The sequence below is a fragment of the Bifidobacterium italicum genome (genome assembly GCF_002286915.1).
GTDB lineage: Bacteria > Actinomycetota > Actinomycetes > Actinomycetales > Bifidobacteriaceae > Bifidobacterium > Bifidobacterium italicum.
On the sequence record NZ_MVOG01000006.1, the window covers coordinates 1 to 52,721 of the forward strand.

Below are 52,721 nucleotides of genomic sequence, written 5' to 3' on the forward strand. Positions count from 1 at the left end.
TAATCGCACAAGCGGGCTTGACTGCGAGATCGACGGATCGAGCAGGGACGAAAGTCGGAGATAGTGATCCGGTGCCGGCGTACGGACGCGGCATCGCTCAACGGATAAAAGGTACCCCGGGGATAACAGGCTGATCATTCCCAAGAGTCCATATCGACGGGATGGTTTGGCACCTCGATGTCGGCTCGTCGCATCCTGGGGCTGGAGCAGGTCCCAAGGGTTCGGCTGTTCGCCGATTAAAGCGGCACGCGAGCTGGGTTCAGAACGTCGTGAGACAGTTTGGTCTCTATCCTCTGCGCTCGTTGGAATCCTGAGGAGGCCTGCCCATAGTACGAGAGGACCTGGGTGGACGAACCTCTGGTATGCCGGTTGTCGCGCCAGCGGCACGGCCGGTTGGCTACGTTCGGGAGGGATAACCGCTGAAAGCATCTAAGCGGGAAGCCCGCTCCAAGATAAGGATTCCTGACCACCCTCCGGGGTGGTGACAGACCCCACATGAGACCATGTGGTCGATAGACCGGACGTGGAAGCCCCGCAAGGGGGGGAGCCGACCGGCACTAACGGTCGAAAACGACCCCCCGCCACGACGCCCCGCGCACCACACGCGACCGGGACACGCGACTGGAGGATCCACACGAACCAAGCATCAACACGCAAACAACGAACCATCGTTCCCGCAGCACGAACACCTGCGCCCGCGTCCACCATCCGGTCCCCAAACCAACCACCAACCCCCACACGGGGGTGAACATGAATAACAGAACACAGTCTTGCGGCGGTCACAGCCCAGGGGAGACGCCCGGTCCCATTCCGAACCCGGAAGCTAAGACCTGGCACGGCGATGGTACTGCACCCGACAGGGTGTGGGAGAGTAGCACGCCGCCGCACCCACACTTCACCCAGAGAGCCCACCCAACAGTGGGCTCTCCTTTTTTCACAAACACACTTCCAAACGGAAACGCGCGCGTCCCCTTTTCACTCAGCGTCCCCTTTTCACTCATCCATGCAATATGCATCGTAAGGCCCTACAATGGAACGCGACAGCATTGTCCTGTCGTGGGCGGATCACGGCAGCCATCGAATCGGGGAATGATGCGCAGACGTGTGACGCTCAAGGAGATCGCCAAAGAGGCCGAGGTGTCGCCGGCTGCGGTCTCGCTCGTACTCAACAACAAACCGTCGCGCATCGCCAAGGAGACGCAGCAGCGCATCCGGGACATCGCCGCACGGCTCAACTACGTCGTCAATGAGAACGCTCGCGGCCTCGTCACGAACGAGACGCATCTGATCGCGCTCATCGTCCCGGACATCGAGAACATGTTCTTCGCGTCGCTCGCGCGGCATCTCGAGGAGGCATGCCACGAAGCCGGCTATGCGCTGTTCCTCTCCAATTCGAACGATCTGCGCGCGAACGAAAGCGCGCTGATGACGAACTACCTCGCGCGCGACATCGACGGGATGCTGCTCATCCCGTCACTGGAATCGTACCGCCACACGCGGCAGCTGCAGCGGCAGATCGCGGACGCGCATTGCCCCGTCACGCTCATCGACCGTCTCGTCACGGCCCATATCTGCGACGGCGTCGCCTTCGACAACACGCAGGGCGGCAGGCTCGCGGCGCAACGGCTGCTCGAGGCGCGCCATCGTCGCTTCGCGTGCATCAGCGGCCAAGTCGATGACGTCAACGCGGGCAATCGCATGCGCGGATTCGTCGATGTGCTGCACGGCCATCACATCACCGATGATGACATTCTGGTGCTCAACGGCAACTACCGTTTCGGCAGCGGCTATGCGCTTGCGGATCGTGTGCTTGATTTCGGCGCGACCGCGCTGTTCTGCTGCAACGACCTGATGGCGATGGGCGTCATGCAGCGGCTCGCCGAGCTCGGCCTGCATGTGCCCGAGGCGTTGTCGATCATCGGATACGACAACATCCTGCGGCGCTTCGGCATGGCGTCCAGGCTCACGACGATCGAACAGGACGTCCACAAGCTCGCCGTGCGCAGCTGGGAGTGCCTGTATCGCCATATCCGGCGGCACGATACCGGTAAGGACTGCGTCACGGCGACGCGGACGTCGCTGCTCACCCCGCAGCTCGTCGCCGGCGAGACCGTCGCCTAGGCGCGCGTCCCGCCTGGCGGCATCGACGCCGGAAGAGGACACGCCACTTCCATTCCTCTTTTGGCAGAACCTCGCATGATGGTCTATGATGAACGTAGTTCTTTGATAAAACGTTTTACCAAAGAGCGGCAGCAACAGTCCAACTTCGTCGACGACGACGTGGTATTTCAAGGAAGAAGGAAGGACGAAGCGATGAAGAAGTTCATTTTGGATCTGGACACCGGTGTCGATGACGCGCTCGCCATCTCGTACGCGTTGGGCAGCCCGGAAATCGAACTCATCGGCATCACCGGTACCTACGGCAATGTGCTCATGGAGCAGGGCGTGCGCAATGCGCTCGCGATAACCGACCTGCTCGGACATCCCGAAGTCCCGGTGTACAAAGGCCTGCCCCATGCGAGCACGAAGGATTCGTTCGAGGTGCTCCCGATCTCCTCGTTCATCCACGGCGACAACGGCATCGGCGACGTCGCCATCCCGGATTCGGACCGCGAGGCCGAAAGCGAGCCGGCCGTCGACTTCATCATCGATGCGGCGAAGACCTACGGCGACGAACTCGTCTATGTGCCGACGGGACCGCAGACGAACCTCGCCGCCGCGTTCAAGAAGGCGCCAGAGATCGCCGACCAGCTCGGCTCGATCGTGCTCATGGGCGGCGCGCTGACGGTGCCGGGCAACGTGAACGCATGGACCGAAGCCAACATCTCCCAGGATCCGGACGCCGCGGACTACGTGTTCCGCCACACGAAGCATGCGACGATGGTAGGCCTCGACGTGACGCTGCAGACGCTGCTCACCTACAAGGAGACGCGGACCTGGCGCGATCTGGGCAACGCCGCGGGCGCGTTCCTCGCCGACATGACCGATTTCTACATCAAGGCCTACGAGACCACGGCCCCGCACCTCGGCGGCTGCGGTCTGCACGATCCGCTCGCCGTCGGCGTCGCCGTCGACCCCACGCTCGTCAGCGTCCATCCGATCAACATGAAGGTCGACGTCGAGGGTCCGACCCGCGGCCGCACGATCGGCGTCGATGAGCGCCTCAACGATCCGCACAAGACGATGGGCGTCGCGCTCGGCGTCGATGTGCCGAGGTTCCTCGACGAATTCATGACCCGCATCACGAACGTCGCGCGTCGGGCCGTCTGAGCCCCGCGCCTGCAACCGCAATCATTCCCGTACCAAACAAGGACCAATCATGAGTGCTATAACTGACAACGTCGTCAAGCAGGACGCACCGGACCTCGAAGCGCAGAACAAGATGGCCGTGCGCGCCCTCATCCTGCTGCTCATCACCTTCATCCTCGGCACGCTGTGCCTGCAGGGCTTCAACCTGGTGTTCACCAACATCGGCAACGACGTCGGCGCGCCGGAGCAGGCGGCCCTGATCACGAGCCTGCCGAGCATCGTGCTCGGCATCGTCTGCTTCATCTACGGCTCCCTCGGCGATTTCGTCTCGCTCAAGAAGCTGATCGTATTCGGCCTCGTCACGCTGTTCGTCGGATCGTTGTTCGGATTCATCGCGAACTTCTTCTTCACGAAGAACCTGTGGACGGTGATCATCGCCCGCATGCTGCAGACTGCCGGCGAGCAGGTCTCGGGCTCCGTCTACCTGGTCATCGCCACGAAGTACCTGAAGAAGGAACTCAAAGTGATCTTCTTCGGCCTGTTCACGGCCGGCTATCAGATCTCCGCGGCCATCGGCGTCTTCGCCGCCGGCCTGCTCACCTCGATCGCATGGCAGTACCTGTTCCTCATCCCGGCCGTCACCATCGTGTTCCTGCCGTTCCTGCTGCATCTGCTGCCGAACCGCCGCGGCGGCTCGCAGCATGTGGACTGGGTTGGATTCGTCATCTTCGGCCTCGCCTCGGCCTTCCTCTCGTTGTTCTTCTCGTACAACAAGTGGTGGATGCTCGGCGTGTGCGCCGCGCTGTTCGTGGTCTTCGCGGTGTACATCAACAAGGCCGACGATCCGTTCATCACGCCGGCGTTCTTCAGGAACACGCGCTGGCTCGCGGGCATCATGCTCATCGTGCTGTTCTACTTCACCAACTATTGCGTCTCGCCGATCTTCAACAGCATGGGCGGCGCGCTGTACGGCATGGACGTGACGCAGGTCTCCCAGTACATCGTGTGGGCCTTCATCGTGGCCGCCGTCTTCGGCACCACCTCGGGCTGGATCGTCGGCAAGATCGGCCGCACGCCGGCCATCGTGCTCGCATCGCTGTTCATGATGTGCGGATTCGTCGGTTCGGCGCTGTGCGTGAACACGAACTTCGCGCTGCTGACGGTCTTCGCCTGCGTGTTCTACGCCGGCTGTGGCCTGATGTACTCGCCGGTCGTCTCCACCGTACTGGACACGCTGCCGGTCGATGAGTCCGGACGCGGCGTCGGCATGAACGACCTCGTGATGAACGTGACCGCCTCGATCGGCATCGCCGTCTTCGGCGCGCAGCTGGGCGCGACCACGCTCGGCGGCGGATCGCTCATCGGCGCGACCGGACCGGCCGCCGTCTACTCGAACCTGCTGCTCATCGCCGCCGGCGTCGTCGCCCTCGGCCTCATCTGGTTCGTCGTGTTCCACAAGAAGATCTACGCCGGCGAGAGCGCACAGGAACAGAAGACCGTCGATCAGCCGCAGGAGGTGCAGGAGGTGCTCGACCCCGTCGAGTGACGCCGCTCGGGGCGTCCCGCCCATATGACGCGCGGACGCCCCATCCTCCGGTCAACGCACGGCCGATCGCACGGCACAATGAACGCACAGGAAAAGGAGAGCTCATGAACACCGCACAGACACTCGATCTGCTGGACCGCATCCATGGTTCGGTATCGGTCGTCGGATCGATGAACGCGGACTACACCGTCACCACCGAACGTCTTCCCGGGCCGGGTGAGACGGTCACCGGAGGGCCGTTGCAGGTGCTGCCCGGAGGCAAATCGGGCAATCAGGCGGCCGCGGCGGCGAAGCTCGGCGCCACGGTCCGCATGTTCGGGGCCGTCGGCTCCGACGCCAACGCCGATTTCCTGCTTGGCAGCCTCGCCGACGCCGGCGTGAACATCAGCGGCATCCGCAAGGTGCTGGGCCCCAGCGGCACCACCGTGATCACCGTGGACTCGACGGGCGAGAACACGATCGTCTACTCTCCGGGATCCAACGCCAACGTCAGCGTGGAGTACGTGGAATCGCAGCGGGATCTGCTCACCGCGTCCTCGGTGCTCGGCCTGTGCCTGGAAAGCCCGTTGGAGACGGTGACCGCATGCGCCAGGATGTGCCATGAGGCCGGCGTCAAGGTGCTCGTCAACGATTCACCCTTCCTGCCGCAGCTGCCCGCCGAGCTCATCGCCAACGCCGACATCCTGCTCGTCAACGAGCACGAGCTCGTCCAGCTGCTGCACATCGACGAACCCGAGGACGACGACTGGGACGGCTTCGACTGGGCATACGCGCAGGGCCGGCTGCACGACTTCGGATTCCGGCAGGCGATCGTCACGCTCGGCGGCGACGGCTCGGTCGTGCTCGATGAGGACGCGCAGGATCCCATCGTCCGCATCCAGCCGGTGCATGTGGCCGCCGTGGACACCACCGGCTGCGGCGACTCCTTCATGGGCACCGTGCTTGCGGCGCTCGCCTCCGGCATGACGCTGCGGGAGGCCGCCCGGCTCGCTTCGTACGTATCCGCCTATGCGGCGACCGGTTACGGCGCGCAAGCGTCCTACGGCACGAGCGTGCAGATCCGCGATATGTTCGTGCTGAAGCGCTGAAACGAACGGTCGTATGCATGAGGGCGCCGGTCCCGATCGGGACCGGCGCCCTCATGCATACGACCGAGCCGTCACGCGTAGATGTTGCGCGTGCGCATGTCCTCGGGCAGCCCGTTGAGCAGATTCGAGACGGAACGCGATTCGAAGACCGAACGGATGCCGGCGGCGAGCAGCGGCGCCGTCGACAGCACCGTCATGTTCGGCAGACGCTTCTCCTCGGGGATCGGCACCGTGTCCATCAGCACGATCTCCTTCGCGCCGCTGTCGCGCAGACGCTCGACGGCGGGACCGGACAGCAGGCCGTGCGTCGCGACGAGCGTGACCGACTTCGCGCCGTGCTCGTGGAGCGTGCGGACGGCCTCGCATATCGTGCCGGCCGTGTCGATCATGTCGTCGACGACGACGCAGTCGCGGCCCTTGACATCGCCGATGATGCCGTGGGCGACCGCATGGTTCGGGCGCGTCGTGTCGCGGGTCTTGTGGATGAAGGCGAGCGGGAGGCCGCCGAGCTTCGCCGCCCACTGCTCCGAGACCTTGATGCGGCCTGCGTCGGGGGAGACGATCGTCGTGTTGTCGAGAGGCAGACGGTTGCGCATGTAGTCGAGCAGCACCGGCATCGCCGTCAGATGGTCGACCGGGCCGCTGAAGAAGCCCTGCTCCTGCGCGGCGTGCAGGTCGACGGTCATGACGCGGTCGGCGCCGGCCGCCTGCAACAGCGAGAACATCAGCTTCGCCGTGATCGGTTCGCGGCCCAGATGCTTCTTGTCCTGACGCGAATAGCCGAAGAACGGCGCGACGACGGTGATCGAACGCGCCGAGGCGCGTTTGGCGGCGTCGATCATGATGAGCTGTTCCATGATCCATTTGTTGATCGGTTGCGTATGCGCCTGCATGATGAACACGTCGGCGCCGCGGACGGGCTCGGTGAACCGCACGTACATCTCGCCGTTCGCGAAGTCGTAGGCCGTCGTTGGCAGGACCTCGGTGCCGAGATAATGCGCGGTTTCCTCAGCTTGTTCCGGATAGGCGCGTCCGGTGACGAGTGCGAGTCGCTTATCGGGTGTGCCTTCGAGAACTGCAGACATGGTTCGCCTTTCAAATGCGTGGGAGTACCCGTGGTTCAAGCAACACCAATATAACAATGCGGCTGTATGTGGGGCGGGCGGCGTTCGGCCCATGCGCGACGCGAGGGGCGCCGCGCGAGGGCCTGCGCGGCGAAACGCGCGGGAACGCCGGCGCCTGCGCCGGGCGGAGGTGTCCTGCGCCGCGGCTATGCTGTGAAAGTTGCTCTGAACCGGATGCGCCGCAACGGCGCCCCGGGACACGGCACAACGCATACACACTCCTGTCACGGAACGTCCGTGGCCGAAAGTCCGAAGGAGGTGGGTGATGTCTGCGCATAAGTACGAAATGATGTTCATTGCCGATCCTGAACTGGATGAGAACGGTCTGAAGAAGCTGACTGATCAGCACATGGAGATCGTCACCAAGGAAGGCGGTTCCGTCGAGAACATCGATATCTGGGGACGCCGCAAGCTCGCTTACGAGATCGACGGCAAGAACGAAGGCAACTACGTCGTCGTGACGTACAGCTGCGAACCGCAGGTCAGCGACGAGCTCGACCGCGTCATGAACCTGAACGAAGCGATCGTTCGCACGAAGATCATCCGTAAGTAATTCCGCTGTAGGGTTTTTGCACAAGGATAGGCAGGCAAGACATGGCAGGTGAAACCATCATCACGATCACGGGCAATCTGACCCGCGATCCGGAACTGCGCACCGTGGGCAGCGGCTCGACGGTCGTCAACTTCACCATCGCTTCGTCCACGCGTACGTTCAACCGGAACACCAACCAGTGGGAGGACGGCGACACGCTGTTCATGAACTGCTCGGCGTGGGATTCGGCACGCACCTCGCTTGCGTCGAACATCGCGAACACACTGTCCAAGGGCATGTCCGTCATCGCTCAGGGCCGTCTGACGCAGCGCTCGTATCAGGCGCAGGACGGCTCGCAGCGCACCGTCGTCGAGCTGCGCGTCGAGGACATCGGTCCTTCGCTGCGCCGCGCGACCGCGCAGGTCCAGCGCCAGTCCGCGAGCTCCGGCTTCGTCGGCAACCAGCAGGGCGGCTACAACAACGCCCCCGCCGGCGGCGCGAACCGTGGAGGATACCAAGGTGGAGCCGCCTACAACGGTGGCGCGAGCAGCTACGGCGCTCCGCAGCAGCAGGCTCCGGCCACCGATCCGTGGGGCGAGTCCTCGCAGTCCTCGGGCTCGAGCTTCGGCAGCTTCGGGACGAGCGAATTCGGCGGCAACGGCGACGAGGACGATTTCTAAAGCACCGGGTCGTACGCCGAACCCAACATCCGCAATACCACAGCACCACATCATTTCATTTGTAAGGAGACCATAGATGTCACGCAAGAGGCCGCAGCCGCCGGTGAAGCCGTTCAAGAAGAAGCCGAACCCGCTCAAGGCTGCCAAGGTTACCGAGATCGATTACAAGGACGTCGCGCTGCTGCGCAAGTTCATCTCCGATCGTGGCAAGATCCGTTCCCGTCGCATCACCGGCGTCACCGTGCAGGAGCAGCGCGAGATCTCGAAGGCGATCAAGAACGCCCGCGAGATGGCCCTGCTGCCGTACGCCACCAACGGCCGCTGATTCTAGGAGGAGTTGAAGATGGCAACCACCAAGGTTATTCTTAAGCAGTCCGTCAACAATCTGGGCCACGCCGGCGACATCGTCGAGGTCAAGCTCGGCTACGCCCGCAACTACCTAATCCCGCAGGGCTACGCCCTCGCCTGGTCGAAGGGTGCCGCCGCTCAGGCCGAAGCCATGAAGCGCGCCCGCCTCGCCAAGGCCGTCGCGACCCGTGAGGGTGCCGTCGAGGCCAAGGGTCTCATCGAGGGCATCGCCGTCGAGATCCCGGCGAAGGTTTCCGAGTCCGGCAAGCTCTTCGGCGGCATCTCGAACGAGCAGATCGCCAAGGCGCTCGCCGACAAGGTCGCGGTCGATCCGAAGGCGATCACCGTCGAGTCGATCAAGACGACCGGCGAATTCCCGGCCACCGTCGCCCTGCACCCGGAGATCACCGCAAACTTCTTCGTGAAGGTCGTCGCCGAGTGATCATGCCGGCCGCGCACACCGCGCGACCACCACAGACCCAAACCGTCTGAGCTTAAGCAATAGGGAAGGCCCCGCAGCCAATCAGCTGCAGGGCCTTCCTGTATCTTGTTGTCTCGATCAGCCGCGAACGATCAGTCGTCGCTGTCGCTGATCTCGACCGTGAGCTTGTCGCCGTCCACGCTGAAGGTGCCGGACATCGACGACATCGTCGTCTCACCGTCCTCCGGCTCCCAGCCGTCCGAATCCTTGCGCTCGTAGGTGTACTTGACCTCGGTGCCGTAGTCGGTCTGGAACGTGCCGTAATCGGTGTCCACCTGCACCTGCGGGTAGTCGGTGACCGACCACGTGAAGTTGCGCACGTTCTTGTCGTCGCCGTAGGAGTACACGCTGAACGGGCAGCCCTTCGGCTCAAGATCGGTGGATTTCTCGCATTCGTCGATCTTCGCGTTCACCTTCTGCTGAATCGCCTCGGTCAACGCGTCGGTGGCCTCGACGGCAACCTCCGTGTACGCGTCCGGCGACGATTCGTCGCCGGACGCGATGATGTGTGCGGTCTTCGCCTTGAGATACTTCGACTTGCCCGCCGACACGCTGTAGGTGCCCGGATACACGGTGATCGACCACGCATCGCCGTCCGCGTCTTTCGTGTTCTTTTCGGTGACCTCGACGCCGTTGATGTCGAGCGCCGAGATCGCCGTGGGCTTGGCAACGTGGATCGTCGTCGTCATCGGCTCGGCGACGCCCCAGTCGGTGAAGAACACCGACTTGCTGCCACGCTTGATCATCTTGAGGTCATGGGTGACCTCCTTGCCGTCGAGCGTGTACGAGACGGTAACGATCTTCGAATTGCCGTTCGCCTTCTCCTTGATGACCTGTGCGTTCGAGATGCGGCCGTCCTTCGGCGCGGCGTTGTTGGACAGCAGTTTCATCTGATCGTTCTTGACCTGCGGCTTGGCGATGCTGTTCGCACGGTTGAAGTCGCCCGATTCGATCGCCGCGATGTACTGCTTCGCTGTGGCCGACGCGCTGAATGTCGACGAATTGAGCGCCGAGAAGACGATTGACAGCACGATGATGAGACCGACGACGACACCGCCGATGATGAGCCACATCTTCGTTTTCGGCGACATCGGCTTGCGCGTCGCCGCGGCGGCCGGTGCGCCTGGCACAGCGGGAGCGATGCCCGGGGTCGGCATCGCTGACGGCGGCATCATGCCAGGAGTCGGCACGGCGCCCGCAGGGACGGCGAAGGTCTCGGTCGCGCTTGCGACACCGGACGGCGTCGCCATCGTCATCGATTCAGTGACGACGACCTCGTTCGCGTCATGGCGCGTCGAACGCAGACCCGGACGCACGGTGCCGCCGACGAGAATCGGCCAGATGCCGGGCAGCGACTGGATGAGGGTCGGTCCGAGCAGACGGGAGACGACCTCGATGATGAAGGACCACAGCGCCGCGATCAGGCAGAACCACAGCGCCGGCACGATCTGGTACGACATGCCGGTCGCGGTGCCGACGCCGCTGGCACCGGTGAGCACACCCATGAACAGATATGGCGTGATGAGCCAGAAGGCCAGCCAGAACACCGGCGCTTGCCAGCAGAATCGCCAATCGGCGTAATACGGGTCATAGGCATTGCGTGCGGCGGCGCGCAGCGCGACATAGAAGCCGCACAGCAGATAGAGGACGAACATCAGCCACAGCGCCCACATGTAGTCGAATCCGGCCGTCATATCGGAGCTGAACAGCGAAATCGAAATCGTGTTGGTGCCGGTCGACGCGAATTCGATGGCGCCGAAGGAGCCGATGACGATGTTCCATGCGCTTAGCGCAGGCAGCACGACCGGAAGGAACGCCCACAGCGCGGACACGTTGCCGCCCTGCGAGCTCAGCTTCGTCGTCGTGACGATCATGATGATGAGCGCGACGACGGTCGACACGACGACGTAGCAGGCCGCCGATTCGACGACGGTGCGGCGGAAGCCGCGGACGCGATGCGCCCACGTCCACGCGGCAGTGAAGACGTTCGACTCGTCGGCGGTCGTATCGGCGAGGAAATAGCCGATGAGCGCGCCGAGCGTCGCGAGGATGAACACAAGCGCGAAGGTGCGGAACGTCGCGCCGGACAGCGTGATGTAATTCGAATCTTCGCTATAGGAGTAGCGCATGATCGCCGTGAGCAGCAGCATGACGAGGCCGGAGACGATGCCGACGGCGAAGGAGCTGAGGACACCGACCCAACGGAAGCGGATCGTCGCCTTGCGCGCCATCAGGAACGCGCCGAACGCGCAGCCGATGGCGAGCGCATAGCCGATCCACGACAACGGCGTCATGATGGAGAAGGAACCCACCAGACCGCCGTCGGAACCGATGTTCGCCGTGATTGAACCGGAGTTGCCGAGCGCGAGATAGATGCCCAGACGGTGGAAGAAGTTGAGATTGGTCAGCGGCTCGTTCATGCCGGAGGAATCGATGACGTTCTGCAGCGAGCTCCACGAGATGAGCAAGCCGAACAACGCCATGACGATCGCGGCGCCGAGTCCGACGCCGGTGGAAGTGCCGAAGGCGGCGAGCTGCTGCGGCGTGACCTGCACCGGAGCCTTCGGCGTAGCCGGCTGCGGAGCTGCGGCCATCGGAACTCCTGGAACGGGCGGGACGGTCGGTGCGCCCGGTGGTGCTGGAGCGGACGGTGCTGCTGGCATTGCAGGTGCGGGTGCTGCGGGTGCTGCCGAGGCCGGCTGCGGTGCCGGTACGGCGGCGTACGGTGGCAGCGTCGTCGTCGGCTGATAGCCGGTCGGTGCGGCCGGGGCTGCAGGCTGCGGCGGAACGGCAGGCTGCGTCTGCTGATGCACCGACGTCCCGCACGACGGGCAGAACTGTGAGCCAGCCGGGACGGCTGCGCCACAATGTGGACAATACATCTGGAAGCTCCTTCTCTCCTCAGTCGGTGGGGCGATCCCCCTAGTGCCGATTGTATCCCAGAGGGTCGTGCCGCCGTCGGCGGCCGGACGCACGGCGTATAGCAAGGTGCATATATGCATATATATTGGGAGGATGGGGCCGGAGGCGGCCCTGCATGAACGGATGCCATAAGAACGGGGCAACCGCTGATTGGATGCACAAATCGGCGACGAGGAAGGGAAGTGACCGACGATGCAATGTCCACAATGCCATGCACAGGTCGAAGAGGGGGAGGGCTTCTGCTGGAACTGCGGCACACGACTGCAGCAGACGGCGCCGATGCCCGATACGACACGCGTCGCCGGAGTCGCCGTGTCGCCACCGGCGCCGGCCGCGCCGTCCGCAGCGGCGGAAACGAGCGTCATACCGCCCGCGCCATCCTACGACGCATCGATGTACGAGGAAACGGTCCTCGGACCGACACCGACGGCTCCGGTCGCCCCTCCTGCGGCGTCGAGCGTGCCGCCGGCAGCTACTGTGCCTCCTGCGGCCGCCGTGCCACCGCCGATGACGCCGCCGACTCCGGGCGATAACGGTGGCAAAAAGCCGAAATCAAACCGCGGACTCATCATCACGCTCATCGTGCTCGTCGTCATCATGATTGCAGCAATCGGCTTCTGGATCTGGCAGTCGACCCGCACAAACGACGACGCCTCCACACAGCCGACGACGCAACAGCAGACGACGGACGACGCTTCGTCAGGCGACGTCGACGGCAATGACAAAGACGACAAAGACAAGAAGAAAGACGCAAAGTGCACGGCGACACCAGACGTCGACGTCGACGACCTCAGCGTCAACGGCAACTCACTCATCGCCACACTCGCACTCAGTGCCAAATCATGCGACAACGGCACCTACGCCGAACCCAACATCAAAATCACCGTCAAAAACGACGACGGCGACGTCATCGCCGCAGCCGTCTACGACTTCACCAAAAAACCCATCACCTTCCAAGACGGCGAAGCAACCACACAAATCGCCTTCAACTCACGGCAACACTGGCAGCCGGCCGACGAAATCACCTCACCGACGAACGCCAAAGTCATCTGGCAAACCGGACAAAAAGGCGAAGGCAATGCATCCGCAGACGTCGCCGACGCGCGCGGCGGCGCATCCATCGACACTGCCGATAACGAACGCTACGCACAACTCGCCCTCAAACGGCAACTCAACGACGACTCATCACTGACCTCGCCGTTCTACTCCGACTACACCACACAGCTGTCCAGCAAAAAATACAACATGAACATCGACGGCAAAGCGTGGAAGTACACCGACATCTACGAACAATTCCTCAAACTGCACTACAAACACCCCAATGCGATCCTCATCTGGGCCGCCGACTACTACAACTACACCAAACACGGCCACGCAGCCGACTACTACGTCATCCTCTCCGGCGAAACATTCTCACGGGCAGAGGATGCCACGGAGTGGTGTTCGGCAAACGGATATGCGGCTCAGGACTGCGTAGCGGTGGATCTGCAGTAGGGGTTTGCGGCTGCTTGCTTGCTTGAGCGTGCTTATGCGTGCTTTTTGCGTGCTTGAGTATTCTGCTGCGGCTGCGGCTGCGGCTGCGGTTAGGCGAAAGGCGGCGCGCAGACGACGAAGGGAAATGTTATTCGTCGTCTGCGCGCCGCCTTTCGCGATTTTGTAGTGACGTGCACGTTTCTATGCTGCTGTGGCTTTGTGGTGACGTGCACGTTGCGTGTTTGTTTGTTGATGACGTCGGGTTGCGTAGGGGGGGGGCGATGCAGTGCTCGGGGTGGGGAGGGCAAGGTAAGATAAGAGAAGGGAGGTAAATGTGAAGGAATTGTGAAGATGTGGATGAGGGGAGAGGATGAGGGAGGTATGAGAGGGGTTGTGGGGGTTGTTTTGGGATTTTGGGAGAACGTTGGAAAATCGGGGTTTCTGTGGCGCGACACGCCGGAGGTTGCGGTGGGGGAGAATCCGAGTATATTTATCTCTCGGTTCACGAACCAACGCCCCTTTAGCTCAGTTGGTTAGAGCAGCTGACTCTTAATCAGCGTGTCCAGGGTTCGAATCCCTGAGGGGGCACCGCAGAAGGCCTCGGTCGAATATCGACCGAGGCCTTCATCGTGTTCGCCGTCATGTGCCTAGCAGTGATTGTGATCGGTTGGGGTGCGGGGTGTGGCGGTGGTGTTCGCTGGGGTTGTCGGTTGTGATCGGTTCGGGTGCGGGCTGCGGCGAAAACGATTGCTGAGATGCGGCCGCGCGGGTGAGGATGGGGGTGTGCATCGCTCTGGGCGAACATAGTTGGGCACGATGCATAGGATGAATACGAATCACATCAATGACCGCTCCGATGGCCATGCCATGTCGGAAGCGACGGCATGCCGACAGCCCGGCACTGCCGGTGACGGGAGCGCGGGACAGCAAAGAAAGGAGAAAGCGGACGATGCAGCAGCATCAGTGGGAATCGACCTTTGCGGCCTTGGACAGGCTGATGGCGCAGAGCGATGACGAATCGACTGTCGCCGTGATGGAACGCCAGTACGGCGAATAAGGCGAAGGGCAAGCGACCGGTCGCGTCGCAGTGAACGGCGACCATGACGAAGCTCGCGGGCGGCCGTCCCGGCGAGTTTTTTTATGCGCCGCGCACAACGCCGTGTGCGGCCGGGACCGGGACCGGGAGATCCCGTCCGCTGTTTGGGTTTGATGGCGTGAGGCGGGCATGATGCCGATCAGCATAGGTTCGGCGTCGTGTGCGGCCGCGGAGGCGCTCGCGGGCGAAGCGCAGCGCGGATGGGGGAGACGGGCTTTCGTCAGCGGACTCCCGAGGCTGGCCCTGCGTGGGGTGATGCTCGTGTTGCCCATGGCGGGCGCTACACTCATACCGGTTCCCACGCATTTCGATACGGGGTGAGCCATGCAATCCATCCATCAGAGAAGATTAATCAAACCATCTTGCATACGCATAGAGAAGGCTGAGGAGCAGTGGAATACTCGTTGTTTACGCGGCTGGCGGCGGAGTTCGTCGGAACCGCGGTGCTGATGATCTTCGGCAATGGCGCAGTGGCCAATGTCGAATTGAAGAACACGAAAGGGCATAACGCCGGCTGGCTCAACATCGCGATGGGCTACGGTTTCGGCGTCATGTTCCCGGTGCTGATGTTCGGTGGCGTCTCCGGCGCGCACATCAACCCGGCAATGACGCTCGCGCAGGCCGTCAACGGCATGTTCCCGTGGAGCCAGGTCCTGCCGTACATCTGCGCGCAGATCCTCGGTGCCGCCGTCGGCCAGCTCATCGTCTACATCTGCTACTACCCGCACTACAAGGAGACCGAGAGCGCCGAAGCGATCCTCGGCACCTTCTGCACGACCGACGCCTACGCGACGCGCCGTAACTATTTCATCAACGAGTTCGTCGGCACGATGATCCTCGTTCTCGGCGCGCTGTGCTGCCTCGAGCTGCAGTGGGGCAAGACGAACTACGCGGCCGCGTCGATCGTCGTCGGCTTCATCGTCTGGGGTCTCGTCTGCTCGCTCGGCGGACCGACCGGCCCCGGCCTCAACCCGGCCCGCGACCTGATGCCGCGTCTGCTGCACCAGATCCTGCCGATCCCGCACAAGGGCTCGTCGCGTTGGAACGAGGCGTGGATCCCGGTCGTCGCGCCGATCCTGGGCGGCATGCTCGGCTGCTGGCTGTTCAACGTGCTGTTCGCGATCTGATCCGCGTTCCCGATATCCGTTTCCCGTGAATCCCTGTGAAGCGGCCCGTGGGCATCCCGCGGGCCGCTTTGCGATGCCGCGTCCTCCATGCTTCGCCGTCGTTGCTATAGTGGGGGCGGACGATTCGCGGCCACGTCCGCGAGCCGGGCGGCGACGCGGGCGACGGCGCATGCGTCGAGGGCGGCTCGGGCGGCGGTCATACGGAGCAGGCAGTGCAGGCATACGGGAACGGATGAGTCATGGGTGGTGCGAACATGAACAGGGCCTCTCGTCGGCGCCGCCACAGGCGTCTGCGACGACGCTACGTCGTTCGTCGCGTCGTCGCGGCGGTCGCGCTCGTGTTGCTCGTCGTCGGCGTCGCCGCAAGCACCGGCGCGTCGGTGGCGCATGTCACGGCGACGCCGGACGAAGGTGGCGCCGCGACTGCGAACATCGATTTCACGAAGGCGCTGCGCATGGCCTTTGCGAACGGGCAGATCAAGGAACCGGAACCGCTGCAGCCGAAAAGCGACGAGGATCGCCGCAACGAGGCTGCGCGGCAGGAGCTCGACGCGCTCGCCGCGCCGATGTCCGCCGAGCAGCGCAAGCAGATCTACGACAAGGCGAAGCAAACGGCCGAGCACAGCGGCGCACAGGTCACGAAGATGACGTACTGCGTCGCGACGAACGGCGACGTCGGCGACAAGTCGGCCTTCGCGAACACCGTCGACCGGGCGCTCAACGATCCGCGCGGATGGCCGCGCGCCGGCGTCGTGTTCCAGCAGGTCGACGGCGGCTGCGACGTGACGGTGACGCTCGCCGCGCCGGAGAAGCTGCCGACGTATTCGACGTACTGCTCGAGCGAATACAGCTGCCGCGTCGGCGCCGACGTCATCATCAACAAGAAACGCTGGGACGGCGCCGTCGACCACTGGTTCCAGGAGGGCGGCACGCTCGCGAGCTACCGCACGATGGTCGTCAACCACGAGGTCGGCCACGCGCTCGGACACCTCGACAACGAACAGCCGTGCGGCGGCGACGGGCAGAAGGCGCCGCTGATGCAGGAGCAGTCGATGTTCCTCAACGGCTGCACGGTGAACCCGTGGCCGCTCGACAGCGAGCTGTGGACGACCTTCGTCGGCTCGCCGGCGTGATATCGTCGCGACGAGATGACGATACGAACGACACCGGGAATCGAAAGGCGGCCCGCGGATGAGCGGTAGGTTCGCGCCGACGCCGTCGGGGCGCATGCATCTGGGCAACGCGTACGCGATGCTCGCGGCGTGGCTGTCCGCGCATGCGCGCGGCGAGGACGTGAGGCTGCGCATCGAGGACATCGACGTGCCCCGCGTCATGCCGGGCGCCGACGAGTGGATCCGCGACGACCTCATATGGCTCGGGTTGGACTGGTCGGGCGACGTCGTCCACCAGTCGCGGCGCACCGCGCTCTACGACGAGGTCTTCGCGGCGCTGCGCGGCGCCGGGCTGCTCTACCCGTGCTTCTGCTCGCGCGCCGAGATCCGCGCCGCGTCGGCGCCGCAGGAGGGTGACCGGTTCATCGTCTATCCGGGCACCTGCCGACGATTGCACGACGAGCGCCCCGAAGAGGCGGCCGCGCGCATACGCGCCGGCGAGCGCCACGCATGGCGGCTCGCGGTGCCGCATGCCGGCGCGCGCGACGGGCGCATCCTCTTCGACGACCGCGTCTACGGCGCGCAGGACCACGACCTCGGCGCCTCGCTCGGCGACGTCGTGCTGCGACGGTCGGACGGGTTGTACGCGTACCAGTTCGTCGTGACGCTCGACGATCTGCTGATGGGCGTCGACGACATCGTGCGCGGCCGTGATCTGCTGCGTTCGACGGCACTGCAGATCTGGTTGCGCGAACGCCTGCTCGACTGCGGTGTCGGCGGTGTCGGTGGTGGCGCTGCGCGGTGGACGCCGGCGCAGACGCCTGACTACGCGCATCTGCCGCTGCTCGACAACGCCGCCGGCGTGCGGCTCGCGAAGCGCGTCCGCTCGCTCGACCTCGGCCATCTGCGTGCACAGGGCGTGCGCCCGCAGGCCGTCGTCGGCTACTGCGCGTGGGCGCTCGGGCTCATCGAACAGCCGGAGGCGATCGATGCGCGCGAGGCGCTCGCGTGCTTCGACTGGCGGCGGGTGCGCGCGGTGCGCGGCCGCGATTTCAAAGTGCCCGACGACGTCGGCGCGCGGCTGCTGGCGATGTGAACGCCGTACGTCGTGAACATGACGTAGGAACATCGAGGGACGACTTGTGTGCATGATAACGAATTGCGGTAAGGTAAGGTCGTGCGGGACGGAGAGGAAAGCGTTTCGCACGACCCCGGGACATGAGTGAAGTGATGGGAACGTCATGACAGCCTATATGGATTACAAGGACCTCGCGAACGAGTCGATCGACGATACGCGTGCCGGCGAGATCGCCGACGGCGTGCACCGCGTGCTCGATCGCATCGCACACGCGGAGATGCTGAGCGGGCGCGAGGAGGGCTCGGTCACGTTGCTCGCGGCGACGAAGACGCGCGACGTCGGCGAGATCATGGCCGCGATCGACGCGGGCGTGCATATGGTCGGCGAGAACAGGCCGCAGGAGATCTCCGTCAAGATCGACGGACTGCGGTATCTGTGCGCGCAGCGCGGCATCGTGCTCGGCGCGAGCGACGTCGAAACGGTCGGCAACCTCGAACTCACCGACGATCCGGAGGCGCTCGACCATCTGCCGCTGCATCTGATCGGACAGCTGCAGAGCAACAAGATCAACAAGGTGCTGCCGGATGCCGACGTCATCGAATCGGTCGATACGCTCGAGCTGGCGCACAAGATCGGGCGGCGTTCGGCAGCGCGCGGCGCCGACGTCGGCGTACTGCTCGAGGTCAATGAATCCGGCGAGGCGACGAAGTCGGGCTGCGACCCCGACGGGGCCTTCGAACTGGCGCTGCAGATCGCCGAAATCGACGGGCTCGAACTGCAGGGGCTGATGACGGTCGGCGCGCATGTGGACGACGAGGCGGTCGTGCGCCGCGGCTTCGCGCATCTGCGCGACCTGCGCGACCGCGTGCGCGACTCGCACGCCGAGGGCACCGAACATTGCACCGAACTGTCGATGGGCATGAGCGGCGACATGGAGCACGCGATCGCCGAAGGTGCGACGATCGTGCGCGTCGGCACGGCGATCTTCGGCGAGCGCGCGTTCAAGTAGACGACGAGGAGGTGGTGGAGGGTATGCCTCTGATGGTCCGGGGCTGCTATGCTTCAGTGCACTGAACAGCGCGTCGTGATACGACCGTTGTAGACTGTGCCGTATGAGACTTGCACGTTTTTCCAAGGATGACACGCCCCAGTATGCCTTCGTGCAGACCGACGAGGCGGATGACAGGGACTATCTCGTCGTACTCGAAGGATATCCGTTCGGCGGCCAGGTGCGGCCGACCGGCGAACGCATCCCGCTCGACGCGGACGGCGTGCGGCTGCTGTCGCCGGTCATCCCGTCGAAGGTGTACGGATTGGCGAAGAACTACGAGGCGCACGCGAACTACATGTTCGAACAGGGCCAGTCGACGGTGCGGCATGCGCCCGAGGAGATGGTCGTCTTCATGAAGCCGTCGACGTCGGTCATCGGCCCGGACGACCCGATCGTGTTCCCGGCGTGCTCCGACGATATGAACTTCGAGCCCGAGGTGGCCGTCGTCATCGGACGCATCACGAAGAACGTGGGCGTCGAGGACGCGATGGACCACGTCCTCGGCTTCACCTGCGTCAACGACGTGACGTTGCGCGACCTGCAGGGCTCCGATCCGATGTGGACGCGCGCGAAGGGCTTCGACACGTCGTGCCCGCTCGGGCCGTGGATCGTGACGCGCGACGACTTCCACTGGCGGGACGCGGCGATCTCGTTCACGCTCAACGGCGAGGATGTGGCGAAGGCGAGCGGCACGACGGCCAATCTGATCCATTCGATCCCGGAGCAGATCGCGTTCATCTCGAGCTTCTCGACGCTGCTGCCGGGCGACGTCATCCTCACCGGCACGCCGGACGCCTCCGGCGCCCTCAAGCCGGGTGACGAGGCGGTCGTGCACGTCGACGGCATCGGCGATCTGCGCAACGTCGTCGTGCGTGCATGAGCGGCGCGCACGGCCCCGAGTCGGTGCGCATTCCCCGCGGCGCCGTCTAGCGCGTCACGCTGAGAGGAAACTGAAAGGAACATGAGGAAGGCTGTCCGCTGAAAGCGGGCGGCCTTCCTCATGTTCTGCGTCAGAATTGCAGAGGATGGTCCGTCGAAGCGGTAGCCTTCATCGAATCGCAAAACTTGAGTAAGATTCGCTCAAGTTTTGGGAATAAGTGATCTGCGGCGTCGGTTGACAATATCAGACAAATGAAGCCGTGGGTGCGCCCACGTCTCCCGGCCGTGCATGGCGCGCGGTCCGAGGGACCCGCCGCGCCCATGCGCAGCAATGGAGGATGATATGGAACAGAAGTTTACGACAATGGCCCAGGAGGCGCTCGGCGACGCGATCCAGAGCGCTTCGGCGGCCGGGAACCCGCAGGTCGAGCCGCTGCACCTGCTCGACGCGCTGCTGCGTCAGGAGCACGGCGTCGTCCGCGGCCTGATCGAGGCCTGCGGCGGCAATGTGCAGACGATCGGCGCCGCCGTGCGCAACGCGCTCGTCGCGCTGCCGAGCGCCTCCGGATCGTCGACGACGCAGGCGCAGGCGAGCCGCCAGCTGACGGCCGCGATCGCGAAGGCCGAGGCCGCGATGAAGGAGATGGGCGACGAATACGTCTCCACCGAGCATCTGCTGCTCGGCATCGCCGAGGCGACGCCGAACGACGCCGCGAAGATCCTGGACAACAACGGCGTGACCGCCGCGAAGATCCGCGAGCAGATCCCCGGCATCCGCGGCGGCGCGAAGGTGACGAGCCCGGACGCCGAGGCGTCGTACAAGGCGCTCGAGAAGTATTCGACCGATCTGACGGCGCGCGCGAAGGAAGGCAAGCTCGATCCGGTCATCGGCCGTGATCAGGAGATCCGCCGCGTCATCCAGATCCTGTCGCGCCGCACGAAGAACAACCCGGTGCTCATCGGCGAGCCCGGCGTCGGCAAGACCGCCGTCGTCGAGGGCCTCGCGGAGCGCATCGTGGCGGGCGACGTACCGAGCACGCTGCAGAACAAGCGTCTGATCAGCCTCGATCTGGGTTCGATGGTCGCCGGTTCGAAGTACCGCGGCGAATTCGAGGAGCGCCTCAAGAGCGTGCTCGATGAGATCAAGCAGTCCGACGGGCAGATCATCACGTTCATCGACGAGATCCACACCGTCGTCGGCGCCGGTTCGGCCGAAGGATCGATGGACGCCGGCAACATGCTCAAGCCGATGCTCGCGCGCGGCGAACTGCGCCTGATCGGCGCGACGACGCTCGACGAGTACCGCGAGAACATCGAGAAGGACCCGGCGCTCGAACGCCGCTTCCAGCAGGTCTTCGTCGGCGAGCCGTCGGTTGAGGACACGATCGCGATCCTGCGCGGCCTCAAGCAGCGTTATGAGGCGCATCACAAGGTGACGATCGGTGACGACGCGCTCGTGGCCGCCGCAACGCTGTCGAACCGCTACATCACCGGCCGTCAGCTGCCGGACAAGGCGATCGACCTCGTCGACGAGGCCGCCGCGCACCTGCGCATGGAACTCGATTCGCAGCCGGAGGAGATCGACGAGCTGCAGCGCAAGGTCACGCGTCTCGAGATGGAGGAGATGCAGCTCAAGAAGGCCGAGGACCCGGCGTCGAAGGAACGGCTGATGAAGCTGCAGTCCGAACTCGCCGACAGCCGCGAGCAGCTCCACGGCCTCCAGGCCCGCTGGGACGCCGAGAAGGCGGACCGCAACAAGGTCGGCGACCTGCGCGCCAAGCTCGACGAGAAGCGCGTCGAGGCCGACAAGGCGACGCGCGCCGGCGACCTCGCGCAGGCGAGCCGCATCCTCTACGGCGAGATCCCGCAGATCCAGAAGGAGCTCGCCGCCGCGGAGACGGCCGACGAGCAGGCCTCCGAATACGCGCACAAGGACGACCCGATGGTCCCCGACCATGTGGACGCCGACTCGATCGCCGGCATCATCTCGGAGTGGACCGGCATCCCGGTCGGCCGTCTGATGCAGGGCGAGAACGAGAAGCTGCTGCATATGGAGGAGTACCTCAACGAGCGCGTCATCGGCCAGCCCGAAGCCGTCGAGGCGGTCTCCGACGCGGTGCGCCGCTCGCGCGCCGGCATCTCGGATCCGAACCGTCCGACCGGTTCGTTCCTGTTCATGGGACCGACCGGCGTCGGCAAGACCGAGCTCGCGAAGGCGCTCGCCGAGTTCCTGTTCGACGATGAGAAGGCGATGGTGCGCATCGACATGAGCGAGTACATGGACAAGTCGTCCGTGTCCCGCCTCATCGGCGCGGCCCCCGGCTACGTCGGCTATGAGGAGGGCGGCCAGCTCACCGAGGCCGTGCGTCGCCGTCCGTACTCGGTCGTGCTGTTCGACGAGGTCGAGAAGGCGAACCGTGAGGTCTTCGACATCCTGCTGCAGGTGCTCGACGACGGCCGTCTGACCGATGGCCAGGGCCGCACCGTCGACTTCAAGAACACGATCCTGATCATGACGTCCAACCTCGGCTCCCAGTTCCTCGTCAACCCCGATCTGAGCGAGCAGGAGAAGAAGGACGCGGTGATGAACGCAGTGCACACGCAGTTCCGCCCGGAGTTCGTCAACCGTCTCGACGACCTCGTGATCTTCCATCCGCTGACGCGTCAGGAGCTCGGCAAGATCGTCGACCTGCAGGTCAAGCAGGTCGCGTCGCGCCTGACCGACCGCCGCATCACGCTCGACGTGACCGAAGCGGCCCGCGAATGGCTCGCCGACACCGGCTACGACCCGGCGTACGGCGCCCGTCCGCTGCGCCGCCTCGTGCAGACCGAGGTCGGCGACCAGCTGGCGCGCATGCTGCTCGCCGGCAAGGTCCACGACGGCGAGACGGTTCTCGTCGACCACACCGGCGGCGACCATCTCGAGCTGTCCGTGCATCAGCACGATCCGATGGAAGGCGACGCCAACCCGCTCGACACCGAAGTGAAGATCGGCGGCGGCGCGCAGTCCGACGATGCGTCGAAGTGAGCGCCGAGGGTCGCGTAGCCGCGTGGCCCAAGGCCTCCCCGCGTAGGATGGACGCGGAGGCGTATGCATGGGCGATGCCCCGGTCGGATGCCTGTCCTCAGGCATCCGACCGGGGCATCGCCGTATCGGGTCAGCGGTCGATGTGCGCGCGTCGCAGCCGCAGCGCGTTGAGCAGCACGGCGAGCGACGACAGGAACATCGCCAGCCCGGCGAGGCTCGGGTCGAGCGTCCAGCCGGTGAAGGGGTAGAGGACGCCGGCGGCGATCGGGATGCCGATGAGGTTGAAGACGAAGGCCCAGACCAGATTCTCCTGGATGTTGCGCACCATCGCCTTCGACAGTCGGATCAGCGGCGGGACGCAGGAGCAGCCGGCCGTGTCGGTGACGACGTCGGCATGGCGGAACGTCGCGTCGGCGTCCTTCGTGACGACGACGGCGATGTCGGCGGCGTTGCGGACCGCGACGTCCTCCGAGCCGTCGCCGACGAACATCAGCGCGGCCGTCGCGCCGTCGATGTCGAGTCTCGCGCGGCGCTCGTCGATGAGACGCACCGCGTCGTCCGCGTCGCCGGTGGCGATGACGTCGACGCCCATGCCCCGGTCGAGCAGCGCGTCGATGGTTTCACGTGAAGCATCGGCGAGCGCCGACGAGATGACGACGGCGCGCACGTCCTTCGCCTGCTGCAGCGCGCTCGTCGTCAGGACACGCATGCCGGTGCGGCGCGCACGGTCGGTCGCGAAGGTCGCGGCGAGCGGCGCCGCCCAGCCGAGCGCGACCGGGCAGGCGATGATCAGGACGTCGATCCCCATCAGCAACGCGCGTGCGAAGGCGGGTTGCCGGCCGAGGATCATCCAGACGACGAAGGTCCATACGGCGATCAGGAAGACGACCGGCACGAGGACGCGCGACAGGCGGTTGACCTTCGTCTGCAGCGGGAACGCGGCGCGGCGCGGCAGCCAGCGGTCGCTCATCAGACGCGCGAGCAGCACGAGCGTGATGAGGACGCCGGTCACCTGGAAGTAGACGTCGTGCATCGAGTCGGGCAGCACGTCCTCGGCGAAGCACACGAGCAGGCTGTAGACGTAGGCGGCGGTCGCGCCGACGGCCGCGAGCGAGTTCATGTTCGGCACGCGACGGCGGATCGCCGACCAGCCGTCGATGTGGATAGGGTAGCCGCTGTAGAACATGACCGGCGTGATGATGATCGCCTGCAGCCACGGCGCGATCAGCCAACCGGGGATCATCGACGGGTTCATCAGATGCAGCAGGTCGGGGATGACGACGAGCAGCGTCAGCACGGCGGCGACGATCACCTGCGCTGTGAGCAGGCGCACGCTCGCGGCGTTGTCGGAGCGGCGTGTGCGCAACGTGTCGCCGGCATGCACCGGCTCCTGCTCCGGCTGGTCGCGGAAGGCGCCGGATTCGGCGTCGGCGGCGCGCGCCTCGGCGCCGAAGAAGAACCGGATCGTCAGGAACGTGAGCAGCAGCGCCACGACGACGCAGACCACCGCGATGAACAGATTCAATCCCATACTCGCCCCCTGGGCTTTGCGTGACCCTGCCGATGACCGGCAACACCAACTCGTTTCGACATCACCACTGTACGCGATGGTATGCGCGACGGCCCCGCGGCGCGCGACTCCCGCACGACGGGCGCCCGCGCCCGATTTGACGGGGCGCACGGCTACGCTGGCGTACATGAGTGAAGAAGCCTCTACGTTCCGCAAGACCGCATCCGCCTCCCGACGCGACGAGGGCGCCGCGCCGGCCGCGACCGACGAGGCCGCCTTCGCGCTGATGGAGCCGCGCGACCAGCTCAGGACGTTGCTGCGCGCCCATATGGCCGACCGCCCGTTCTCCGAGCTGTCGCCGGTCACCTTCGACCATCGCGGCGCATCGCTGATCGGCCACATCATGCTCGACACACTCGAGGAGCAGGGGTATGCGATCGACGATTTCGACGCCGTCGGCGCGCTGACGGCGGCCGCCGTGCCGATCGTCTGCTCGATGATGCACGCCGCGGCCTCGCGCGGCGAGGCCCTCGACGGTTTCGTCATGGACTTCGTCTATCCGGCCACGAAGGGCCCGTCGATCAGCGGCAGGCGCGTCATCCTCGTCGACTCGTGGCTGTCCGAGAAATCCTATGTACAGACGTCGTCGCTCGTCACGTTGCGCAACGGCAACGAACTGAGCCTCGATTTCGGCGTCGTCGACGCGCAGGGCGCCGAGGTCGTCGCGATCACGTCGCTCATCGGCGGCGTCGACATGGAACGTCCGACGGTGCGCGTCGTCGATCCGGTCAGCGGCGAGACGACCGAAGTGCCGTTCGTCGAGACCTTCCGCGAATCCGAGCTGCACTGAGCGGCCGCCGGCATGACGCGAAGGTGAGCGTGGCGCAGATGCACGAACCGAATCCGATCGATGTGGCGGCGAAGGCCTCGGGTGAGCCTTCGTTCCGTGAGGTGGGCGTGGGCCCGTGGGAGCAGGAGCATCCGGGCGAGCCGCGTCCCGACGACGCGCGCTACGACGCGGCGCTGCTCGACGACGGCGACCGTCGCAACGTGCTCGACCGCTACCGCTACTGGAGCGTCGACGCGATCCGCGCCGACCTCGACGGCCACGGCCGCCATCTGTTCGAAGTGGCGATCGAAAACTGGACGCATGATTTCAACATCGGATCGATGGTGCGCACGGCGAACGCGTTCACGGCGAACCGCGTGCACATCGTCGGTCCGCACAAATGGAACCGCAAAGGCGCGTTGATGACCGAGCTGTACCAGCACGTCGTCAACCATCCGTCGATTCAGGCCTGCGTCGACGACTGGCGGCGGCGCATTGCATACGAACGCGAGGAAGCGCTCTTTCGCATCGACGCGATCGTGCGCGCGTTCAACGCCGGCACCCTCACCGAGGAGGTCGTGCGCCGCGAACTACAGTATGCGCGGCGCGACCTGCATATCGCCGAAGGCGCGAAGGTCATCGCGATGGACATCATCGACGGCGCCGTGCCGATCGAGACCTACCGCTTCCCCGAGCGCTGCCTGCTGCTGTTCGGCGCCGAAGGCCCGGGGCTGTCCGACAAGGCGCTCGAACTCGCCGACGACGTCGTCTACATCAGCCAATTCGGCTCGGTGCGTTCGATCAACGCCGGCGCCGCCGCCGCCGTGACGATGCATGCCTGGATCACACAGCACGCGGCTGTGTGATCGGATGGACGCTGTACACAGCACGCGGTTGTGTGATCGGATGGACACTGTACACAGCACGCGGTTGTGTGACCGGCGACGGGCGTCGGCGCGTCGCCGAACGGGCGATGCGCATGCCGCATCGTGGGCGCGTGCCGCATCGACCGCCATGCGCTTGCTACGATGAGGCCTCATGATGGAATTCAACGGCGTCTGCAAATCATTCGGCGCCAAACCAATACTCGACCACGTCAGCTTCACGGCGCCCGACGGCGTCGTCACCGGCTTCGTCGGACCCAACGGCGCAGGCAAATCGACGACGATGCGCATCCTGCTCGGTCTGATCGCGCCCGATGAAGGCGCCGCGCTCGTCGACGGCGTCCCGTACGCGAAGCACCGGGCCCCGATGGCGAGCGTCGGCGCCGTCCTCGACGCCCGCTGCGCGCCGAAGAACCGCACGGCCTACGCGTATCTCAAATCGCTCGCATACACGAACAACATCCCGAAGTCGCGCGTCGACGAGGTGCTCGATCTGACCGGACTGGCGAGCGCGCGCACGACGAAGGCCGGCCGTTTCTCGCTGGGCATGGGCCAGCGCCTGGCGATCGCCGCCGCGATGCTCGGCGACCCGAGGAACCTCGTACTCGACGAACCGGTGAACGGCCTCGACGCCGAAGGCGTCAAGTGGGTGCGCGACCTGTGCCGCAACAGCGCCGCCGCCGGACGCGCCGTGCTGCTCAGCTCGCATCTGATGAGCGAGGTGGCGCTCACGGCGGACACGCTCGTCATCATCGGCCATGGCAGCATCCTGCGATGCACGCCGGTCGCCGATTTCGTCGCCGAGCATTCACGGCCGCTGATCTCGGTCGTCACGCCGGACGCCGACAAGCTGCTGCGATGTTCGCGCATTCGCCCGGCGTACGTGTCGCAGAGACGGCGCTCGCGGACGGCTATCCGCGCGACGCGCGCGCGTTCATGATCGAGGGCGCCGACCTCGAGGCCGTCGCCCGGGGCTTCGCCGCCAACCGGATCGTCACTTACCGCTTCGCGCGCGAGCAGGTCTCGCTCGAGCAGGCGTACATGGAGCTCACGCACGCGCACGCGCAGTACGTCGCGACGCCGATCGGCGCGCGGCAGCCGGCGATGCCGTCCGCGCAGATGACGCCGGCCGCGATGCCGGTGATGACGAACCCGACCCACCCGACGACGAACGGAGGTGCGCGATGAGCGCGACCGCAACGACCCAGCCGCATGCGCCGCGCGCGGCGCGACTGACCTTCGGCGGCGCGCTGCGCGCCGAATGGTGCAAGATTTGGAGCGCGACGTCGACCTATGTGCTCGGCGTGCTCGCGATCGCGTTCCTGCTGATCAACAGCCTGATGATGGGCTGGCTGCTCTCGATGCTCGCCAACGAGAACATGCCGGTCGGGCATGAGGACATCTGGTCGACGGCGAGCTCCGGCGCCGGCAACGTGCTCGTCATCGTCGGCATCCTCGGCGTCATGGCGCTGACGGGCGAGTTCAGCTCGTCGTCGATCGTCTCGTCGCTCACCGTGGACCCGCGCCGCGCGATGTTCATGCATGCGAAGGCGCTCGTCGTCGCCGCCGTCACCTTCCTCGCTTCCCTCGTCGGCGTGCTGCTCGCGTGGGGCGTGGCCGCGGCGATGGTCAGCTCCCATCTGACGACCGGCGCGAGCCAGACGCCGGCGGCGATGCCGGTCGTCACATTGCTCGGACTGCCGGTGATGATGGCCTTTGCGGCCGTGCTCGCGATGGGGTTCGGCGCGATCTGCCGCTCGACCGTGGGCGGCGTGCTGTGTGTCGTCGTGCTGTACACGATCGTGCCGTCGGTGTTGCAGATGACGCAGCTGCTCGGACGACGCTACCTGTGGATCACGTCGGTCAACAACTGCCTGCCGGCGAACGCGTTGTCGATCTTCGTCGGCGGCGGCGCGAGCTCCCTCGCGAACGACGCGGCGTCGATCATGCTCGTCGACGGCGCGCGGCCGTTCCAGCCGTCGTGGGGCGCGGCCGGTGCGATCTTCGTCGCCTGGAGCGTCGTCCTGTACGCCGTCGGCGTGCTGGTGGTGTGCCGGCGCGACGTGAAGTGACGGCGCGGCGGTGATGCGGCGACCGCGGGCGGGGGTCCGGGGTCGCCGCATCGCGCATCGTGCCGCTTGCATGCGCCTCGTCACATTTGGTTCGTATAGTGGGAGGCATGCCTACATTCACACGTGAAGAAATCATGCATTTGGGCGATCTCGCCCGAATCGCGCTCACCGACGAGGAAATCACCCGCATGCAGAGCGAGCTCAACGTCATCGCCGAATCGATCAATTCGGTCCAGGAGGTCGCGACGGACGACGTGCCGCCGACCGCCAACCCGGTGCCGCTCGAGGCCTATCTGCGCCCCGATGTGCCGGTCAAGCCGCTCGACCAATCCGAAGTGCTCGCCGCGGCGCCGGCGACCGAGGACGGCATGTTCGTCGCGCCGCAGATCCTGGGGGAGGAGTGAGATGACCGACCAGAACGAACTCGTCAAGCTGTCCGCAACCGAGATGGCGGCCAAGCTGCGCGCCAAGGAGATCTCGAGCCGCGACCTCGTGGCCGCCGAGCTCGACGTCATCGACGCCGCCGAGCCGAGCATCAAGGCCTTCCTCAAGGTCGCCGGCGAGGCCGCGCTCGAGCAGGCCGACGCCTTCGACGACCTGTCCGACGACGAGAAGGCGGAGCTGCCCGAGCTCGCCGGCGTCCCGATCGCGATCAAGGACATGATCGTGACGAAGGGCATCGAGACGACCGCCGCCTCCCGCATCCTCGAAGGCTGGGTCCCGCCGTACGATGCGACCGTCATCGAGAAGCTCAAGGCCGCGCATATGCCGATCCTCGGCAAGACGAATCTCGACGAGTTCGCGCAGGGCTCGTCGACCGAGCATTCGGCCTTCCAGCGCACGTCGAACCCGTGGGACGTCGAGCGTGTGCCCGGCGGCTCCGGCGGCGGCTCCGCGGCGGCCGTCGGCGCCTTCGAGGCGCCGCTCGCGCTCGGCACCGACACCGGCGGATCGATCCGCCAGCCCGGCGCGCTCACCGGCACCGTCGGCGTCAAGCCGACCTACGGCGGCGTCTCCCGCTTCGGCGCGATCGCGATGGCGTCGTCGCTCGACCAGATCGGTCCGGTCTCGCGCACCGTCCTCGACTCGGCGCTGCTGCAGGAGATCATCGGCGGCCATGACCGCCGCGATTCGACGTCGATCCCCGAAGGCCCGCGTCCGATGGTCGCCGCCGCCCGCGACGGCCTGAACAACCGCGACCTCAAGGGCATGAAGGTCGGCCTCGTCAAGGAGCTCAACGGCGACGGCTTCCAGCCGGGCGTCGAGGCGCGCTTCCATGAGGCCGTCAAGAAGCTCGAGGCGATGGGCGCCGAAGTCGTCGAGGTCTCGTGCCCGCACTTCAAGTACGCGCTCGGCGCCTACTACATCATCATGCCGTCCGAGGTCAGCTCGAATCTCGCCCGCTACGACGGCATGCGCTACGGTCTGCGCGTCATGCCGCCCGAGGACGTGCCGCAGACGGCCGCGAACATGATGGCCTACACCCGTGAGGCCGGCTTCGGCGACGAGGTCAAGCGCCGCATCATCCTCGGCACCTACGCGCTGTCCGCCGGCTACTACGACGCCTGGTACGGCTCGGCGCAGAAGGTGCGCACGCTCATCATCGACGACTTCCGCAAGGCCTTCGAGCAGGCCGACGTCCTCGTCTCCCCGACGAGCCCGTCGACGGCGTTCAAGTTCGGCGAGAAGATGGACGATCCGCTCGCGATGTACATGAACGACATCGCGACGATCCCGGCGAACCTCGCCGGCGTGCCTGCGATGAGCATCCCGGCCGGTCTGTCCGACGACGGCCTGCCGGTCGGATTCCAGTTCATCGCGCCGCAGCAGCGCGACGAGGTCATGTACAAGCCGGCCGCCGCGCTCGAGGCCGCGCTCGAGGAGGACTGGAACGGCCCGATCTGGCGGTCGCTCAGGACGCCGTGGCTCGATGGACTCAACAAGTAAGGGTGACAGGAAGAGAATATTATGGCTGAAAAATTGATGAAGTATTCCGAAGCCGTCAAGAAGTTCGATCCGGTCATCGGTCTGGAGACGCACGTCGAGCTGTCCACGAACACGAAGCTGTTCTGCCCGGCCCCGATCTCCTTCGGCGCCGAGCCGAACACCGAGCTGACGCCGGTGAGCCTCGGCCTGCCGGGCTCGCTGCCGGTCGTCAACGCGGCCGCCGTCGACTACGCGATCAAGCTCGGCCTCGCGCTGCACTGCCAGATCAACGAGTGGAGCCAGTTCGCCCGCAAGAACTACTTCTACCCCGACATGCCGCGCGACTACCAGATCTCGCAATACGACAAGCCGACGAACGGCGAGGGCTATCTCGACGTCGAGCTCGAGGACGGCACCGTGTTCCGCGTGCCGATCGAACGCGCGCACATCGAGGACGACGCCGGCAAGAACACGCACGTCGGCGGCGCCGACGGCCGCATCGAGGGCGCCGACCATTCGCTCGTCGACTACAACCGCGCGGGCGTGCCGCTCATCGAGATCGTGACGAAGCCGATCGAGGGCGCGGGCGACCGCGCTCCGGAGATCGCAGGCGCCTACATGCGCGCGATCCGCGATATCGTGCGTGCGCTCAACATCTCGCACGCCCGCATGGAGCAGGGCAACATGCGCGCCGACGTCAACGTCTCGCTGCGCCGCGACCCGTCCGATCCCTTCGGCACGCGCTCCGAGACGAAGAACGTCAATTCGTTCCGCGGCATCGAACGCACGATCCAGTACGAGATCCGCCGTCAGGCCGCGATCCTCGAGGACGGCGGCGAGATCCTGCAGGAGACGCGCCACTGGGACGAGGCCTCGCAGTCGACGGCCGGCGGCCGCGTCAAGTCCGACGCCGACGACTACCGCTACTTCCCGGACCCGGACCTCGTCATGCTCCACATCACGCCGGAGCACGTCGAGGAGATCCGCAAGGTCATGCCGGAGATGCCGCGCGAGCGCCGCAACCGCCTCAAGGGCGAATGGAAGTTCTCCGACACCGAGATGCGCGACGTCATCAACGCCGACGCGCTCGACCTGATCGAGGAGACCGTCAAGCTCGGCGCGACGCCGTCGGGCGCGAAGAAGTGGTGGCTCGGCGAGCTCTCACGCGAGGCGAACGCCAAGGGCGTCAGCCTCGAGGAGCTGCCGATCGACGCGCAGGCGGTCGCCGACGTCGAGCGGCTCATCGCCGACGGCAAGCTCAACGACAAGCTCGCCAAGCAGACGGTGAGCCTCGTGCTCGCCGGCGAAGGCTCGCCGGCCGAGATCGTCGAGAAGCACGGCTTCAAGGTCGTCTCCGACGACGGTGCGCTGCAGGCAGCCGTCCAGGAGGCGCTCGACGCCAACCCGGACGTCGTCGAAAAGCTCAAGGGCGGCAACATGAAGCCGATGGGCGCAATCATCGGCGCCGTCATGCGCGCGACGAAGGGCCAGGCGGACGCGAAGGCCGTCACGAAGATCGTCCTCGAGAAGATCAAGGGCTGAGCACTTCGGCAATCGCCCACGCAGGCCGGGGCGGCGGACATCGATCGTGTCCGCCGCCCCGATGCGTATGTGGACGCGCCGACGCCGAGGACATGGGCGTACACTACAATGGCAAGACTGGAGAGCATGGGAGAACGCTCCAGTCGCCAAACAAAAAAGGAACAACATGACGCACAGTGATGAACGTCGCGAGGAGGAACGGGAACGGTCGCGCGTGCTGCCCACGCGTATCACGATTCCCGACATTCTGGGGGAGATGGTGTATCTGCGGCCGGCCACATCGCAGGACCTGCCGCTCATGGACAAGCTTGACGCCTACGTGAACGCGTCAGGCATCACCGGCAAGGACCGCGTGGCGGAGCGTGCGGCCGTGCACGCCTGGGTGCGCCGTTCGGAGGCGTGGACGCAGGGAGCCGACGTCGGCGGCGGCGTCGACGACCCCGAACACCGCCGCACGATCGCATGGGCGCTGATGACGACGCCCGACGACAACGACGAGGCCGTCAACGCGGACAACGCGACCGAGTTCCTCGGCATGATCTTCCTGATCGACATCGACGGCTGGGCGCGGTCGGCGCGCATCCAGGTCGTGCTCGGCAAGGACTTCCGCGGCCGCGGCTATTCGCGCGACGCGATGCCGCGCGTCATGACCTACGGCTTCGCCGAGCAGCCGGAGGGGCTCGGGCTGCACCGCATCTGGGTGGCCGTGCCCGAGAAGAACACACGCACGTTCTCCGTCTACCAGTCGCTCGGCTTCGTGCCGTCGGGCACGTCGCGCGACGCGCTGTGGGACAACCGCCTCGGCAAGTACCAGGACCTCAACGTGCTCGACACGCTCGTCGACGAGTTCGACCCGGTGCGCGCGATGGACGCCTTCGGCATGCACGTCATCACGTCGAACCCGGGCATGGAGAAGGCGCTGTCGCTCCACCAGCATTCGATGGCGATCAAGAAGCAGGAGCTGCGCGAGGCCGGCCTGCTCAAGGACCTCGACGACGAACGCCAGCGTCTCGCCGACGCCGCCCGTCAGGCGGCGCATGACGCCGAGCAGGCGCCGACGCTCGGCGAGACGCTGCACCGCGACGCCGAACGCATCGCCGGCGACGACGTCGACGCCGAGAACGCATGGCCGTACAACAACGCGGAACGCAACACGTCGAAGAAGGCGTGGTGGCGCACGCTGGGGCGCGACCGCAACCGCCACGGCGCGGCCCCGCACGACGGCGAGTGAACGAAGACCACGGACACGAAGGACAGGAGCACGAGCGAGCAACCATGAGCGCCGAAGACCTCGACAACTATGAGACCGACGCCGAACTGGCGTTGTACAAGGAATACCGCGACGTCATCAAACTGTTCACCTACGTCGTCGAGACGGAACGCCGCTTCTATCTGGCGAACAAAGTGGACTTCAACGTCCGCTCGGCCGGGCAGGACGTCTACTTCGACGTGCAGCTCTCCGACGCATGGGTGTGGGACGTCTACCGTTCGAACCGCTTCGTCAAGAACGTGCGCATCGTGACCTTCAAGGACGTCAACGTCGAAGAGGTGCAGAAGAGCGACATCGACATCCCCGACGGCATCTGAGCGTCCGAGGTCGTGAACCCGTGCCTCCCATGGCCTTCTATGGCCATGGGAGGCACTAGACTGCTGCGAAGCGCGCTATATCCATGCGCATGACAATCCCATGACTTGCGCGGTACCGGCGCGAGGATGCGCGATGCGAATGTTTTCAGCAGCGATCAATCGGAAGAACCAGTGTTGAAGGAGAACGTGAACGTGTCTGACAAGCAAACCGTAGTGATCATCGGCGGCGGCCCCGCCGGCCTCACGGCCGCCTGGGAGCTCGTCAAGGACGGCGGCGCGGACAAGTACGACGTCACCCTCCTCGAGGAATCGCAGGAATTCGGCGGCATCGCGCGCACCGTCAAGCACGACGGCAACCGCATGGACATCGGCGGCCACCGCTTCTTCTCGAAGGACGAGCGCATCATGCGTTGGTGGGAGGAGACGCTGCCGCTGCAGGGCGCCCCGTCCTACGACGACAGGAAGCTCGGCCGCGTGCACGAGCTCGAGCCGGGCGGCCCGGACCCGGAGAAGACCGACAAGGTCATGCTCAAGCGCCACCGCGTCTCGCGGATCTTCTGGAACAAGCATTTCTTCGACTACCCGATTTCGCTGTCGATGAACACGTTGAAGGCGATGGGGCCGAAGCTCACCGTCGTGGCCGGCTGCTCGTACCTCAAATCGGTGTTCCACAAGCTGCCCGAGGACAACCTCGAGAACTTCTACATCAACCGCTTCGGCCGCAAGCTGTACTCGATGTTCTTCGAAGGCTACACCGAGAAGCTCTGGGGGCGCCATCCGTCGGTCATCTCGGCCGACTGGGGCTCGCAGCGCGTCAAGGGACTGAGCATCATGGGCGTGCTCAAGAACGCGTTCCGCAAGCTGCTGCCGAAGAAGCGCGACGCCGAGGAGGTCGAGACGTCGCTCATCGAGGAGTTCTGGTACCCCAAGCTCGGCCCGGGCCAGCTGTGGGAGACCGTCGCGCGCAACGCCGAGGACGCCGGCGTCACGATCATCAAGGGCGCGAAGGTCGTCGAACTCGACCAGCATGACGGCAGGATCGCGTCGCTCGTCTACGAGGACGAGCACGGCGTGCGCACGACGCTGACGGCCGACGAGTTCATCTCGTCGATGCCGATCAAGGACCTCGTCGAGGCGATCGACGACGGCGACGCGCATGCGCCGAAGGACATCGTGCGCATCGCCGACGGCCTGCCGTACCGCGACTTCGTCACCGTCGGACTGCTCGTCAAGCACCTCAAGCTCAGGAACACGACCGACATCCCGACGCTCGGCAACCCGCCGATCGTGCCGGACTGCTGGATCTACGTGCAGGATCCCGGCTACAAGGTCGGCCGCCTGCAGATCTTCAACAACTGGAGCCCCTACCTCGTCAAGGACGTCGACGACACCGTCTGGATCGGCCTCGAGTACTTCTGCGAGGAGGGCGACGACTTCTGGAACATGAGCGACGAGGAGGCGACGCGCTTCGCGATCAGCGAGCTGACGCGCATGGGCGTCATCAACGGCTCGCACGAGGTGCTCGACGCCCACCGCGAACGCGTCAAGAAGGCGTATCCGGCGTACTTCGACACCTATGACGAGATGCCGGCCGTCGTCGACTACCTCGACTCCTTCGGCAACCTGTACTGCGTCGGCCGCAACGGCCAGCACCGCTACAACAACATGGACCATTCGATGGCGACGGCGATCGAGGCCGTCGGCAACATCAAGTCCGGCAAGCCGACGAAGGAGAACATCTGGTCGGTCAACACCGACAAGTCCTATCACGAATCCAAGTGACTGACGGATTCCGGGCGGTCCGCCATGCCTGCGCGCATGGGACCGCCCGGAACCGTATGGGCGTGCCGGCGCCCCGCAGGGGACACGGCGCCGCGCGCGTCGTCGTGCGTTCCGGCTAAGGTGTGTCCTGTCCGATATGAATTCGGGCGTTTCCTTTCGCGAACATATGACGCATGACATATGTGCTTTCCGTATATGTTCATATATTCGCAAACCCTGTGTGAAGCCGTCGCGCCGTATCTGGGCGGATGGCCGAAGAAAGGCACAACCAAGTGGTCACAACCTCGAAACTAGAAGACATGAAGCTTCCCGAGCTCAAGGAGCTCGCCAAGCAGATGGGCCTGCGCGGCGTCTCGACGATGCGCAAGGGCGAATTGCTTGCAACGTTGCAGGCCGCACGCAACGGCGAGGCGGCGCCGGCGGGGGTCACCGTGCGCGTGCCGAAGCCGGCCAAGCAGGAGCGCAAGACCGCGACGCCGGAGGAGCCGGCCGCCGTGGCTCCGGCAGCGGATGAGCGAGCGAAGACGGCGGCGCGCGCCGCGCATGCGCAGGCGGCCCCGGAGGAGCCGGCCTCGTCGACGAAGATCGTCATCGACGAGCCGAAGCCGGAAAGCAACATGGAGATGCACGTCACCGCCCGCCGCGTGCGCAAGCGCCGCGACGAGGCGGCCTCCGGACAGTCCGGGCAGCAGCAGTCCTCCTTCGAATTCGACGACCAGCCGAAGCGCCGTCCGCGCCGCGGCCACGACGACCAGCGCGGCGCCCACCGCCGTATGCCGGCGCAGCCCTCCGGCGAGAGCATCAACCTTGACGAGATCCTCGATGCGCTGCCGGGCGTGCCGGCGCACGGCCACGACGACCAGCGCGAGACGCGCCGCGGCCGTGGCGACCGCAACGATCGCAACAACAACCGCAATGACCGCAACGAGCGCGGCAACAACCGCCGCGGACGCGGCCGCGACAACGAGAACCGCCACGACGACGCTAACGCGCAGCGCGACGACCTCGTGCCGGTCGCCGGCATCGTCGACGTGCTCGACTCCTACGCGTTCATCCGCACCTCCGGCTATCTGCCGGGCCCGAACGACGTCTACGTGAGCATGGGGCAGGTCAAGAAGTACGGCCTGCGCAAGGGCGACGCCGTCAAAGGCTCGATCCGCACGCCGCACGAGGGCGACCGCCGCAACCAGCGCCAGAAGTTCGTGCCGCTGCAGTCGATCGATTCGATCAACGGCATGAGCGTCGAGGAGGCCGCCCGACGCCCGCAGTTCAGCAAGCTCACGCCGCTCTATCCGAATGAACGGCTCAAGATGGAGACGACGGCGAACCGCCTGACCGGGCGCCTCATCGACATCGTCTCGCCGATCGGCAAGGGCCAGCGCGGCCTGATCGTCTCGCCGCCGAAGGCCGGCAAGACGATCACGCTGCAGAACATCGCGAACGCGATCGCGACGAACAACCCCGAGGTCTATCTGATGGTCGTGCTCGTCGACGAACGTCCCGAAGAGGTCACCGACATGGAGCGCACCGTGCAGGGCGAGGTCATCTCGTCGACCTTCGACCGCCCCGCCTCCGACCACACGACCGTCGCCGAACTCGCGATCGAACGCGCGAAGCGCCTCGTCGAACTCGGTCAGGACGTCGTCGTCCTGCTCGATTCGATGACGCGTCTGGCGCGCGCCTACAACATCGCCGCACCGGCGTCGGGACGCATCCTGTCCGGCGGCGTCGACGCGCAGGCGCTCTACCCGCCGAAGAAGTTCTTCGGCGCGGCGCGCAACATCGAGAACGGCGGCTCGCTGACGATCATCTCGTCGGCGCTCGTCGAGACCGGCTCGAAGATGGACGAGGTCATCTTCGAGGAATTCAAGGGCACCGGCAACATGGAGCTGCGACTGAGCCGCGAACTCGCCGACAAGCGCATGTTCCCCGCCGTCGACGTCAACGCGTCCGGCACGCGCCGCGAGGAGCTCATCACCGATCCGCAGACGCTGCCGATCATCTACCGCCTGCGCCGTCTGCTCGGCGGCCTCGAGCCGGAGCAGGCCTACCAGACGCTCGTGCCGCGTCTGAAGAAGACGATGACGAACCGCGATTTCTTCGCGGCGCTCGTGCAGCAGGGCGGCAACACGCTCAACGGCAACTGATCCGCGGCCCTCGCGGATACGGACGGCCGATATGCGGCGGACGGGGACGCATGGCGCATCGCCATGCGTCCCCGTCCGCCGCATATCGGCCGTCGATGCGCTAAGGTGGAACCCATGACTACCACGGAGGATGGCTGGCGCGCCGACGCGCGCGAGGAGGCGACCGACATCGACGCCTTCGCACAATCGGACGACCCCCAGATGCAACGCATCGTCGAACGTATCGACACGTTGCGCGCATCGATCGACAACATCGACATGGCGATCGTCGCGTTGCTCGCCGAACGGTTCAAGGCGACGGCGCAGGTGGGGGCGCTCAAGGCGCGCGCGGGATTCGCCGCCGCCGACTACGCGCGCGAGGAGCAGCAGATGCAGCGGTTGCGCCTCGTCGCGCAGGGGGCCGGCCTCGACGTCGAGATCGCCGAACAGTACCGTGAATTCGTCGTGACCGAGACGAAGCGGCGCCATCGCCGCATCGCCGAGGCGGGAGGCGACGCCGGCGTCCTCGACGTCTTCGCCTGACGGCGGGGCGCTTCGCCGACGGAGGAGGCGGCCTCGGCGGCTGCGACTAGGGTGGAGACGCCAAGGTGCAGACGAAGGCGGCCCGAAGGGCTGCCTTCGCTCGATGACGCGACGGTCGGGACTGCGGAGGGAGCACGGGATGCGACGAGCATGGATGCGGTTATGCGCGGCGGCGACGGTGGCGGCATGCACGGCCGCGCCGTGCGTCGTCGCCGTCGTCCACGCCTGCGGGCAGGCCGCGGCAGCCGTCGCATCGGCCGACGAGGCCGCATCGCGCTTCACGCGGCACGACGTGTTCACGACGGCCGCCGCCGGCGGCGCGCGCCGCTACTACCTCGAGACGCCGGATGGCGGCAACGTGACGTCGATGACGGCGCGCGGACGGCTGCCGTGGACGATCGACGTCGACTATGCGCTCAACGGGCCGAACGTCGACGCCGACGCGTTGTGGGGCGCCGACGGCACCGTGCAGATCCATGTGCATGTCGCGCCGGACATGCGCGCCGACGGGTCCATGCGCCGCTACGCGCGCCAGCTACGGTTGTTCACGACGTTCACGTTGCCGGCGCAGGCCGTGAAGGATGTGGGCGCCGGCGACGGCGTCGCGATCGCCAGACGCGGCGACGCGATCGTCGTCTCGTCGACGGCCGCGCCCGGGGAAACGCTCGACATGCGCGTCTTCGTCGAGGCGACGAAGTTCTCGATGGGCGACATCGCCGTGGCCGCATTGTCCGCGGACTCGGCGACGGCCTACGGCGATGGGCTGCGCGCGCTCGGCGCGCAATCGTCGACGCTCACCGAAGCGGTCAACAGGCAACGCGGACGGTCCGAGGACGACGGCGCGAACGCCGCGTTCCTTGCGACGCTGACGCAACTGCGCGATCAGGAGCGCGCGCTCGCCGAGCAGCGGATCGCCGAGCTCACGAAGGCGCATCAGCGGGCCTTCCGCGACTACATGGCCGCCTATGTCGGCTCCTACACGAACCATCTGTCCGGCTCGATCGGCACGAAGACGCAGATGACTGCGTTGATGGGCACCGCCGGCGAACTCAACGGGGACACGCCGCTCGCGCACGCCGTCACCGCGCTGGCGACGGCCGTCAACGACGTCTCCGACGCCTACCAGCACATCGGCGCCGCCGACGAGGTCGACCGGATCATCACGCGCATCCGTCAGCAGGGCACGGACGGACTGGCCGACGACCTCAAACGGACGGCCGGCGAACAGGCGCGCATCGGCGCGCAGATGTACGCGGACGGCCAGGGGCAGCTGTCGCGTGCGATGATCCCGTATTCGATGGCCTACACCGACGTCTACACCTCCGAACTCAACGACCTGACCGGCGGCGACCTCGCGCGCGCCGGCGCGGCCTCGGCCGAGGCGATCGCGGCGACGAACGCGCGCAACGGCGCAGGGACGCTCGGCGACGACATGGCCGGCGTCGACGCGGCGATGGCGACGCTCGCCTCGGCGCGCGAGCACACCGGCGCGGCGAACGCGGCCGAGCAGATCCTGCAGCGTTTCCCCGACGAACTCGCCGACGGCGGCGCGGAGGGCGCCGACGTGGACGTGCGCATGCAGCTGCAGCCGGTCCTGCGCGATTCGCCGCTGATGCGCGCGACATACGAACAGTGGCTGCGAGACCCGCTCGGCGGTCAGGCGCGTGCGCGGCGCGCGTCCCGCATCGCCGACGCCGAGAAACAGCAGCAGGCGACGCATGGTGCGAAGGACATGTCGACGCTCGTGACGCCTTCGGCCAACGATGCGGCGGCCGAGATCTCGAAATACGCCGGATCGGTGACCTCCTCGATCGGCGGCGGTGGCGGCGGGGACGGCGCCACCGCCGGGAAGCCGGGCGATGGCGGCCAGCCGCGGCAGGCGTCGAAGACGATCTCCGAGGACCAGTGGATGGCGCTCGTCGACGCGAACCCGTGGGGACGCACGTTCATCGCACCTGATATGCAGCCGTCCATCGACGAGACGGTGCGCATCGCGTCGGTCAGGCCGGCGCTCGACGCGACGGCCGGAGAGCTCGCGGACGGCGGCGCGCTCGCCGGTCAGGTCACGTCGACGCGCTCTGGCGACGTCCTCGACACACGTTTCCTGATCGTGCGCGGCGCGCACTGAGATCCGACCGTTCGGGGTGCGGGTCGCGGCGATCGCAGTCGCCGGGGAGGGGCTTTGCGACCATGCTCGGTGCATGTCGCACCGGCTGCGTTCGCAAAGCGGACGTTTTCCGACCGTTCCGGGTGCGGATGGCGGCCGTGACGGTCACGGACCGTGCAGTTGGCGACCGTTGCGGGTGCAGTGTGCACCCGCAACGGTCGCACACATAGGGGATGGCCCCCGGAACCGAATGGGGTTCCGGGGGCCATCCCCTTAAACAGCGCTGGATGTGCTGCTCACTGCTTCGGCTTCTTGGCCGGCGGCTCGCCGAGCTCGCTGTCGGAGACGATGATCGTCTCCTCCTCGGTCGTTTCGGCCGGGGCGGCATCATCGGAGGCGCCGTCCTTCGGGCGCGCGTACTTCTCCATCAGATCGCTCGCCTTGCGCAGCGTGATCCGGCCGGTCACGCGCGCCGCCTCGGCGATGTCGCCGAGCGCCGGCACGAGCGCGTCGTGCAGCTCGTCGTTGACGTTGAGCATGACGGACAGGATCGGCGTCTTCATCGAGACCTTCGCCTTCGACTTGATGCCGCGCAGCGCCGTGAGCGCCTGCCCGGCCTGCGCGAGCAGGTCCGGCGACGCCTTGAATGCGGCCGCCGCATAGGTCAGCGGCTTCGGCCACGGCGCGCGGTGCACAGAGCCTTCGCCGGCATGCATCCAGCTCCACACCTCTTCGGTCGTGTACGGCAGGAACGGCGCGAGCAGACGTGCGAAGGCGTCCAGGCCGAGGCCGAGCGTCGTGCGCGCCGACTTGACGGCCTGCGGGCTCGGCGTGCTGCCGGTCGACTCGGCCGTGCCGTAGGCGCGGTTCTTGACGAGTTCGATGTAGTCGTCGCAGAACTGCCAGAAGAAGTCCTCGATCGCCTCGAGCGCCTTCGAATGCTCGTAGTTCTCAAGCGATTCGGTCGCGTCGTAGACGACCTTCGCCATCTTCGCCATCGCGGCGCGGTCGAGCGGTTCGGTGACGTCCTGCGGATTCCATGTGGCCGTCGCCGCCTCGCCGACATGGTGGTTCTCGTCCTCACGGCCGATCGCGAGCGCGAACTTCGTCGCGTTGAGCAGCTTGATCGCGAGCCTGCGGCCGATCTTCATCTGGCCCTCGTCGTAGGTCGCGTCGAGGCCGAGGCGTGCCGAGGCCGCCCAGTAGCGCACGGCGTCGGCGCCGAACTTCTCGATCGGCTCGTTCGGGACGACGACGTTGCCCTTCGACTTCGACATCTTCTTGTGGTCGGGGTCGAGGATCCAGCCCGAAAGCGTCGCGTTCGCCCACGGCAGGCAGTGGTTCTCGAGGTCGGCGCGGTCGATCGTGCTGAACAGCCAGGTGCGGATGATGTCCTGTCCCTGCGGGCGCAGGTCCATCGGGAACGTCGACTTGAAGAACGACTCGTTCTCCGCGCCCGGTTCCGCCCACTTCGTGACGATCTGCGGCGTCAGCGACGACGTCGCCCACGTGTCCATGATGTCCGGTTCGGCCATGAAGCCGTTCGGCTGGTTACGCTGCTCCTCGCTGTAGCCCTCCGGCACGTCGATCGACGGGTCGATCGGCAGACGGTCCTCGCTCGGCGTCAACGGATTCGCGTAGTCCGGCTCACCGTGCTCGTCGAGCGCGTACCACAGCGGGAACGGGACGCCGAAGAAGCGCTGGCGCGAGATCAGCCAGTCGCCGTTGAGGCCGTGCACCCAGTTCTCGTAGCGCACGCGCATGAAGTCGGGGTAGAAGTTGAGCTCCTTGCCGCGTTCGATGAGTTCGGCGTTGAGGCGCTTGTTCGTGCCGCCGTTCTCGAGGTACCACTGGCGGGAGGTGACGATCTCGAGCGGCTTGTCGCCCTTCTCGTAGAAGTTCGTCATACGCATCGTCGGCTTCGGCTCGCCGTCCATGTCGCCGGCCGCCTGCAGCTGCTCGACGACCTCCTTGCGCGCCGAGAACGTCGTCTTGCCTTCGATCGCGGCGAAGCGTTCGCGGCCCTGCGCGTCGCGGATCCAGTCCGGCGTGTCCATGATGATGCGGCCGTTGCGCTGGATGATCGAACGGGTCGGCAGATGCAGGTCGCGCCACCATTCGACGTCGGTCATGTCGCCGAAGGTGCAGCACATCGCGATGCCGGCGCCCTTGTCCATCTCGGCGGCCGGGTGGGCGAGGATCGGGACCTCGACGTTGTAGAGTGGCGACGTCACCATCTTGCCGAAGTACGGCTTGTAGCGTTCGTCGTCCGGATGCGCGATGAGCGCGACGCATGCGGAGAGCAGCTCGGGGCGCGTCGTCTCGATGTAGATCGGCGTGCCGTCCTCGAAACGGAACGCGATGCGGTGGTAGAAGCCCGGGTATTCGCGCGATTCGAGCTCCGCCTGCGCGACGGCCGTCTGGAACGTGACGTCCCACAGGCCCGGCGCGTCCTTCTGATAGGCCTCGCCGCGCGCGAGGTTGCGCAGGAACGCCTTCTGCGCGACGCGGCGCGGATGCTCGCCGATCGTGTGGTAGGTCTGCGACCAGTCGATCGACAGGCCGAGACGGCGCCACAGGTTCTCGAAGAGCTTCTCGTCCTGCGCGGTGAGGCGCTCGCACAGCTCGATGAAGTTGCGACGCGAGCACGGCACCTGGTCCTTCGCCTGGATCTTCTTGCCCTCGGTGCCTTCGAACGGCGGTTTGAAATCGGGATCGTAGGGCAGCGACGTGTCGACGCGCACGCCGTAGTAGTTCTGCACGCGACGCTCGGTCGGCAGGCCGTTGTCGTCCCAGCCCATCGGGTAGAGGACCTCGAAGCCGTTCATGCGCTTGTAACGCGCGATGATGTCGGTGTGCGTGTACGAGAACACATGGCCGACGTGCAGATGGCCGGAGACGGTGGGCGGCGGCGTGTCGATCGAATAGACGGCGCTGCGCTCGCCGGGGTTGTGGAATGTGTAGGTGCCGTCTTCGTCCCAGACGCCGCGCCACTTGTCCTCGAGACCGTCCACGCCTACGCGGTCGGGGAGGGGGGTGAGATTGGCGCTGATGGAGATGTCTTCGCTATCAGTCATAACCGTCAGTGTAAAAAGCGTCTATGACATCGTCGCCGCCGCGCACACGGCTCGCCGCGCACGTTTCGCGATGTGCGCAACGGCGCATGCATCCGGCGTTTTCAGCGGCGCGTCGCGAGGTCGGCGAGCCGCAGCCGCCATGACGAATTCTCGGCGTCGACGCCGTCGACCGAGCTCTTCGCGACGACGAAGTCCTTGTTCTCATACAGCCACGCGCTCGCCGCGTCCTGGCTGACGATGCGGTCGAAGTCGCGCATGCGTTCGCGGTAGTCCTTGTAGTCGGTCCTGGCGAGCGCGTCCTCGTAGACGCGTTGCGCCTCGCCGTTCTGATAATGGAACATCGGCGAGCCGTCGACGAAGCGGCGGTAGTCGTCGACGCCCTCGAGCGTGACGAGCGCGCAGTCGTAGTCGCCGTCGGAGACGCGCTTCGCCAGTTCATCCGCGTCGACGACCTCGAGCGTCGCCGGCATCGACAGCACGTCGTTGAACGTGGCCGTGATCCGTTCGGCGACCGCGCGGTGCGTCTCGTCGGTGAGCACGGTGAACTCATGGAAGTAGACGTAGGGGAAGTAGGCGCGCATCGACGCGGCCTTCGCCTCGTCGTAGGGGAACAGGTCGTCGAGGTCGACGTAGCCCGGCTGCAGGCGTCCGATCGGCCCCGACAGCTGCGCCGCCGACTCCGGCTGCGTCTTCGCGATGCCGGCCGCGTCGATCGCGTAGCGCGTGAGCTGGCGCACCTGCACGTCCGAGAACGGGCTCTCCTGCGCGTTGTTGAGCGCGAGCATCGTCTGGCGCATCCCCAGCCCGTCGTCGACGCGCAGCCCGTCGTGCTTCGCGAGCCGCTGCGTCGTCGCCGCATCGCGCGGCAGCGCCACGTCGAGCGAGCCGGCCTCGGCGGCGTCGGCGAGCGCCGCCTCGTCCTTGTAGTAGGCCAGGCGGATGCGCGAGGTCGACGCCTTGCGCCCCCAATAACGGTCGTTGCGTGTGAGCGTGATCGACGAGCCGTCGCTGCCCGCGACGTCGAAGGGGCCCGAACCGTAGGTGCGGCGCGCGTAGTCGTCGCCGGCGCGTTCGGCGGCCGCGACGTTGACGACGATGCCGGCGCGGCCGGTGAGCGCCCACAGCAGCCGCGGATTCGGCCTGTGCAGATCGATCGTGAACTGCGAGTCGCTTGTGTTGCGCACGGTGGCGACGTCGCCGAGCTCCTCGTAGCCGACGTGGCGGTCGGTGATCGTCCGCTGCAGCGACGCGACGACGGCGCTCGCGTCGAGCGCGCTGCCGTCGGCGAAGGTCAGCCCGTCGCGCAGGATGAACGAGTAGTGCAGGCCGTCGGCCGACGGCACCCAGCGCGCGACGAGGTTCGCGGCGACCGAGGCGTCGTCGCCTCGCGTCAGCAGCGTCTCGTAGACGTTGCCGACGAGCGCCTGCTCGACGCCGCGCTCGTCGTTCGTGCGGATGTCGAGCGACGTCGGCTGGTCGGTCAGGCCGACCGTGAGCTCGCTTGAGCCCCCGCCGCCCCATGGCGCGCCGCCGTCGCGTCCGCGCATGAACAGGAACGCCGCGACGATGGCCGCGACGGCGATGATCGCGGCGAACACGATCCATGGTGCGACGCGCGCGCCGCGTGATTCCCGGGTGTGCATGACTGTGCAGTATACCGGCAGACGACTACCGTGGGCCGGCGTCGTCCGCGGCGGCCTCGCGCGACCGGGACGTCGATGTCCGTGGCGGCTTCGCCGATTTCGTCGTCGTCCTCTTTGATTTCGCCGTCTTCGTCGTCCTGTGCGCCGTCGTCCTGCGCTTCGCCGGACGTCTGGTGCCGGTGCGCGCCGACGGGAGGTCGAGGAAGTCGCCGGCGCTCGGGCATGAGTCGTTGAGCGGGCACCACGCGCACTGCGGCGCGCGCGCCGTGCACACGGTGCGCCCGAAGATGATGAGGCGGTGCGACAGGTCGGTCCATTCCCCGGGCGGGAACACGGCGGTCACGTCGCGTTCGATGTCCTCGGGGTCGGTTTCGTCGGCGTCGCGCCAGCCGAGGCGCCCGGTGACGCGGATGACGTGCGTGTCCACCGGGAAGCCCGGAATGCGGAACGCGTTGCCGAGCACGACGTTCGCGGTCTTGCGGCCGACGCCGGGCAGCGACGTCAGTTCCTCCATCGTCTGTGGCACGGCGCCTGCGAAGCGCGTCGCGAGCGCCTGCGCGAGCTCGATGACGTGCTTGCTTTTCATCCGGTAGAAGCCCAGCGTGCGGATGATCGATTCGACGTCGGCGATGTCCGCCCGCGCGAGCGCGTCGGCGTCCGGATAGCGCGCGAACAGCTCCGGCGTGACGCCGTTGACGCGTCGGTCTGTCGTCTGCGCGCTGAGCACCGTCGCGACGATCAGTTCGAAGGGCGTACGGTAGTCGAGCTGGCATTTCGTGACCGGGATGAACTCGCGCAGCCGATCGTATTCGCGGCGCATGCGCGCGGCGCGCGCCCGTTTCGATTCCCGTTTCGCGGCCATCGTCGCACCTCCCGTCCGTCGCGCCGCCGGATGCGGCGCCGACATCCTTCGAGCCTACCCGCGCCGCGGACGGCCACGCAGGCCCGCGTCAGTGCCGCGGCGTCGTCCCGTGGCCGGCCGCCTCCTGCGCCTGCGCGCGTTCCTCGTCCTCCTCGGGCGGGTCGAAGCGGTAGCCGACGTTGCGCACGGTGCCGATGACGTGTTCGTATTCGCCGCCGAGCTTCGCGCGCAGGCGGCGGATGTGCACGTCGACGGTGCGCGTGCCGCCGTAGTAGTCGTAGCCCCACACCTCCTGCAGCAGCTGCGCGCGCGTGAACACGCGCCCCGGATGCTGCACGAGGTACTTGAGCAGCTCGAACTCCTTGTAGGCGAGGTCGATCGGGATGCCGCGCAGGTTCGCCGTGTATCCGTTCGTGTCGACGACGAGGTCGCCGGAACGGATCAGGCCGTCCTCCTGCTCATCGTTCGCCGGCGCGGCGCCGGCGGCGACGACGGTCGCGGCGCCGCGTTCGGAGACGAGCCGCAGGCGCCCCTCGACCTCGGCGGGCGACGCGGTGGCGACGACGACGTCGGTGACACCCCATTCGGCGTTGATGACGGTGAAGCCGCCCTCGGTGAGGATCAGGACGATCGGCGTCGACAGCCCCGAGGCGTGGATGAGACGGCACAGCGTCTTCGCGGTGGCGAGGTCGTCGCGCCCGTCGAGGAACAGGATCGTGTTCTCCGGCATCTTGACGAGGCTCGCGGCGTCCATCGGCAGCACGCGCACACGGTGGGAGAGCAGCGCGAGTGAGGGCAATACGGAAGCCGGATCGTGCGAGAAGGTCATCAGTGTCAGATCCGTCACAATATGCCCCTTATTTCGGATGGTCTCATGCGGTCGTGCCCATTCGGCGCGCTGCCTCACATTGTAACGGCAGGCACGGTACCAACGGGTGAAGCGTTCCAGCATGAGAGCGGCCCGCGATTGCGCGCGCGGGCGCATGCTACGGGCGCAGCCGCCGGCATGCGCGTCGAGAATGTGCGCGGCGGCGACTAGATTGGTCATCGATCGAAGACAGATGCGAGCCCGGCGCGCCGACGCGGGCGCGGCGCGCGGACGAGACGACCCGAGGTGAATGCCATGACCGATGTGAAGAACGCCGACGCCCTGCGGGGCGATGCGCCGCTGCCGCGGCCGTCCCGGTCCGTGATCCGGCCGCTGCTCGTGCAGATGGCCGCGTACGTCGTCCTCGTGTCGGTCGCCTGCCTGCCCGGCAGCGCGAACGTCGGGGGCGCCGTCTACTCGCTGCTGCTGTTCGCGGTCGGCATCCTCATCATGCTCTCCGAGTTCTTCACGCCGCTGCGCGACGGCCTGCCCGGCCGCATCACGGCGTGCGTGCTCGGTTTCTGCTCGATGATCTGCGCGGCGACGCCGTTCCTCGGTGAACTCGTCTTCGGCGTGCACCCCGACGTCGTCGAGGGCTCGGTCTACCTGTCCGTGTCGGCGTGGCTCGCCGGCTGCGCGACGCTGCTCGTCGCGTTGCTCGTCGTGTCCTTCGCCCGTCAGATGGCACGCAACCCGCGCACGGACATGATCGTGCAGATGTCGCATATGGTCATGGACGGCGTGTGCTGCATCGCCGCGGCCGGCTGGTGCTTCCTGCCGATGCTGATGCGCGCCGGAGGCGTGCATCCGGCCGCGCGCGCCGTGGCGCTCGCCGCCGTGGCCGTCGTCGCGCTCGCGCTCGGGGCCGTGTCGTGCCTGTGGACGCGTGACGCGCGTCCGCTCGCGACCGCGCGCTCGCCGTGGGTCGGGATGGGGATGATGCCGGTGATGCTCACCGGCGCCGCAGTTGGTATCGCGGTGTTGGTACTGTTGCTCGTGTGATGGCGGACAGGGCGCCGTCGCTCTCTCTAGAATAGGAACGATGAACCCCCGCCATGACGGCGGGGGTTCACCTTTTCATGATCGCATCGCATGGCCGTACGCGGGGCGCGGCCTGCGCGGGTCAGTCGTCGAGGTCGGCGTCGTGCTCGGCCTGCTCCTTGGCGGCGAGGCGTTCGCGCGCGGCCTTGATCTCCTTGTCCGCGGTGGCGGCGTCCGCCCAGTAGTCGCCCGGCATGACCTCCTTGCCCGGCTCGAGCGCCTTGTACTGCTCGAAGAAGTGCTTGATCTCGGCCTTGTGGAACTCGGAGACGTCGGAGATGTCCTTGATGCCCTCGTAGCGCACGTCGTCCGGCACGCACAGCACCTTGTCGTCGCCGCCCTCTTCGTCCACCATGTGGTAGAGGCCGACGGCGCGGCACTCGATGATGCAGCCCGGGAACACCGAATCCGGGATCATGACGAGCGCGTCGAGCGGATCGCCGTCCTCGCCGAGCGTGCCGTCGATGTAGCCGTAGTCATCCGGATAGCCCATCGCCGTGAACAGCGTGCGGTCGAGGAAGACGCGGCCCGAGGCCTGGTCGACCTCGTACTTGTTCTTCGATCCGCGCGGGATCTCCACAACGACGTTGAAAGTTTCTGCCATGGTAGTTCTCCTTGGTTGGTGAGTGTTGAAACCCGCTACCACCATACACCGCGCGCGTCCGGGCGGCGGTGCGCGCACGCCGTGCACGAACAGCCGCCCGGACGCGCCGGCCGTTCGCCGGCATGCGAAGGCGGGGAGGGCGTCGGCACGCCATCCCCGCCTTCGTCCGTATCAGGCGCCTGTACGCCGAGCCGGCGCTCAGTATTCGACGCTGAGGATGTGCGCGACGTCCGCCCACGGGGCGAGCGCGACGAAGTTGTCCCAGCTCCAGTCGAATTCGCGGCCGGTCAGCTCGTCCCTGACGCGGTACGTGCCGTCGGTCGGCAGTCCGAGCGCGTCGAGGTCGACGTGGATGTTCGACTGCTGCTCGTGGTAGCCGTCGAGGTTGACGACGACGATGAGCGTGTCCGGCTTGCCGGTGCCGGTGCATGCGGCCGGCGTATGGCGCGCGAAGGCGAGGACGCTCGGGTTCGCGCTCGGCAGCACCGTGAGGTTGTGGTAGCTGCGTGCCGCCGGATGCGCGAGGCGGATCGTGTTGAGGGAGGCGACGAGCTCGGCGATGCCGTAGTCGTCGCTTGTGCCCCAGTCGCGCACAAGGGCCTCGTCTCGCTCGCTGACGGCCGGCTGCTCCGAGCCCGCGCGCTGCGTGTTCTCGACGAGCTCGTAGCCGCTGCACACGCCCCACGTCGGCGAACCCATCGCGGCGAGCACGGCGCGCACCGCATAGCCGGCGATGTCGTTGTCGCGCAGGTAGTTGCTCAGCGAATCCGGCGTCGTCGGCCAGAAGGCGTTGTGCTGCCAGAACGCGGCGTCCGAGTTCGTGGCCGTCAGGAACCCGTCGACCTCCTCCTTCGTGTTGCGCCATGCGAAGGTGCCGTAGGACTGCGTGAATCCGGCGCATGCGAGCGCGCGCGTCATCGACGGCCGGTCGCCGTCCTCGGCGAGGAACAGCACCTGCGGATGCGCCTTCACGACCTCGGCGATGACGTCCTGCCACAGGCGCAGCGGCGTGTCCCCGGGCGCGCCGGCGCGGAAGGCGGTGACGCCCAGGTCGATCCAGCCGTCGAGCGCCTGCGCGACGGCCTTCTCGATGCCGGCGAAGTCGTTGTCGTAGTCGATCGTGCCGTCGGCGCGGAACCACTGCGGCTGCGCGGTCCTCCACGCATGGTCGGCGGCGAAGGAGAGCGTGAAGTCGAGCGCGACCTCGAGGCCGAGTCCGTGGGCGCGTCCGATGAAGGCGCGCAGGTCGTCGACGGTGCCGAGCGCCGGGTCGACCGACGTGTGGTCGGTGACGGCGCCGGAGGCGTCGGTCGGCAGGATCTGCGGCAGGCAGACGATGCCGAATCCCTCCTGCTTCGCGCGTTCGAGGCCCTTCACCGCCGTCTGCAGGTCGCCCGGCGTGACGGTGCCGTCCTCGTTGCGCACGGCGCCTTCGGAGCGCGGGAAGAACTGGTACCAGGCGCTGAAGCTCGACTTCGGGCGTTCGACGCGCAGCGGACGGTCGGCGCTCGCGGTCAGGCCGTCGCGCAGCGGGTTCGTCCGATGCAGCGCGAGGATTTCGTCGGCGTGCGCGATCGCGATGCGGTCGGCGGCGTCGACGGTCTCGTCGAGCATCTCCTTGGCGGTGTCGCGCAGCATCCTGCGCTGCTGCGCGTCGAGGGCGGCGTCGCGCGTGCCGGCCCAGCGGCTGAGGATCTCGGAGCCCTGCTGCGCGAGGAGGTCCGAGGCGGGTTCCTCGTCGGCGCGTTGCAGCCAGTCGGCGAAGGTGTCGGCCCAGCCCTCGACGGCGAACTTCCAGTTGCCGAGCTGCTTGGCCGTCTCGGCGAAGGCCTCGTCCCACGGCGCGACGTCGGCGTGCTCGCCTGCCTGCAACGTGGCGGCGTACGATTCGAGGGCGGCGTTGACGGGCGTCATCGGCTTGCGCGCCATGATGCGTCCGCGCTGGCTCTTGAGGACGCCGGTGGCGCCGACATGGCCGGTTCCCTCCATGAAGACGCGGGCCGTCACCGTGAACGGCTCGCCGAGCTCGACGCGCGGCGTGAAGGCGCCGTCGGCGCTCGAAGGGGTGATGTTCATGATCGCGATGCGGCCGAACTGTCCGGGTTCCTTGGCCGCGATCGGCAGCGCAGGCGCATCCCCCGTGAACTGCGGCTGCTTCTTCGCCGCGCGCGGCTTGCGCGTGCGGCTGGTCGTGCTGGTTGCTGTGTCCTGAGTGTGTTGTGCTTCTCTCATGCCCCTCATTGTATGGGCATGCTGTGAACACGGGGCGGATCTGGACACATCGATGAAACACGGTGCCACACGGCGTTCCGAAGCACAATCTCGTCGTTTTGTCAAACCGTGCGGGAGGCGATGTGGATATGTGGATGGATCCGCGCCCCCGTGCACCGGTGTGGACGGCCTGTGGACGACCCCCGATGTGGATACCCGGCCGTGCCGTCCACAAATGGCCGCCGAGCCCGTCTTCCGGTCACATGGCCCGTATGCGTTTGCGCCGGCGCCGGCGCCGATGCCAAGGTCGAGCCAGCCGTCGCAACGGCGGCGGCCGGGACGCAACCCAAACGAAAGGAACTGCAATGACGCGATCCACATCGATCCGGCGCAAGGTGGCCGCGGCCGCGGCGGCGGTCGCGACGATCTTCGGCGCCGCGGCGGGCGCCGCGGCGGCCGAGGGCGAGAGGCTCACGCCCGCGACGCCCTACAACTTCTCGTATCTCAACGAGGGCATCGCCTATGAGATCGGCCCGGTGGGCCATGACGGCGCGGGCCTCGACTACTACTGCATCCAGCAGGACAAGAACACGAACTACACGGTCGGCGCGGCGACGACGATGCAGGATTCGATCAACGCGCGCAGGGCGGCCGTGCTCATCAGCCGGTACCCGCACCGCGAGGTCAAGGAGGACGTCACGCATGCGGCGATCGCCGTCATCCTGCACGATTTCTTCGATACGAGCACCGGATCGCATGGGTGGCCGTCGGCGCGCGCACGGCTCAGGCAGTGGTATCCGCAGATCGTCGAGCGCGTCGACGCATTGCTCGCCGAAGCCGACGCCGCCACGCCGACGAGTCTCGCCACGACGCTGTCCTATGACGAGGGACGCCGCAACGGCGCCGTGACCGTCTCGATCGACAACGCGCGCGGTGCGCCGGTCCCCGGCATCGCCTACACGTTGACGCTCGACGGCCCGGCCGTCTTCCCCGACGGCACGCGGACCTGGCGTGCCGTCTCCGGCGCCAAGGCCGCCGTCGTCCCATGGACGTCGACCGGAGACGGCGATGTGCGCGTCTCCGGCGCGGCCGTCGTGCCGTCGGTCGACGTCATCACGTCGTCGCAGCGCCTCGTGCGCGTCGGCGGAGGGCAGGCGAAGGCCTTCGACGAGATCCGCTTCCCGGCGAAGAAGACCTTCACGCCGACGATCCGCACCGTCACGACGCCGAAGGTCGTCCAGACCGGCGAGCGCGTCACCGACGCCGTCGCCGTCGGCATGGCCGGCCCCGACGACGTGTGGCCGCGCGGCGAGACGCTCACCGTCGACGGCTGGTACTTCGACGGCCTCGGCGCCGACGCAGTCCGGCGCCGCATCGACCGGCGGGACGGCGAGCGCGCCGACGACTTCGTCGAACGCGTCGCGGCGGCGATCGGCCATCGCCCCGTCGCGACCGCGCAACTCGTCTTCGACGCGCCCGGCGGCGAACGGACGGCCGTCGCGCGCGACGGGGACGGCGACTACCATGCGACGGCCGCAAGCGGCTTCGGCACATGGCTGTGGGCGGCCAGGCGCGACCGGCAGCGTGGATCGATGGGCGACTACCTCGCGCAGGACATCGTCACGGCGATCGTCGACGGCGCCGAGACGAACGTCACCCGTCGCGACACCGTCGAGGTGCGCTCCGAGGCGCACGAACACACGGCCCACGTCGGCTCGCAGCTCATGGACACGATCTGGGTCTCCGGATTCCCGGACGACCACGGGCAGTGGAAAGGCGACGAGGCCATCGGCGTCGGCGCCGACGAGGAACACGCGCAGGTGGGCGTATGGTGGGCCGGCGGCGACGGCGATGACGCCGCATGGCGCCCCGAAGGGGACGGACAGCCGCAACCCGACGACCACCACCGCCTCATCGGCGTCTGGGACTACGCGGCCGTCAACGGCGAGCTGCGCGTCGGCGGAGGCGCGCCGGACGCCCACGGCGAACCGGTCGAGATCGTCGCCGACGCACCCGGATGGTACGTCTTCGTCTGGAGCTTCGCCGGCGACGACCGCGTCGCGCCGGCGTCGAGCTCGTACGCGGACGGTTGGGAGCGCGTGCATGTGACCGAGGAACCGGTCGTGACCCCGACGCTGACGACGCAGGTCGACCATGCGAAGGTCAAGGTCGACGAACCGTTCCATGACGTGGCGAGCGTGCAGGGGCCGGTTCCCGACGGCGCCGTCGTAGTCTTCGAGGCCTACGAGGCCGTCGGCGAGGGGACAAGGCCGGGGACGAACCGGCTGCTGCTCTCCGGCGGCCGCCATCCGCTCGACCCGACGCTGACGTCGCAACAGGTGACGAGCGAGGAGACGCGCTCGCCGACGGCCGGCCTCGTGTACTGGAAGGCGACGTTGCTCAGCCGCGACGGCGACGTCCTCGCGACGCACGAGATCGGGGCGCCCGGCGAGGTCGTCGAGGTCGTCGAACAGCCGCCGGCGGGCGCCCGCGAACAGCCGAAGGGGAGGGATACGCAGCCGAAGCCCGCGCTCGCGGCGACCGGCGTGGCCGCGGCGGCGCCGTTGACGGTGACGTGCATCTTGTGCGCGGCGGCCGGCGTCGTCGCGATCAGGATGCGCCGCGGCGCGAAGCGGACACCGCGTGGACGCTGAGCGGACACTGAGGCATGCGGCGGCCGCGGCACCGCGTCC

39 protein-coding genes, 1 tRNA gene, 2 rRNA genes and 3 pseudogenes are annotated in these 52,721 nt (G+C 66.6%); 35 read left to right on the plus strand and 10 right to left on the minus strand.

The features are described from left to right. The 6 genes from B1400_RS02635 to B1400_RS02660 all read left to right on the plus strand — a co-directional run. A 23S ribosomal RNA gene (locus B1400_RS02635) occupies nt 1-580 on the plus strand; the annotation flags it as partial. Between the two features lie 191 nt (nt 581-771). Further along, a 5S ribosomal RNA gene (gene rrf, locus B1400_RS02640) occupies nt 772-888 on the plus strand. Between the two features lie 201 nt (nt 889-1,089). Next, nucleotides 1,090-2,121, plus strand: a complete 1,032-nt coding sequence (locus tag B1400_RS02645; RefSeq protein WP_235607282.1) for a LacI family DNA-binding transcriptional regulator — start codon at nt 1,090-1,092, stop codon at nt 2,119-2,121. Nucleotides 2,122-2,313: 192 nt separating this feature from the next. After that, nucleotides 2,314-3,270, plus strand: coding sequence for a nucleoside hydrolase (locus B1400_RS02650; RefSeq protein WP_095612923.1), 957 nt, complete (start codon nt 2,314-2,316; stop codon nt 3,268-3,270). A 49-nt stretch (nt 3,271-3,319) separates the two neighbouring features. Further along, nucleotides 3,320-4,795, plus strand: coding sequence for an MFS transporter (locus B1400_RS02655; protein WP_095612924.1), 1,476 nt, complete (start codon nt 3,320-3,322; stop codon nt 4,793-4,795). A gap of 104 nt (nt 4,796-4,899) precedes the next feature. Then, entirely contained in the window at nt 4,900-5,883 is a 984-nt protein-coding gene (locus B1400_RS02660) for a ribokinase (protein ID WP_095612925.1), read from the plus strand. Between the two features lie 71 nt (nt 5,884-5,954). Here the strand turns inward: B1400_RS02660 and B1400_RS02665 are convergent, their stop codons facing one another. Next, entirely contained in the window at nt 5,955-6,968 is a 1,014-nt protein-coding gene (locus B1400_RS02665) for a ribose-phosphate diphosphokinase (protein WP_095612926.1), read from the minus strand. A 304-nt stretch (nt 6,969-7,272) separates the two neighbouring features. On the opposite strand from B1400_RS02665, the gene rpsF reads away from it, so the two are divergent. From rpsF to rplI, 4 genes are all read left to right on the plus strand, one after another. Beyond that, a complete protein-coding gene (gene rpsF, locus B1400_RS02670) occupies nt 7,273-7,560 on the plus strand; it encodes a 30S ribosomal protein S6 (protein WP_026645412.1) in 288 nt (95 codons plus the stop codon). Between the two features lie 41 nt (nt 7,561-7,601). Next, nucleotides 7,602-8,219 carry a single-stranded DNA-binding protein gene (locus B1400_RS02675; RefSeq protein WP_095612927.1) on the plus strand — a complete coding sequence of 206 codons (618 nt, stop codon included), beginning with the start codon at nt 7,602-7,604 and terminating at the stop codon, nt 8,217-8,219. Nucleotides 8,220-8,295: 76 nt separating this feature from the next. Beyond that, nucleotides 8,296-8,544, plus strand: a complete 249-nt coding sequence (gene rpsR, locus B1400_RS02680) for a 30S ribosomal protein S18 (RefSeq protein ID WP_024540215.1) — start codon at nt 8,296-8,298, stop codon at nt 8,542-8,544. A gap of 18 nt (nt 8,545-8,562) precedes the next feature. Next, complete coding sequence (rplI, locus tag B1400_RS02685) at nt 8,563-9,009, plus strand: 50S ribosomal protein L9 (protein ID WP_026645415.1); 447 nt, start codon at nt 8,563-8,565, stop codon at nt 9,007-9,009. 131 nt (nt 9,010-9,140) lie between these two features. Here the strand turns inward: rplI and B1400_RS02690 are convergent, their stop codons facing one another. Beyond that, entirely contained in the window at nt 9,141-11,642 is a 2,502-nt protein-coding gene (locus tag B1400_RS02690; RefSeq protein ID WP_201260184.1) for a DUF4878 domain-containing protein, read from the minus strand. A gap of 225 nt (nt 11,643-11,867) precedes the next feature. Further along, nucleotides 11,868-12,335: pseudogene (locus B1400_RS10120) on the minus strand (zinc-ribbon domain-containing protein); the annotation flags it as partial. On the opposite strand from B1400_RS10120, the gene B1400_RS02695 reads away from it, so the two are divergent. The 8 genes from B1400_RS02695 to clpB all read left to right on the plus strand — a co-directional run bounded on the left by B1400_RS02695 (nt 12,250) and on the right by clpB (nt 22,814). Further along, entirely contained in the window at nt 12,250-13,464 is a 1,215-nt protein-coding gene (locus B1400_RS02695; RefSeq protein WP_162288163.1) for a hypothetical protein, read from the plus strand. The pseudogene B1400_RS10120 and the gene B1400_RS02695 overlap by 86 nt on opposite strands. A 493-nt stretch (nt 13,465-13,957) precedes the next feature. After that, a tRNA-Lys gene (locus B1400_RS02700) sits at nt 13,958-14,031 on the plus strand. Nucleotides 14,032-14,931: 900 nt separating this feature from the next. Continuing rightward, the gene (locus tag B1400_RS02710) at nt 14,932-15,666 is read left to right on the plus strand and encodes an MIP/aquaporin family protein (RefSeq protein ID WP_095612931.1); all 735 of its coding nucleotides are present in this window, start codon (nt 14,932-14,934) and stop codon (nt 15,664-15,666) included. Nucleotides 15,667-15,920: 254 nt separating this feature from the next. Continuing rightward, nucleotides 15,921-16,799, plus strand: a complete 879-nt coding sequence (locus tag B1400_RS02715) for a DUF3152 domain-containing protein (RefSeq protein WP_235607283.1) — start codon at nt 15,921-15,923, stop codon at nt 16,797-16,799. Nucleotides 16,800-16,857: 58 nt separating this feature from the next. Beyond that, complete coding sequence (gene gluQRS / locus B1400_RS02720) at nt 16,858-17,874, plus strand: tRNA glutamyl-Q(34) synthetase GluQRS (RefSeq protein ID WP_095612933.1); 1,017 nt, start codon at nt 16,858-16,860, stop codon at nt 17,872-17,874. 145 nt (nt 17,875-18,019) lie between these two features. Beyond that, nucleotides 18,020-18,865 (plus strand): YggS family pyridoxal phosphate-dependent enzyme, encoded by an 846-nt coding sequence (locus B1400_RS02725; RefSeq protein ID WP_095612934.1) that lies wholly within the window; start codon nt 18,020-18,022, stop codon nt 18,863-18,865. A gap of 103 nt (nt 18,866-18,968) precedes the next feature. Further along, entirely contained in the window at nt 18,969-19,787 is an 819-nt protein-coding gene (locus B1400_RS02730; protein WP_095612935.1) for a fumarylacetoacetate hydrolase family protein, read from the plus strand. A 342-nt stretch (nt 19,788-20,129) separates the two neighbouring features. After that, a complete protein-coding gene (clpB, locus tag B1400_RS02735) occupies nt 20,130-22,814 on the plus strand; it encodes an ATP-dependent chaperone ClpB (RefSeq protein ID WP_095612936.1) in 2,685 nt (894 codons plus the stop codon). A gap of 130 nt (nt 22,815-22,944) precedes the next feature. Here clpB and B1400_RS02740 read toward each other — a convergent pair whose 3' ends face one another. Further along, nucleotides 22,945-24,345 (minus strand): P-type ATPase, encoded by a 1,401-nt coding sequence (locus B1400_RS02740; protein ID WP_095612937.1) that lies wholly within the window; start codon nt 24,343-24,345, stop codon nt 22,945-22,947. A gap of 166 nt (nt 24,346-24,511) precedes the next feature. Between B1400_RS02740 and B1400_RS02745 the strand changes: the two genes are divergently transcribed. From B1400_RS02745 to B1400_RS02805, 15 genes and pseudogenes are all read left to right on the plus strand, one after another. Then, the gene (locus B1400_RS02745; protein WP_095612938.1) at nt 24,512-25,174 is read left to right on the plus strand and encodes a type I phosphoribosyltransferase; all 663 of its coding nucleotides are present in this window, start codon (nt 24,512-24,514) and stop codon (nt 25,172-25,174) included. 38 nt (nt 25,175-25,212) lie between these two features. After that, nucleotides 25,213-25,659: pseudogene (locus tag B1400_RS10125) on the plus strand (TrmH family RNA methyltransferase); the annotation flags it as partial. Between the two features lie 72 nt (nt 25,660-25,731). Beyond that, nucleotides 25,732-26,019 carry a TrmH family RNA methyltransferase gene (locus B1400_RS10130; protein ID WP_407641059.1) on the plus strand — a complete coding sequence of 96 codons (288 nt, stop codon included), beginning with the start codon at nt 25,732-25,734 and terminating at the stop codon, nt 26,017-26,019. Nucleotides 26,020-26,191: 172 nt separating this feature from the next. Next, entirely contained in the window at nt 26,192-26,977 is a 786-nt protein-coding gene (locus tag B1400_RS02755) for an ABC transporter ATP-binding protein (protein ID WP_235607284.1), read from the plus strand. After that, nucleotides 26,974-27,225 carry a hypothetical protein gene (locus B1400_RS09910; RefSeq protein ID WP_235607285.1) on the plus strand — a complete coding sequence of 84 codons (252 nt, stop codon included), beginning with the start codon at nt 26,974-26,976 and terminating at the stop codon, nt 27,223-27,225. Before B1400_RS02755 ends, B1400_RS09910 begins: the two co-directional genes overlap by 4 nt. Further along, nucleotides 27,222-28,109 (plus strand): ABC transporter permease, encoded by an 888-nt coding sequence (locus B1400_RS02760; protein ID WP_235607286.1) that lies wholly within the window; start codon nt 27,222-27,224, stop codon nt 28,107-28,109. The genes B1400_RS09910 and B1400_RS02760 overlap by 4 nt, the downstream gene beginning before the upstream one ends. A 107-nt stretch (nt 28,110-28,216) precedes the next feature. Then, on the plus strand, nt 28,217-28,513 hold the full coding sequence (gatC, locus tag B1400_RS02765) for an Asp-tRNA(Asn)/Glu-tRNA(Gln) amidotransferase subunit GatC (RefSeq protein ID WP_024540231.1): 297 nt from the start codon (nt 28,217-28,219) through the stop codon (nt 28,511-28,513). A 1-nt stretch (nt 28,514) separates the two neighbouring features. After that, nucleotides 28,515-30,056 carry an Asp-tRNA(Asn)/Glu-tRNA(Gln) amidotransferase subunit GatA gene (gatA, locus tag B1400_RS02770; RefSeq protein WP_095612939.1) on the plus strand — a complete coding sequence of 514 codons (1,542 nt, stop codon included), beginning with the start codon at nt 28,515-28,517 and terminating at the stop codon, nt 30,054-30,056. Between the two features lie 21 nt (nt 30,057-30,077). Then, nucleotides 30,078-31,577, plus strand: a complete 1,500-nt coding sequence (gene gatB / locus B1400_RS02775) for an Asp-tRNA(Asn)/Glu-tRNA(Gln) amidotransferase subunit GatB (RefSeq protein ID WP_095612940.1) — start codon at nt 30,078-30,080, stop codon at nt 31,575-31,577. Between the two features lie 166 nt (nt 31,578-31,743). Beyond that, the gene (locus tag B1400_RS02780; protein WP_095612941.1) at nt 31,744-32,808 is read left to right on the plus strand and encodes a GNAT family N-acetyltransferase; all 1,065 of its coding nucleotides are present in this window, start codon (nt 31,744-31,746) and stop codon (nt 32,806-32,808) included. Between the two features lie 44 nt (nt 32,809-32,852). Further along, nucleotides 32,853-33,164 carry a DUF2469 domain-containing protein gene (locus tag B1400_RS02785; protein ID WP_026645432.1) on the plus strand — a complete coding sequence of 104 codons (312 nt, stop codon included), beginning with the start codon at nt 32,853-32,855 and terminating at the stop codon, nt 33,162-33,164. A gap of 192 nt (nt 33,165-33,356) precedes the next feature. After that, entirely contained in the window at nt 33,357-34,946 is a 1,590-nt protein-coding gene (locus B1400_RS02790) for an NAD(P)/FAD-dependent oxidoreductase (protein ID WP_095612956.1), read from the plus strand. Nucleotides 34,947-35,245: 299 nt separating this feature from the next. After that, nucleotides 35,246-37,093 (plus strand): transcription termination factor Rho, encoded by a 1,848-nt coding sequence (rho, locus tag B1400_RS02795; protein WP_235607287.1) that lies wholly within the window; start codon nt 35,246-35,248, stop codon nt 37,091-37,093. Nucleotides 37,094-37,207: 114 nt separating this feature from the next. After that, on the plus strand, nt 37,208-37,615 hold the full coding sequence (locus tag B1400_RS02800) for a chorismate mutase (protein WP_095612943.1): 408 nt from the start codon (nt 37,208-37,210) through the stop codon (nt 37,613-37,615). A 139-nt stretch (nt 37,616-37,754) separates the two neighbouring features. Then, nucleotides 37,755-39,743 (plus strand): tubuliform spidroin, encoded by a 1,989-nt coding sequence (locus B1400_RS02805; RefSeq protein WP_157909620.1) that lies wholly within the window; start codon nt 37,755-37,757, stop codon nt 39,741-39,743. 275 nt (nt 39,744-40,018) lie between these two features. Here the strand turns inward: B1400_RS02805 and valS are convergent, their stop codons facing one another. From valS to B1400_RS02825, 4 genes and pseudogenes are all read right to left on the minus strand, one after another. Next, nucleotides 40,019-42,799: a valine--tRNA ligase gene (gene valS / locus B1400_RS02810; RefSeq protein WP_095612945.1), complete on the minus strand. Its 2,781-nt coding sequence runs from the start codon at nt 42,797-42,799 to the stop codon at nt 40,019-40,021. Between the two features lie 101 nt (nt 42,800-42,900). Then, nucleotides 42,901-44,442 (minus strand): ABC transporter substrate-binding protein, encoded by a 1,542-nt coding sequence (locus tag B1400_RS02815; RefSeq protein WP_095612946.1) that lies wholly within the window; start codon nt 44,440-44,442, stop codon nt 42,901-42,903. A 211-nt stretch (nt 44,443-44,653) separates the two neighbouring features. Continuing rightward, nucleotides 44,654-45,304, minus strand: a pseudogene (nth, locus tag B1400_RS02820) (endonuclease III); the annotation flags it as partial. Nucleotides 45,305-45,392: 88 nt separating this feature from the next. Then, nucleotides 45,393-46,151, minus strand: a complete 759-nt coding sequence (locus B1400_RS02825) for a winged helix-turn-helix transcriptional regulator (protein WP_095612948.1) — start codon at nt 46,149-46,151, stop codon at nt 45,393-45,395. A gap of 276 nt (nt 46,152-46,427) precedes the next feature. Here B1400_RS02825 and B1400_RS02830 point away from each other — a divergent pair, with 276 nt between their 5' ends. Beyond that, nucleotides 46,428-47,174 (plus strand): transporter, encoded by a 747-nt coding sequence (locus B1400_RS02830; protein ID WP_095612949.1) that lies wholly within the window; start codon nt 46,428-46,430, stop codon nt 47,172-47,174. Nucleotides 47,175-47,295: 121 nt separating this feature from the next. Here B1400_RS02830 and B1400_RS02835 read toward each other — a convergent pair whose 3' ends face one another. Both B1400_RS02835 and B1400_RS02840 read right to left on the minus strand, forming a co-directional pair. Continuing rightward, nucleotides 47,296-47,817 carry an inorganic diphosphatase gene (locus B1400_RS02835; RefSeq protein ID WP_095612950.1) on the minus strand — a complete coding sequence of 174 codons (522 nt, stop codon included), beginning with the start codon at nt 47,815-47,817 and terminating at the stop codon, nt 47,296-47,298. A 198-nt stretch (nt 47,818-48,015) separates the two neighbouring features. Beyond that, nucleotides 48,016-50,049, minus strand: coding sequence for a maltotransferase domain-containing protein (locus tag B1400_RS02840; protein ID WP_235607288.1), 2,034 nt, complete (start codon nt 50,047-50,049; stop codon nt 48,016-48,018). Nucleotides 50,050-50,393: 344 nt separating this feature from the next. Between B1400_RS02840 and B1400_RS02845 the strand changes: the two genes are divergently transcribed. Continuing rightward, a complete protein-coding gene (locus B1400_RS02845; RefSeq protein WP_095612952.1) occupies nt 50,394-52,682 on the plus strand; it encodes a peptidase in 2,289 nt (762 codons plus the stop codon). Nucleotides 52,683-52,721 lie beyond the last annotated feature (39 nt).

Bases quoted from the DNA above. Each gene is read 5' to 3' on its own strand.
- rpsR (WP_024540215.1), top strand. From the start codon at position 8,296: ATGTCACGCAAGAGGCCGCAGCCGCCGGTGAAGCCGTTCAAGAAGAAG.
- B1400_RS02645 (WP_235607282.1), top strand. From the start codon at position 1,090: ATGATGCGCAGACGTGTGACGCTCAAGGAGATCGCCAAAGAGGCCGAG.
- B1400_RS02785 (WP_026645432.1), top strand. From the start codon at position 32,853: ATGAGCGCCGAAGACCTCGACAACTATGAGACCGACGCCGAACTGGCG.
- B1400_RS02715 (WP_235607283.1), top strand. From the start codon at position 15,921: ATGAACAGGGCCTCTCGTCGGCGCCGCCACAGGCGTCTGCGACGACGC.
- B1400_RS02840 (WP_235607288.1), bottom strand. From the start codon at position 50,049: ATGAGAGAAGCACAACACACTCAGGACACAGCAACCAGCACGACCAGC.
- B1400_RS02760 (WP_235607286.1), top strand. From the start codon at position 27,222: ATGAGCGCGACCGCAACGACCCAGCCGCATGCGCCGCGCGCGGCGCGA.
- rho (WP_235607287.1), top strand. From the start codon at position 35,246: ATGAAGCTTCCCGAGCTCAAGGAGCTCGCCAAGCAGATGGGCCTGCGC.
- B1400_RS02745 (WP_095612938.1), top strand. From the start codon at position 24,512: ATGAGTGAAGAAGCCTCTACGTTCCGCAAGACCGCATCCGCCTCCCGA.
- B1400_RS02800 (WP_095612943.1), top strand. From the start codon at position 37,208: ATGACTACCACGGAGGATGGCTGGCGCGCCGACGCGCGCGAGGAGGCG.
- gatB (WP_095612940.1), top strand. From the start codon at position 30,078: ATGGCTGAAAAATTGATGAAGTATTCCGAAGCCGTCAAGAAGTTCGAT.
- B1400_RS02815 (WP_095612946.1), bottom strand. From the start codon at position 44,442: ATGCACACCCGGGAATCACGCGGCGCGCGCGTCGCACCATGGATCGTG.
- B1400_RS02805 (WP_157909620.1), top strand. From the start codon at position 37,755: ATGCGACGAGCATGGATGCGGTTATGCGCGGCGGCGACGGTGGCGGCA.
- gluQRS (WP_095612933.1), top strand. From the start codon at position 16,858: ATGAGCGGTAGGTTCGCGCCGACGCCGTCGGGGCGCATGCATCTGGGC.
- B1400_RS09910 (WP_235607285.1), top strand. From the start codon at position 26,974: ATGATCGAGGGCGCCGACCTCGAGGCCGTCGCCCGGGGCTTCGCCGCC.
- B1400_RS02830 (WP_095612949.1), top strand. From the start codon at position 46,428: ATGACCGATGTGAAGAACGCCGACGCCCTGCGGGGCGATGCGCCGCTG.
- rplI (WP_026645415.1), top strand. From the start codon at position 8,563: ATGGCAACCACCAAGGTTATTCTTAAGCAGTCCGTCAACAATCTGGGC.
- gatC (WP_024540231.1), top strand. From the start codon at position 28,217: ATGCCTACATTCACACGTGAAGAAATCATGCATTTGGGCGATCTCGCC.
- B1400_RS02695 (WP_162288163.1), top strand. From the start codon at position 12,250: ATGCCCGATACGACACGCGTCGCCGGAGTCGCCGTGTCGCCACCGGCG.
- B1400_RS02660 (WP_095612925.1), top strand. From the start codon at position 4,900: ATGAACACCGCACAGACACTCGATCTGCTGGACCGCATCCATGGTTCG.
- B1400_RS02845 (WP_095612952.1), top strand. From the start codon at position 50,394: ATGACGCGATCCACATCGATCCGGCGCAAGGTGGCCGCGGCCGCGGCG.
- valS (WP_095612945.1), bottom strand. From the start codon at position 42,799: ATGACTGATAGCGAAGACATCTCCATCAGCGCCAATCTCACCCCCCTC.
- B1400_RS02655 (WP_095612924.1), top strand. From the start codon at position 3,320: ATGAGTGCTATAACTGACAACGTCGTCAAGCAGGACGCACCGGACCTC.
- B1400_RS02740 (WP_095612937.1), bottom strand. From the start codon at position 24,345: ATGGGATTGAATCTGTTCATCGCGGTGGTCTGCGTCGTCGTGGCGCTG.
- B1400_RS02780 (WP_095612941.1), top strand. From the start codon at position 31,744: ATGACGCACAGTGATGAACGTCGCGAGGAGGAACGGGAACGGTCGCGC.
- gatA (WP_095612939.1), top strand. From the start codon at position 28,515: ATGACCGACCAGAACGAACTCGTCAAGCTGTCCGCAACCGAGATGGCG.
- clpB (WP_095612936.1), top strand. From the start codon at position 20,130: ATGGAACAGAAGTTTACGACAATGGCCCAGGAGGCGCTCGGCGACGCG.
- B1400_RS02755 (WP_235607284.1), top strand. From the start codon at position 26,192: ATGATGGAATTCAACGGCGTCTGCAAATCATTCGGCGCCAAACCAATA.
- B1400_RS02665 (WP_095612926.1), bottom strand. From the start codon at position 6,968: ATGTCTGCAGTTCTCGAAGGCACACCCGATAAGCGACTCGCACTCGTC.
- rpsF (WP_026645412.1), top strand. From the start codon at position 7,273: ATGTCTGCGCATAAGTACGAAATGATGTTCATTGCCGATCCTGAACTG.
- B1400_RS02675 (WP_095612927.1), top strand. From the start codon at position 7,602: ATGGCAGGTGAAACCATCATCACGATCACGGGCAATCTGACCCGCGAT.
- B1400_RS02835 (WP_095612950.1), bottom strand. From the start codon at position 47,817: ATGGCAGAAACTTTCAACGTCGTTGTGGAGATCCCGCGCGGATCGAAG.
- B1400_RS02690 (WP_201260184.1), bottom strand. From the start codon at position 11,642: ATGGCCGCAGCTCCGCAGCCGGCTACGCCGAAGGCTCCGGTGCAGGTC.
- B1400_RS02650 (WP_095612923.1), top strand. From the start codon at position 2,314: ATGAAGAAGTTCATTTTGGATCTGGACACCGGTGTCGATGACGCGCTC.
- B1400_RS02730 (WP_095612935.1), top strand. From the start codon at position 18,969: ATGAGACTTGCACGTTTTTCCAAGGATGACACGCCCCAGTATGCCTTC.
- B1400_RS02725 (WP_095612934.1), top strand. From the start codon at position 18,020: ATGACAGCCTATATGGATTACAAGGACCTCGCGAACGAGTCGATCGAC.